The following is a 47794-nucleotide window of genomic DNA, read 5'->3' on the forward strand; positions in this document are numbered from 1 at the left end:
CGTATCGTTCAGCAGGGAGACGGCGAAATCAGTCGAGGACGGCGGTCTCTCCGAGCGCTGCCGCGCCAAGTTCGAACTGTCGTTCGGAGAGCCGCGTCGTACTGCCGAGGAAACTGTCGACGCCGAGTCTGAACTCCGGCTCCAGTTCGACGAGCGAGCCGCGGACGTGGGCCGGGGTTTCGGCCTCGATAATCGTTTCGACCGCCTCCCGGTGGTCGGGATCGTCGAACGGCCCGGCGTAGACGGCCACCGACTGCTCGCCCGGAAGCGCCGTTTCGTAGGCCTCACTGACTGCCCTCGACTCGATCCCGTCGAGCGCCTGTGGTTCGAGAATACAGAGCCCGTGGTCGACACCTTTTAAATTATCAGATTCGCCCGGGACGAACCGGTCGCCCGGTGGCGTTTCGGGCGGCGAGATATGGCGGAGATAGAGTGCCAGTCGCTCCTGGAGTCCCTCCCTCGTTCCTCGCTTGCGATAGTGCTGTGGTGCCGAGGCCACCAGCTCACGGGTCGCCGCTGTCGGCCAGTCGACCGGCGCATCGGCACCGATCCAGGAGGCGAGCCACGGCAGCGTCTCGCTCGGCACAGCCGCGGGGTCGAAATACCGAGTCACCGTCTCGATCTCGCGTTCGACCCCAGTGAAGACGGTCCCGAACACCGACAAAAACTGTTCAAGGAAGGCCGCCGAGTCGGCATCGTCCTGATACAGTTCGGGCAGATACTGGAGATACGACTGGCGCGGCCAGAACGCACGCAAGGAACTGACGCGTGGCGTCTCGGTCGGACTCCCCACGAGTTCGAGCCGGACTGTGAGATAGCGGCCAGTAGCCTCCGACAACAGCACGTCGGTCGACTGCGGCTCGACGGTCTGCCAGCGATCCGAGAGGGCGGTCTCGACGGCAGCCAGCGCGGCGTCGAGACAGCCACTCACCTCGTCGACAGTGAGTTCGTCGGCGAGGGCTGCCAGTTCGGCCGGGGGAGCAGAGAGCAGTTCCCAGACCGAATCGATCCCCGCCGAGGCCAACAGCGACTCGTCGAGACCAGTCACCGCCGAGAGGGGTTCGTCCAGCGGTGACCGGTCGTCGCTGGCGAGATACGACAGCCGGAGTTGACTGCTTGCAGTCGGCCGATCGCAGCCGACGGTCAGCCGGTGCCACTGGATCGATCCCCCGGCATCGAACTGCCGGTAGGCTCGCCCACGGTAGCGGCCATCAGAGTCCTGTGTGTGGGTGTCGGTCGAATCGAGCCGCAGACAGGAGCCGTCGCCAGTCACGGCATACGAAACGCCAGCAGGGCTCGCGGCCGGTGTTCTGAACACGCGACAGCGACCGTCGAGCCGGTGTCGCTCCAGGACGCTCGACGTCCCGGGGTCGACAGCACCGACGAGAGTCTCGTCACCGGTCGACGTCGAGCCCATCACGAGCAGCGGCGACGATGTTCCCGTCGCGATCTGCGTCGGCATCACCGAGGTCTCGTCCCCATCGGTCGTTTCGAACGTCGACAGCGGGAACGGCCCGGGATCGATGTTTTCCTCGACGGTGCGTTTCCGAATCCGGTGGTTCCGACCGACCGGAATCCGGCCATCGAGGAGTTCGCCCGTGGACGCCTGTTTTTGAACCGGTCTGTGGTCGGCGTGGGCTTCGAGGACGTAGATATCGCCGGTCTCCTCGACGGCCATATCGAGCGGACGGGACAGCGAATCGAATACCGCCTCGACGCCCCCATCGTGCTGTACGGTGAACACAGCCTCGGCTGCGGCATCGAGGAGATACAGTCGGCCGTCGGCAGCGGTGATCGTCACCGGTTCGTCGAGGCCGGTTTCGATAGTACCGATCGACTGTCGAAGCCGCGTGGAGACGACCGCCAGCGTTCCCATCTCGTCGACGACGTAGAGACGCTCGCCGACCACACAGAGCGCCCGCGGCTCGGCGCCGCCATCGGCCCTCCAGAGGCGATCTTCGACCGATCGGCGCTTGTCGTGACGGGAGACGGTTCCTGATTCCTGGAGCGCATACAGCGTCCCGTCGGCATCGACCGTGATATCACGGGCAGTGGGCGACAGCTGGTCGACGGTCAGCGAGGGCTCCGAAGCGAGTTCGATCCCGCCGTCGCGGACGGCGATGTTCCGCCCGGCCCACTGCTGCCAGTCGGTGTCCGTGTGTTCGGTGACTGCTGAAAACTCCATCAGTTGCTTCCCCCGTCACGAACGGTCGACTCGACAGCAATGTGCTCAATATAAAACAGCGAGCCGTCGTCGATCCGAACGGTCCCGTCAGGAGTGACCGAGGCGTCGCCCACCGTCCGAACCGAGAGCTCGTCGACGTGGTCGACTGCCGGAAGCTCCAGGAGCTCCTCGCGGAGCTCGGCGGTCGTCAGCGAGCGGCCGAACGGCCAGCCCTCTCCCTCGAAGCCACGGATCGGGTCGAGATAGGCTTCGAGCCGGGTTTCGATCGCTGACCGGTCGCCGCCACCGGCGTATCGGTCGGTGACGGTCACCGAGACGGAGATATCCAGACCGACGTAGGTCGGCGGGACGACGGCCACGCGATCGGTCAACAGGCGATGGCTGTCGAGCTGTTTCTCGACGGCTTCGCGGAACCCCTCGCTCGGCGTGGGGCGTGTCACATCGGGCGGCGCGTACGGAACGACGACGACCGAGACCGGCGAGGCCGCGTCGGCTGGCACGTCAACGGCGGTCCGAGCGATCCGCAGCCCGGGGGTTCGCTCGGCGAGCTCGGCGTACTCCGACTCGGTCACTGCGCGGTAGGTGGTGTCGAAATCACGCTTGCAGCGATCAATGGCCTCCTCGATCGATTCGCCTCCTCGACCGCCGGTCGCAGCCCCCTTCGGAGAGACGTCGACCTGCTCCAAGAGCCCGTCGTCGAGCCGCTGGTCGCCATCGATGAACCACCAGCTGGCCGTCTCGGGGACGTTGCCATCGGCTCCGCCGCCCGCGATGTACGAGGCGGTCACCGTGGCGTCGACCGGCGGTCGCCGACCGGTTCGGTTATCTCCGAATTCGAGAATCCCTTGCTGGCGGTCAAGCACGTAGTGGCGGTCGGCAGGACCGGACGCATCGAAATCCGCGACTTCGGACCATGGCTCACCGTCGACCGAGACAGTCGCCGACAACACGGGCGCGTGATCGAACTCATATGTTTCGGGAGCCGTACCGGCCACCCCCTCGTTGCAGGGCTCCAGTGTCGCCTCGTGGTGTCGGCGGTGGCTGGCTTCGACGACGTTCAACTCGACGGCATCGAGCTGTGGCGGGATCTCGTAGCCACCGGTCTCGACGCGACACCGGAGCCAGACCAGTCCCGGCTGGTGGCCGAACAGACCACACTCCTGGCTGCCCCACGCTGTCGGCTCCCACGTCGCTGGCCGTTCGAGAGTCACGAAACCGGTCTCGTAGAGGCTGTTTGTGGTATCGCGGCCGACTGCCAACGGCTCCCACTGGGCCTCACGGTCAGCAGGGCGGTAGCCCCGACAGTACTCCCAGACGAGCTCGACCGATGGCTCGAAGGTCGCCGGATCGGACGTCGAGAAGGGCGGGCTCCCAGCCGACGGGTCGGGGAGATCATCGTCGTGGAAATCGACGAAAAGCGAGAGCTCCTCGGCCGATTCGAATGGGTCGCCCGCAAAGCCGAGGGCGAGCACCGATCCAGGAGCGGGATCGTCGCCAAACGCGCGGTAGTGGACGCCGTCGGTCTCGTTGGCATCCGTCTTCGGTTCGTGGCCCTGGTCGTGGTCGGCGACGACCGCAGCGAGGGAGCAGTCGGTCAGTGTCGTCCTGTGGGTCGTCTCGAACGTTTTGAGGGTCCCCGAGCCGTCGTCGACGCGGAGCGGGGTGTTCGCCGGGAGCCGACCGGCCCCTCCCTCGGCGGGCGAGAGATCGAGAACTACCGACGCTGGCTGGGGCGGGGTCGGCCGCACACCGAGTAGCTGGAGGTGTTTTTCCCGGTGGGCGTCGGTGATCTGATCCAACTCGTAGCTGTGGGTCTCGGTCAACCACGCCAGCAGTTCCAGGATCGTGATTCCTGGATCGTGAGGATTGAAATCGGTCCACGCCACGTCCGACGAGGAGATGAGCGTCTGGCCGCGATCGACCAGCTCCTCGTACTCCAGTTCGTCGAGCTGTGGCACGTCGATACTCATTGTCGGCCCCCCAGCTGGACGGAGATCGTGTGCTCGCCGCTACAGACCAGCCCATCGAGCGATAGCTCCGGTGTGGGTGAGCCCTCAGTCAGTCGGTGTCGATTGCCACTCTGCTGAACGGTCGCCGACAGCTCAGTCACAGCCTCGACGCCCGCGACAGAGGAGAGATGCGACTGGAGCGAGGCCGTCGTTGGGAGGTCGCCGAACGCCCAGCCGGTTCCGTCGTCGCCGTCGAGAGGGTGGAGATAGCAGTCCAGCGTCGATTCGAGCTCGGATTTCAGCACCGAGAGACTCGTGTCGCCGGTTGTCTGTACCGTCGCCTCGACCGAGACGGGGGCGTAGTTCGGCCCACGAACCGTGATGCCGGACCCCTCACCGGCGGTGATCCGCGCTGGGGCAGCCTCGCTGACTGCCCGCTCGACGCGCTGTTCGAGCGCCATCGAGGGCATGGGTCGGTCGTCGTTCGAGTCGGGGACAATCAGGAGAGTGATCCAGCCCGGCTGCCGGGTCCCGTCCGGGCCGAGATGCGGCTGGCACTCGACAGTCGCGAGTTTGCGGACGGCCGTGGCTGCGATCTGCTCGAAATCCGACGCCGTAACCGCTCGCCCACGGGTTTTGAGTTCGCCCGCCGCGCGTGTGGCGACCTGTTCGGTCGGCTCGACACCGATCCCGCCGTCGGCTGGTGCAGGGTTGTCGACCGATTCGACCAGCGAGATCGGCGTTTTGAGATCCATGACTGCGCCCGATTCGACGTTTCCGGCCGGACCGCCGCCGGTAGTATATGTCGCCCGAACCGCGTTGCCGTGCGGCGGGATCGCCCCGGCATCGCCGTCGCCGAAGGAGATCCTGCCCGCCGAGCGATCAGGGCGATAGACACGACTGTCGCTACCAGCGCCGACGAAGTTGTCGACGGGCGTCCATCGAACCCAAAACGCCGTGAGTTCGCCCTGATCATCGGTGATTGCGGCAACGCGATCGGGCTGTGTCTCCTGGAGATCGGCCCGCTCGGCCGCCGACAGCGAGTCGGCCTCGTCGACCCAGACCTCGCAGTCGATGAGTGGGCCATAGGCGCAGTCGAACTGCTGGTCGGCCGAGCCGTCGCTCGTCCCGAGAGTCTCGTCTTCGATCGTCCGGGCGTTGTCAGCCCACTGCGTGTTCGGATGGAGTCCCCCAACGACGGGTGGCCGAGCGTCCGCTCGCGGCGACCGACTGCCAGCGGTCGGAGCCGATTGGTGGCTCTCGCCGCGCTCGGTCACAAGCCGATCTTCGGTTACGACAGCCCGAACCCAGTGACACCGTGTTCCGAATCGCTCGTGTTCGACGGTCGGCTCGGGGAACCGAAGCGAGACGATCCCGCTTTCGGTGAACCCACAGGTCCCGTCGTCCACGGGGAGCCGCGACCAGCTGTCGGTCTCGGGGTCCGTACAGTACTCCCACTGAACGCCGGGATCGAACCCTCGGGGATAGCCGGGGTCTGCCAGCGGGACGAAGACCGGAATCGGGCCATCCCGTAGCACGCCATCGAATCCCAGATAGATCGTCTGGCTCGCCTCGGAGAGGCGGTCGAACGGCTGAAACCGGTCTGCCGTCTCCGGCACCGACTCACGGACGCCGTTGTTCTCGGTGACCACGTGGGCAAACGAACTGTCGGTGTGTTCGTACCGAAGCGAGATACCGCCGTACTGTGGCGAGTCGGTGGGATCGAACCCACCGCTGTCGGGATCAGTCACGTCGACCGACGGCTGGCCGTAGCTCCCGCTGACGAGGCGGCCGCGAATCCAGCGTGCCTCGTGTCCCGAGACAGCCGTTGGCGCGATGTCGTCGGGAACGACGAACTGGAGAGTGCCAGCCGCACGGAGGCTGTCGGTGTCGTCCGACTGGACAGGCAACCCGGTCCAACTGGTTCCGTTCCAGTACTCCCAGGAGAGCTCCGGCGGCCCCCCGAGCACCCCGAAATCGACGCCCGAGGAATCACCGTCGACAGAACCGTTTGGCTCGCTGGGAGCCGACGCCGAGTCCGTCGACGAATCGGCCACCGGTGACTCGAACGAGAGGGTAACGAGGGCACCGGGTTTACTGAGCGGTTCACTTGCAGTGAGATAAAACGTCGAAGACGGCTGTGGGAGCCGCCCAAGGGGCCGAATATCGGAATCATCCCCGAAGGAGAGTGGCACGTCGTCGGTGAATCCAGCGTCGGGCGTGAGCCGGTCCCTCTCGGGCGACTGGCCGACCAGTACGCGAACTGACTCGATCTGTGTGGCAAACGGGGCCGATGAAGAGGTATCTACTCGACATCGAATCCACCGTGATTCGATCCCATCGATAGTCGTCGAGACGAACTCGTTCGGAAGCCGAAGGCAGACCGAATACCCCTCGTCGGTCGACTGTTGACGTGTCGAGAGCCGGTCAAGCCGGTGGCGCAGCGACTCCCCGGCGTCACCGTCGGCGATCGCCGATCTGTCGGCGGTCGCTGCGGTGTCGGTCGGGAGGCTGTGCCAGCCCTCTCCCCCGTCCTCGTCGACGCCATAATACTCCCAACAGAGACACGCTTCGAGCACCTGTGGGTCGACCGAACCGCGAAGCTCGATCTCGATGATCGAGCCGGGATCGAGTTCGAGAACCGAGCCGTCGCCGAAATACAGGGCGTGGTGCTGGTGGTTTGGGCCCGCAAACAGTCGCTGCGAGTCGCCGTCGATCGCTGCCTCGTGGCTGACGAGTCGGTCGGTTTCGGGGTCGACGGTATACCACGCCATCGGCGAGGCGGGTGTCGCCTCGAAGCTCCCTTCTTGTGGAATCTCGAATACCGCCGTCTCGTCGTCGGCCGTCGCCGCGACGGCCTGTGTCCCACTCGGAACCGATACGTTTCGGTCGAGATCGGCCGAGACGTCGACCGACAGCGGGAGTCGGGCGGCCTGCGGTGGACGGCGCTGAAAGCCGAGACTGTCGAGAAACGCCGCGCGATGTTTTTCGGGCAGTCGGTTGAGCTGTTGGATCGTCTCGCCGCCGAACTCCGCAGCGATCCGGAGCAACAGGGAGGCCACGTCGGTCGAACTCGACTCCCACCCGTCGACGTAGCTGTCGGCCAGCTCGGTGAGTTCGCCTACGAGCTCCTCCTGGCTCCGGTCGTCGAGCGTCGGCGGCTGGGTCATCCGTCACCTTCCGTCAGATAGAAGGGATACACCATATTCGAGAGGCTGTTGGTGGTTCTGACGTGGTATGCGATCTCGATCAGTACCTTGTTCGGCTCCTCGTCGTCGGTGTGGGCGTCGACTGATTCGATATCGATCCGTGGCTCCCACCGGACCAGCGCCTCTCGGACGCTGCTTTCGATGAGGTTCAGCGTCGACGGCGTCGCGGCCGAAAACAGGTGTTTGTGGATGTCACAACCGAACTCGGGTCGCATGAGTCGCTCGCCCTTCGCGGTGCCCAGAATGATTCGGATCGACTCCTGGATGTCCTCGTCGGCCGACGAGACCGCGACATCGCCCCGACGGTCGGTGCCGACCGGGAAGCGCCAGCCGGTTCCTAAAAACTCCTCGGACATCGTGGATCACCCGATGTGGACCGACGGACAGCCCGACACGATCGTGTTCGGCGGGCCGTTTTCGATCACCTTGTCGCCGAGCCGCGTGGCGGGCAGCTTGTTAATAAATACCGAGCTGCTCCCTTTGAGGACGGAGCCGCCGACGTGCGGGACGACCCCGCTGGTCAGCGGACAGGTGTGGTGATCCAACACCCGCCACGCTGGCTTTTTGCCGATCATCACGTTCGTACTGCATTTTCCGACGAGTGGCGTTCCGTGTGCAGTCCCGTCGCCGAGTCGTGCTGCTGGATTCATGTTAGTTAAGGAATATCATCTTCCCTTTGATATTTAAAATCGCGCCCGCTTCGATCGCCATCGCCATCGTACTATTTATATCGAGTTTGCCCTTGCTCGTCAGGCTCGCCTTCGATTTGCTTGAGAGATCAAGCGACTGCTTCGCGCCGATGTCGACGGTCTTGTCGCCGCGGAGTTTGATCGTCTTGGCTCCCAATTCGAGTGTGTCGGCGGCCTCGATCGAGACCGTATCGGACGACGAATCGAGCCGAATCCGATTCTTGCCGGATTTATCGGCGATTTCGACCTTTTCTTTCCCATCCGCATCGTTGAGTGTGATCGTGTGGCCAGCCTTGGTTTCGATCGTGAGCTGGCCGCCATCGTCACCGTCATCGAACTGGACCCGATGACCCTGCCGGGAGACGATCTCGCGGATGTCGTTGTTCCCGTCGCTGTTCTTCTGTGGGGGTTTTCGGTTGCCGTTCCACAGCGAGCCGATGACGAACGGCTGGTGGACGTCGCCGCCCGCAAAGGCCACGAGGACCTCATCGTTGATCTCCGGCAGGAAGTACGAGCCGTACTGTTTGCCGCTCATTTCCGTCGCGATCCGGGCCCAGTAGCTCTCGTCGTCGGCCTCCCGCCACGGGAACCGGAGCTTTACCCGGCCGAGGTCCTTCGGGTCCTCGTTGTCGGTGACGATCCCGATCCGGACGCCGCTGATCCCGTCGCGGTTCTTGGTCGACCGGTCGAAGATGTCGGCGTGGTCCATCAGGCCACCTCCGTCGCCTCGAAGCTCGTCCGATACCCCGAGCCCCCCATGCGGTGGGTGGCGTTGGTGACGTAGTAGTCGCCGGAGAACCGGCCGCCCAACTCTTCGAGTGTGACAACCTCACCGGCTCGAATCGCGGGGTTGCCATCGGTCTCGCCGTGGCCCTCGATGCGGCCGTCGGCGTGTCGGCTGTGCTTCTTTTCTGCGATCCGTTTGGCTTCGTTTCGTGACATAACTGGTACTCTGAACACTTCGGTGTAGTCGGCGGCGCTACTGCCTGCGGTGGCGACGATCTCCTCTGCGGCTTCGGCATCCCACGACCGAACCTCGACGCGGTGGTCGGACTTGGTGTCGGTGATCTCGGCGTAGAAGTCGTGGAGCGCCTCGCCGTACCAGAGTTCGGCCACCGGTTTGCTGTCGCTCCCGCGGCCGGTCTGTGGCCGAAACCGAACCGTGTCGCGCTCGGCAAAGAACGCGAAGCCGTAGTGGTCGGCCAGCGCCTCCAGAAATCGGTAGTCGCTCTGGTTGTCCTGGATCAGCTTCACGCGCTTGATATCAGCGTCCTGGACGTCGACCGTGCCGAAGGGGTATGACGAGAGGACGTCCTTGACGGCATCACCGACAGTCACATCCTTCCACGACCGGGAGTTCGTCCCGTTCATCAACTGCTTGAGGAGACCGTAGCCGCTGATCGTGACGATCGGCCCCTTGTCGACGGTGAACTCCGAATGGATCGACCGGATCGAGCCGGTCAGAAGCGACGTCAGCGTCCCATCGCCGCCGTACCCCATGGCGATCTCGATGTCGGTGCCGATCTCGAAGGTCGTCCAGTCGAGCCCGCTGAACTCGCCCAACTCCTCGTCGAAGGGGTAGTTCAGCGTAAACGAAAACCGGTCGGCCCCCGACAGCGTGGTCTCGACGACGAGATCGGCGATCCGGCCGCCGGGCTCCTGGAACGTCGTCGACCCCACATCGACCGTAAACCGCGGCGAGTAACGGGGTTGAAGATTGGCACACATGATTACAGTGGGGGTAGTTCCAGCGTCTCACCGGCACTGATCTGCCGGGGGTTTTTGATATCGTTCTGTTCAGCAATCGTCCGCCAGTGGCTCGAATCGCCGTACTCCTCGGCGGCGATCAGCCAGAGCGTGTCGCCTTCGGCGACCGTCCACCGCTTGGTTTTATCAGTCGACTCCGGCGAAACCTCGGATTTGTGGTAGTCCGCAGTTTTGTACTCCGTAAACTGGAGTTGGACACGCGCGCGGATCGGCACGCCGCTCGGCAAGAACTTGGTGAACCGCTTTTCGGCGTGTTCGACCAGGGCCGTAAAATCGATCCCGTCGCCCCAGACGAAGCGACAGACCGGCGGGGCGTGGAGTTCGCCGTCGACCGCCAGCAGCGTGTCGATCATGTCGGTGTACTGCTTGCGGACATCGACGGCCTTCTGGTTGGGATCGGAGCCGTCGAGTTTGTCGGTCGTATCGAAGAACAGTTCCATCGACAGCGTCTCGGCGTTGCCGTCGACGAACTGCATGATCGACGCCCCCGATCCCGTCGCCTTCAGATCGCCGTAGTTGACGCTCTTGCCGACGGTGTACTCGGTGGGGTTGAACTTACAGTCGATGCTGTCGCCCTCGTGTTTGCCGTTGAGGACGAGGATCTGTGCCGTTTCGAGTTTGCCGCTGTGTGTGCCTGCCATTTAGAATCCCGTCCGTTCGCGTTCGATCCGCAGTTTCCGTTCGAGTCGCCGGTAGAGCGTCTCGACGACGCGGTCGACATCGGCGTCGTACGCCAACGACGCCCCGCTGATCGAGTCGCCCAACCCATCGTGTGACCGCCGATCGGGATCTCGTCGAGCGGCAGCCGATCGGACCGATTCCTGGTCGGTTGGTGGGGTGGGCTGCCGGTCGGGCCGCTCGACCGGTTCGAAGGGGTCCGACCGGCTCGTCGTCCGATCGTGGCGATCCGACCGGGGTTGTGGCGTCTCCTGACTGCCTGCACGGCCATCAGTCGCCGTCGACTGCCCCCGCCGGTGGCGGTGGTCAGCGGTGCCACGACTCCCGGCTGCGTCGTGATCCGATTCGGACCCTCGCTGGCTCAGTGGCTTTTTAAATGTCAGCTGCGGTCGGCTGTTTTCTCTGCTGGAGCCGTCCGTTGCTGCCCGTCTCCGGCCGGTATTCTGGCTCTGCGATTCGGTCGACGAACCCGCCCCGATAGCCTGCGTCAGCGACGAGGATCGAGCCGACCGTGGCCGCCGACCAGCGACGCGACTGCTCTCCTGGATTGCAGCATCGGGATTCCGACCGCTATCGCTCGATGCGGTGTTCATCGGACGAGCAGCTGGCACCGACAGCACGGACGCGTCAGGGCCCGTGTCACCCGGTTCGCGGTCGACCAGCGTGGGGGTCGAACCGATAGAGGTGCGCGACAAGCCGTCCGGATCGAGTCGGGACCGAACGGTGGTGTGCGGAGCCGTTCCTGGATAGCTGTCGTCACGGGGAGTCACAGTCCGCAAGACGCCGGTCGCCGATCGAGTCCGCCGTGAACGGTTCGTACCCGGCGAGGAACGATCGGAAGCGATGGCCGTCGACTGTTTAAAAGGCCGATTGAGTACCGAGCGCTTATCCTCCACAACGCCCGTGTCGCTCCGAAGCTGTTCGGAATGCTGTGGGACGGACGCTAAACTCGACGACGGATCGGAGTGTTGACCGCCGGGCGAGTGGTTCCGATGGTGTCGGTGAGACGACGGACCGAGCCCCTCAGTGTGCCACAACCCACCGGCAGATCGTCGCGGTCGGAATCCAGCCGACTCCGAGGGACGAGGGGTTGGTTCGGACTCGCCGCCCACGGCGGTCGACTGTCGTAATCGGTGGATCGGTCGATCGATCGGCTGCGAAAGCCACGACAGAGTGGCGGGTGGCGAATCGGGAGCAACCGAACGGCCAGCCACGTCCTGTCGCGTCGGCAGTCGAGACTGGTCGACGTCGGTCTCGGCGGTCCGTGTAGATTGGCGGACAACGGCCAACGCAGGTGGAGTGATGTCCGAGACATCCGAACTGCTCGCGGGAGGGGCGATACCGGTCGTCTGCGGGGTCGTGACGGTTGGTTCGGTGTCGGTACGGAGGGGCCGTCGAGCGAGCGACGACAGTAACTGATGGCGGTCGGCACTCTGGCTCGGCTCCAGGACCGACTGCTGTCGAGGGGCAACCGGTCGGCTGGCAGTTGGATCACTGTCACGGGCTGTCGGTCCCGTGTCGTTGGTAGCGGTCAGGGGATGGCGAGAGACGACCGCCGACTGCCGGAGCGAATGCCTCGGTGATCTCGGCGACGCAGAACCGGCCACAGACTCCTCCGTCTCGGTCGGTGGCGCTGGTGCTGCCGAATCGGCGTGCCCAAGCGGAGCGAGACGGCCAGCAACTCTCGGGGACGGAACCGCACGGGAAGCCGCAACGGGACGAGACCGAGCCGTCGTCACAGCAGTTGTCTCTGGCGTGGCAGTCAGACCGGTTTGTGAGCCAGTCGGGAGCCGACTTTCAGCGATCCGATCCACCGACGCAGAGAGTCCCGACCGGGACCGAACTGTCGGCGAGTCCTGATCCGACGGTGAGGGATTCGGTCGTGTGGCGCGACAGGAGAGAGTCGGCCGACGGCTGGCTGTCGAAACCCCATCGGAGAGCGTGGGAGCGAGTGTTGTCGGTGAGCCACCGGTGAGCTCCGGGTTGTGAGTGGGCCACGACCGGTCACTGCCACCAGCTGGCGGCTGTACAGCAGTCAGCGTCGGCTGGGAACGGGAGTCAGGGTGTTGTCGAGGTGGCTTTGTAAATCGGAGGGAGCTGGCTGTCACCGGCCATCGAGAGATGTGCACGGAGTCGACGCCCCGGGAGTCAGCCGATGGATCGCTTGCCGCGAGCGGAGCAAGCGAGATGTGGGACGCTCGGTGTGGTTGAGGGGTAGGTTCGATGCGGGGCCGCATCGGTTCTGGCTGTCGCTGGAGGGTAGCCACCGCTGAGTAAGAGTCGGTGGGGGTCCACGAGCGAGCCGACGGCTGCAGTCGGCGTGGCTGCCGGGACTGCTGTGAGGGGAGCGACGACGAGTCGTGTGGATGATCAATCCGACTGATAGCGACAGAACTAGCGGGGCCACGATCCTGCCTCTGTGATCGGTGGATCTGAGACAAACGATCCGAAACCGGACGAGACCGAGCGGCTGCGTCGGTAGCTGTGGAGGCTCCAGGAGCATCGGCCGTGAGCGCGGTTTGCAGTGCCAACACTGTCCCCCGAGTGTGTTTTCGGGACGGGCGCCGCTGGCTGTCCGTCGAACGACCGGCGGCAGCCGGTTGCTCCGGCCGTGATGGAACTGTGTTCGCGGGGCGGCGGCGACCGTGAGAATCTACCGTCGTGAGGGTAGCCTGCTTGTGAGCCGACGGTACCGCTGTGTCGGCGGGCGCAAACACCCGGTCAGTGTGGAATCGTCGACCGCTAGACGGATCGCCCCGACCTCTGGGACCCACACTGCTCGCCACAGAAACAACGGGGGCGAGCACACGCGTGGGGACGACAGGAGAGGGTAAGCGGTGCCGACCAGCTGGCTGGTGCCAAGGGCGATTGTCCTCACGAGAAGGAGAGAGTAGTTCCCCCGCCTCTGTGGCTGGTCGGCGGTCGATGCTTGCTGTCGATCGGGTCAGAGTGTGATCGACCGAACCAGTGTCGATGACAAAATCGACGCCACTCACCGTGAGTAGGCCGAACGTATTCGTCGAAAACCGACCGGCGGTTCGCACCGTGAAAGGATCACGTGTAGTCGAAGACTGGCCGATCGGTCTTGTGGAAAGATCGGACATCCGCGGCTGTGTGGTGGACGCTACAATCGGTCTCTGTGTGAGATTGGGGTCTCCACGAGGTGGGCCGAAATCCGAGCGTGCGGCGTCGGCAGTGATCGGTGGGGATCGGGCCGAGCCGACTGCAGAGTGGATTGGGCGGGACGAATCCGATGCCCGCCGAGGCTGCGGTGTTTGTGCTTGGGGAGATTGTTCGGGTGTGGGGAACCATCTCCTGGTTGTCAGCAACCCCGAAGCACGGGATGATACCGAGGTGGTGCCACCAACTCGAAGCGGTGGCTCACTGTCGGCAGTGGCTGCTCTGCTGCGTGCTGCTGGCTGTGTCGTCGGCGCCGACCGTGTCGCGCTGTTCGGCGAGGAGCGGGCCGCTGGTTGCGACTGCGTCGAGTGTTGGTCAGCAGCCGCCGGCCATCCTGTCGCGGCTCTAACGGAGACAGCTGACTGGGTGGTGTGTAACTGGACAGTATCGACGGAAGGCTGTCCGTGATCGACCGCGGCCGCGGCGTGGCGCAGGGACTGCTCAGACTCAGACCGATCATGAAACCCGTGCGTACGCGATTCGAATATATCGGTGTCGACAAAGCCGTCAGCCGTGATGACCGAGCCGGATAACCCACCCAAATGGGAAGGCCTGTCTTGCTCAACGGATCGATAGCGGAGGTCACGCCGCGGTCGGTGGGGACGACTCGCTGGTTGCGAACCCACCCACCCTGCAGTCCCAGAGTCCGCGGTGTGAGTGTCGGGGGCTGGCTGAGCCGAGTCAGTGAGCGACACCGATGGCTGCGGGTGAGTCCTAACAGACAGCCGATGTGCGGTCGACTGTCCAGGAGCGGTTCGTCTCGGTCGGTGAGGAACGGGTGGCCATGTTGGCCGATCCTGGACGGATAGTCGAACGGTCGGCGAGGCGTCTGTCGACCGGTTTGCCAGCGGTGGTGATTGGTGTTTCTGGCCGGTTTGATGGGGGAAATCCATCGTCGAGGAGCTGCGGGGAGACAACCGATGGAGTGTTGGGATCGTAGTGTCGGCGACACGTGGCGGACGGTCGTGGTCGGCCGCAACAGTGGATCGATCCTGGAGTGCTGACGACACGTCCGGAGAACCATCCGATGGGCTGTCAAACGGTGTCTCGGTCGGGGCGTCGGCATGTGGATGACGAAACGTGAGCGTCACCGGACTGCTGTGGCGCGCGAGGCCGAACCCGAGCAGGCCAGTGAACGATCCGCGATCAGTAGGTAGTCCAGCAGTCACACGGCTTTCGGCGCTCAACACCGTGTCGAACGATGTCGAGACAGTGTCGATACCGCCGGTTCGGCGACCGGCGGCAGTCTCGTGAGAGGGGTCGGTGACACGGATCGACTGCAGCCGTCTGTCGAGCGGTGAGTCCGCACCCGATCGATGACTGCCGGTCACGGCCGCTCGACCCCCCGAGTGACCCCGGCAGATCGGAGCGAGCCGCCGATCGGTCGTCTGGAATCAGGTCGATACATACAGAGCTGTTAGGATACGTTGGCCAGCATCCCACATTTAAAATTTCGTGCCGGGAGGCGGTCCAGCGGGCAGTGGGTAGCGATCCGGTCAAGGGTGATTAGCTATCGGTCGTGCGGTCGACCGTCGTCTCACGATCGGTGACCGGAACGACCTCTTCACGCTGCCGTGAGTCGATCAACACTGGCCCGACGTGGTAGACGGCCGACGGTTGGAAGGCGGCCTCGGGAACCGTCGACCAGAGCCCCGAGAGCTCGTCGATCGAGGCGTTCACCAGCGAAATCTGCAGTTCGAGCTCCGGATCCAGCGAGCCAGCGAGCTGATCGCCGGTCAAAACGGCGTTGTCGTGGAACGTCTGCATCGCCAACCCCAGTATCCGTTGTTGTTCGACTGTTGCCGCAGCCCCGTCATCGGTGCTACCCGGATAGGCGGTCACGAGATAGTAGAGATCCAACGCGAGCGGCGGCTCTTGGGAGACGGTTGGGTCTCCAGTATGGCGAGCCGCCTCGGTGTTTTTCATTGCGGCGTTCTCCTCGACCCGATACAATGACAGCGACAGCCGGGTCTCGGAGTCCGTACTCACTTCATCGGGGGCAACCAGCGAAACCGCCTTGCCGTCCATCGAAAATACGTCGTCGCGGGCGGCAAACCGATCCCGAAGCAACCCACGCAGCGTCTCGCTCACATCCGCTATTGCGGTGTACGAAGCCATATACGTCGGTTAGCGTGTGCGCTTCCTAGCAATCAAGACAGTTATCGAACAGATCATGGTGACGAATGTGTGTCCGACACGGATATACCTTTCACTAGTACAGTATTTTAAATACGATAACCAATCCAAAGCGGCACAAATGCTCCTCGCGCGTCTCAAAAAGAGCGGACGAAAATACGCTGCAAAGTATCTCCGGCTGACGCTCCTGTCGCTGGTTGTCGCCGCCGTTGTGACAGCCGTTATCAGTGCAGTCGGGAATCCACGCCAGATTTCAGTGCTTCCCGAACGCCTCGGCCCGCCGCTCGTGGGAGTCTTCATACAGGTACTCGTCGTATGTTTCGTGGGTGGGTTGATTATCCGTCTGGTCAGCGCCCACAGTGCTGATCTTAAGCAGGCCTGGAACGAGCGGATCGGTGGTCCACTCGTCGACCGGTGGACCGGACTGGCACGACGAACCAGGGCCATCATCACGGGGGTGGCGACAGCAGTCGTCGCCGGGACCGCTGCCGCAGTCGCAGGGGTCGTCTACCCGGTCCCGCTGTCGCTGATCGGGGCCGTCGCGCTGTTCGCATGGCCAGTGGGAACCTACTGGTCGCTTCGACGGCAGTCGACCGCCGAGTCCGCAAACATCGGCAAGTCGGTCGTCGTCCGAAGTCGGTATGCCGACCTTCGACAGCAGGAAACGCGGACGGTTGCCCTGTTGGGTGGCTTCCTGATCGCGGCAGCCACCGGTACCGGACTGTGGCTGTTAGGTGTCGACACCGCAGCGACAGCCGGGATCGCCGGACTCGTCTGGCTGGTGGCCACAGTGATCGTCTACAACCGATACGAGACGATACTCACCGAACGAACAGCGCTCGCTATCGTTGCCACAACGACCACGACCGAAAGCGACGGGCTCGAACTCATGATCAAAAACCGGGGCGAAGAGACGGTCGACCTCACGAACCCGACACTCGAAGACACGACGCACGAACGCTACCGGATCGAACGACAGTTCACGCTCCAACCAGGAGGGTGTGCCACGATTCAACTCCCGGCGTCGTTCACGTGGTCGACGACGACTGCGGAACGAACGCTCCCACTGGGCTACACGCTCGACCGGAGTCAAGCGGTCCCGATCGTCTACACCCAACAAGGGACAGCCTTCGAACTCCAACACGACGGCCAAACCGAGGAGAACACAGCATGGGCCGGGAGCGACGAGACGTACACACCGGAGCCGACGACCGTCTCGAACGGAGCCCACAGCCAGGATTAGGAACCGGATCGGGGGCGAATCGAGGCCGTTTCGGAGCAGAGCTTAGTAATCGTTATACGGCGGCTGTCCATTGGCTGAATTATGCAACGACGCGCTGTGGCAGTGTATGTCGCGTTCTTCGTGCTCATCGCGGCAGCGTCATACACGCTTCTCGCGACGGCCGAAGAGCCGACAATCACGCTCGAAAATGCCGAGTACGAGCTCTCACAGAACGATACGTTCAGTGTGGGTGGCCAACAGTACACTGTAACCAGTATCGAGGAGGGTGAGGACGGCAGTGGATCGGGAACCCTCGAATGGACTGAAACTGACGTCGAGATGACCGAGACGTGGGCCAACGAGTCGACGGTCGAAATCGGTGGCACCGAGTGGACGGTGCTGATCGAGGGCGACGCGGCGAACGCCACCTCGTTCACCTTCGAGGAGGTCGTCGATCGACAGGCGATCCTCGAAGACGATCCGGACGTGCTCAATGAAACCCAAGAGGTCGACGGCGAGGAGTACGTTGTCGACCAGTCGAGTGGGGAAAACGACCTCATCCCGGCCGAGGAGTACTTCGGTGCACCGGCCACACAGACCGCCAGCGTTGGCGATAGCTTCACCTACAACGATCAGACGGTGACCGTCGACGAGATTGGAGCTAATGGCGTCACTGTGGCGTGGACCCAAGATCAGACGAACACGATCGACCTCGCCCACGAGGGGACGAGTGAACTCGCCGACGACAACGAGTATCTGGTCTTCTTCCCCGGTGACGGGACCGTAATGTTGACACAGGACACCTCAAGCTACGATGCACAGGTCGAAGCCCAACAGGAGTTCTCCGAGCGACAAACCGGATTCCGGTGGACGACGTTCACCTCGCTGCTGTTCGCACTGTCGCTGATCGCGTTCGCCTTCCTGCCATCGCGGTACTAAACGGCGGTAGCTACAACCGGCTCACAGTTCCGGGTGGCGCTCGGCGAGGCCGTCCCGCCAGTCGACGCCCACCGGTTCGTGTGTGACCGTATACCCCTCTGCAGTGCGTTCGATATCCGAAATACTGACCAGCTGGAGCGGCATCTCCTGTTTCGTCATCACCGAGAACTCGTAGTGGTCGGCCTCATATTCGAATGATTCGCCGTCAGCACGGCGGTCCGCAACGAACTGTTCGTGTGACCGGAGCCGGTCAGCAACGATGCGGTCTGTTACTGCAGAGATACCTTCGACGCGCTCGGCGAAGGCGGATTCGAACCCCGAATCAAGTTCCTTGCCGACCGAGTTCCGCCCGGCGGCCATTGCGGCGAGTGTCGTGGTTCCAGTCCCCCAGAACGGATCGAAGACGGTGTCGCCGTACACTGAGTACATATTGATAAGCCGGTACGGAATGGTGATCGGGTAGGCCGCAGATCGATCTCGCTCTTCGGTTCCGGTGAGCTGTTGATGTCGACCGGTGATCCCCGTCCAGAGGTCGCTGAACCACTCGTTTCGCTCCTCCCAAAAGTAGGCTGCCGTATACCGCCGATCGGCGTTCGGCTCGAAGGTACGGGAGTCGGTGCCGTTTCTGAACACTAAGAGGTGTTCGTGCTCGAGTGTGGCGTAGGCGTTCGGCGGCAACATACCCGAGCCCATGAACTTGGCGGCGCTGTTGGTCGGCTTCCGCCAGAGAATCGACGGCAGCGGCTCGAACCCCAGCTCGTCGAACGCCGAGACGATACGGGCGTGGTTCTGATACCGACGAAACGAGCCATCGAGGCTGCGCGTGGCATCGCCGATATTGATACAGGCGATACCGCCGTCGACGAGAACATCCCGAAGCTCTTCCCACACAGAATCGAGTGCCGTGTGCATCGCCTCGAAGGCTGCACGGCCGCGGCCAGCAGCGAGATAGCCTTCGATCGTCGGATCGAGCGAGCCGAACAGCTCGTCCCACATTTCGATCATGGGATACGGCGGTGAGGTGACTACGAGGTCGACCGAATTCGAGTTGAGACGATCGAGCGACCGGGAGTCACCGATATGGACGCGGTGGTCCGTTTCCATTGGGCGTACCTCTTCCGTGCCGAGTAAAACCCCTTGGCACTGGTTCGCACTCTGTGATAATTACCGGCAGGCTACCGATAGAAGGGACTGTCTACCGATGGCCCTAGACATCGAAGCCGCTGGCGTCGTCCTCTTCGAGCATCCGCTCGGCTTCGTCGACCGATTCAGCCTGCTCGCCGTTGTAGCCGACATCCCGCGACCGCCGCTCGAAGGCGTTGACGACCACTTGGTTGGTATCACCGTCGATGACACGGATCGCCCGATTTAACCCCATCTCCTTGAGTTCGCCCTGTGCGACCTTGATCGGTTTGGCAGCCTCCGGCGATGGGGGTCGAAAGCCCGACAGATCGTTGATGATGTCGAAGCCCGACTGGAGTTTCTCGGCCTCCGAGAGCGTTTTGTCGGCTGCGTCCTGCATCTCATCGGCGTCGACGCGGCCAGTGATATCGAGGTAGAGCCTGTTGTGCGACGTGTCAGCCCGAATATCGAACATACTAACGAATAACACGGGAGATACGCACATTATACTTCGGTCATTTGTATCAAATACAATATTTAGGGAAGATCAACAAAACGGGCACGATGGGACTCCCGCAAGCGACCGCAGTGAACCGGGGAGAAAATCGTATCCGTGAGGGAACAAGGTGACTGAACGGGCACGATGGGGTCCGGTTCTTTCGGGGGTTGACACTCGATTAGTAGCGTTCATGGTTTTCATAGGTCAGGAAGCAGGTTGCTGCGCTGTTCGGCCTGTTCGCGGTCGGAACGGCGGTCATAGTGCCGATCGAGGATGTCCTCGCTCGCGTTGAGCCGGTCTTTCACGACTCGCCGCGGAACGTCCTCACGTCGGTAGTACGTGACGCGCCCGCTGCGGAGATCGTGGGGCGACCGTGACGAGGGGCATTTACTCGCGTGATCGAACTGCGTAGCCTCACACTCGGAAATCTCGCGGTCGTGAGGACAGTCCTCACCGTACCAGCAGGGACGGGTCACCCGATACAGGGTCTTCCTGAGGGTGTTCCCCGCAGGGCGACCGTGCTTCGTCGTGATCAGGGGCTCCCGCCCATGCTCGTCGGTCACGTCGTCGCGGTGGTACTCGATGTAGTCCGAGATGTAGCGAGCAGCTTTCTCGCTAATCCGGTTCCATCGAGTTCCTTTGTCCTGATTCTTGAGCGGCGTCCCGGTCTTGGGTCGGTGAACGAACTGGATCGCCGGGCCGGAGACGCGAGGGTGCGAACCGTCGAGATCGAGATCGCGGAGATCGAGACCTCGAACAGCACCCGTTCGGGCTCCGGTTCGCCACAGCAGCATCACGATGATGTGGTCTCGTGACGCCGGGTGCGCCTTCTCCAGATAGTCAAGAATCTGAACCGCGCGTTCGGGTTTCAGTGTCGATTCAGACACGTCTTCGCCGTTCTTCATCAGCGGTAGCGTGAGCTGTTCGTACAGCTCTGGATCTACGGCGTCGATGTTCGCCGCGAAGCGGAGGAACCGCCGCAGGGTAGCGAGTTGGCTTTTCAGCGTGACCAGCTTGATCGCCTCTCGTCCGTCACCGTGACCTTCGCGCCGCCACGTCCGGTAGCGGTAGAGATCCCGACCCGACAGCTCGTTCAGGTTCTCGATCTCGTGTTCATCGCAGTACTGGATGAACGCGCGAAGCCGGTGTTTCTCGCTTTTGCGTGTCGAAGCTGCGTGTTCGTCACGCATCGCTTCATGGTACATCTGGACCGCCTCGATCGGCGAGATCGGATCGAGCCCAGTCATCGGTCACCGTTGACGAACGCGAGTGACAGCCGGTCACTCTCCGAGCCGCAGGCGGGGCAGGTCGACACGTTCTCGCCTGTCAGCACCGAGCAGTCCGGGCAGATGTACAGCCGGTCGCTACTGCTCATGGATCACTCCGTTCAGTCTGATCCGGTAGAAATCGAGCACACCGGCTACAGATAGGTTCGGACCGCTTGGCGTCGAGACCGTCGGCGTAGTTCTCGCAGTACGAACAGGTCCCGTCGGAGTTTTCACTCAGCGTTACGTCTGACCGTCTGGGGTTGGCTAACCCCGTGTTGGTTCCGATCATGGCTTAGAGCCGGAACCACCTCTGGGCCAACGCTGCAACGTTGGCCCTTCTTCACTACCCGACAATTCATCACTAAGCTACTGGGTAGCTCCGCGTTTCTCATTACATATCAGCGGGACTTAATTGTTGCGTCTAATTAGTAACGTCCAGTTGGTTGCCTGAGTATGACAGCACCATTTTAGTTGGCCGGATTCGTAGCTACAGCTATGGCCGATTACGAACCCTCAGAACTTGAGAAGTACATCGAAAGGAACGGTTGGAGAGTAAGTACTGGAGAGTATGATCATGAAGAACTTGACCCTCCAGACTGGCTCACCGAACTGGACAGAGAGATCTGCGTCTTGTTGGGGCACGGGTTCATTTTCACACCCTCATTGATCGCAAAGAACATAGACCGTCCACGGAGTTCTGTCTCACGGCGGTTGAACACGCTAGAAGCGGGAGGTATCGTTGAGAAGGTTGAAAGAGGGCACTACAAGCTCACAGAAGAAGGTTACGCGAGGTTGTTAGAGAGAGTAGAAAGGGAGGGGGATTGGTTTACAGTAAAAATACCATCTCCAGAGGAAGTTGAGAAATCAAGTGAGGAGTAACCAGTCACGTTCGACTTTCGAGAACTCACTCAAAACACTAAGCAAAAGAAGCGGCAAAGAGTTCAGGTTCTCAAGGTGTGGCCCGTGATCGGGCCGGAGGCTGTTTCGACGTGGACGGAGCCCGTCGATTTTCTCGTTACAGGGACTCACTCGAATACCATCAGTTTCCCACGAACAGCGGTGACTGAGTTGGATACTTACCAATGGTAAGTACACAATAGGTTAGAACGGGCTATGCAAGACTGCGAACGCAAGCACACCGACAAATAAACATGATTAGAGGATTGTCTAATACGTGATCAATGTCCCGAACCCGAACAGTAAACACACGTGATGAATTGGAGAATGTAGTAGACGAGTATGTGGAAAAAGGCTACAAAGTCAAAAGTTCAAGCCAAGAGAAGGCGGTCGTTAAGGAGCGTAGCGTCGGTTCTTGGGTGATTCATCTGCTACTTCTGATATTCACAGTTGGGTTCGGTAATCTCGTCTACTTGCTCTATTCATGGGCTACAGCTGATACCGTGGAAATCAACCTCAAATAAGTATGTGGAGCGGGGGTAGAATCTGCCCCACTAAGAACGAGACCACTGTCAAGAATAGAGATCTTCGCTTCCATTTATCAACGTCTGACTGTGTCACAATCGGGTCCCCGTTTACAGACGGTGGATCACCTAAATTTAGTGCCATAATACAAATCGCTCATCCCAGTGAAATAATTGTTACCCCGTGTCCATCAAGAATGAATGTTCATCCTACAATAAGTTTCGACGTGGGCGTAGACAGTCGTTTTTCTCGTTGCGGGGACTCACTCGAAAAGGGTAGTAGGGACATGTTATACATCAATTTCGGCAAGTACGCCGTTCCCAGTATCCTAGAGCGGTTCTAGGAAAATGGGAACGGCTCAAACAGCCATTTCACCGGCTTTCGACGAGGACGTAGCCAGTCAATTTTCTCACGCCGGGGACTCGATCGAAAACCAGCCAGCTCCCACGTACAGCGGTGACGGATTCGCATACTTGTCAGTCTCTCTCGCTGTACTCGATGGATCGGGTGCGCTCAGTCGCCGACGGAGCGGACCGACTACTGGGCGTAGCGAGCTGGCAAGACGCTCACCGGCATCTACGACCACACGTCAGCCGTCGGCGGTGGACGGTCGCCGCGAGACGCAAGGTGTAGCGGTTCATCCGGGTCGTGTACCGGTTTTTCGACGGACGCTAACTGTCGCGTTGGGAACCACTGAGACGGGAGATCGTCGTAGCGGTACGTACCGAGGTACTCGATGTTCACGAACGGGGACGAAACCACCTGCGAGACCGCAGATCGGTTTCGATCGACCTCTTCGAGATCGTCCAGCTCATCAACGGTAAAGTGGTCTTCACCGATGGCTTCGCACGCGAGCATCACGTCCTGTTTGGCCGCCCATCGAACAGCGCGGGCTTCCTCGTCATCGAGCTGGCTATCGCGGTCGATCGCCCGCTCGATGGAACGCGAGATCGACCAGAACCGCTTTTCGGTCGCCCAGTACATCGCCAGCTTCCACGTAGCGAACTTGTCGCTGTACGTGTCGCTGTCATCGGTGGAGGCTCCTGTTTCGTCTAAGAGAGCCGCGAAGGTCATACTCAGGTACTTACCGAGGTACGACCCGGCGGTTTTCTGCATCGGGTTTTCGTCCTCGCCAGCCATGTCGATCTGGTGAGATCGAGATCGCGTTTCGACTTTGGACGAGGCGAGATTGTGGTCACCGTATCTGTACCAGCAGACGAAGCCCTGGTCTTCGGCGAACTCCGCGCCGTCGAGATCGGCGAGATCGTCGCGGTAGACCAGCGGGTAGGCGTCCACAATCTGCCCCTGTCCGTAGTCCTGCCACTTGTCCGAAAGCTCCTGTTTGTGCATCAAAAACGGCATTCCGTTCTCATCGGTGGGTACGTCGAAAAAGAGGACGTGCAGGTGTGGCAACCCGCGTTCCGTGAACTCCAAGGCCTTGATGTAATCAAGCCGTTCACGGGGCCGCGAGGTAACCACGTCAGCACGGTCTGATCGGTACGAGACGATACCCGGTTCGCGGGTGTCGTCCTTGGTCGAGGGATCAGACGCCATGTACTGGGTCAACCGGTGGAAGTTCTCGTTCACTGATTCGGTCAGTTCGAGAATCCCACGCGGATCAGGTCGATCGTCGTCGTGGCGGGTTCCGGGGTCGCTGGTCAGGGTGACCAGCACCGCGTTCTCAGCAGAGTCATACGCGTGTTCGAGGGCGTCATTAAACCGGGCGAATCCTCGCTTTATCCGGCCTTCGTCGTTGAATCGGGTCTTGTAGTCCTTCGTCATCCGGCGGCTGCCGCCTCGACCTCGATGGTCGTAGTGTTGCACGTCGAAGGCCAGCCGGTAGTCTTCGATACGGTTCAGGTACGATTGTAACGCAGAGCTGAAGAACTCCTTCTGTGAGTCAGATACCGAACTCGTCGTTTTGAGGACTTTGCGGATGAACTCGCGGTCATATACCAGCGAGCTATCGGCGTTGGGTGTTTCAGTAATGCCTGCTGAAATCAAGTCAAGCAGGTCAGTTGTCGGATGGGCGACTTGCCCGGCTGGTGAGTCCGTGAGACGCACCAGACCTGCGTCCTCAGCGCGAGGCAGGAACCGACGGGTAAACTGGTAGTCGGCATCAGAGCCGTTCAGCGGGACCGTCTCACCGTTGTCAGCGATGGAGTCGAGCGCGTAGTCGTGACGCTCCCACTCGTCGCCTGTTAGATCGTAGAAACCGCTGTACGTGTCCGGGTTTACGCCTTTCAGCACGTAGTGAACCAGATGGTTCAGAACGATGCCCTCAGGCTTTGAAGCAATAAATTTGAGCAGCCGAACGCGATCTTCGTCGCGTTTCGTTATCGAGTCGTCACTGGTGACGCCGTGAGCCAGTAGATCCCGCTCCGTGAGGGGACCCACTAAGGCCCGTGTGTTACAACGGGTAGCGTCAGTACCGCTCAGCATCGGCGTGGGTAACCGACTCGGCGGCGGCTTGCCGGTCAGATCGGATGTTCATCTACACCCTTCGAGGGACTGAACGCCTCGCAGACCCGGCAGTAGACGATTGGGCCGCCTGATGGCCGTCGAGAGACGTGGGGTTCGTGTTGATCGAGGCGAACGCGGCAGTTCCAGCAGCGGTCACTCACAGGAACCACCTCCAAGACCAGCAAAGGAACAGTGCAGACACTCGCGGTGACGAGTTCGAGGCAGGTCGATATGGTTGATACAGTCCTCTCGGCAGCTGCTACAGCGGTATGCGACGTACTGGGTAGGATCGAACGAATAGACCCGTGAACGAGAGTTACGGGTGAGAGAGTCAGATCTGGAGCTGCCGGAACTCATAGTAACCTCCCGACGGCGGTCTTCCTGTGAGAGTGACAATCGATCAAACGCCTCTGCGGCTGACCGCAAACTCGTGGGCGGCCCGTCGGGTGCGGCTCTGCCGGTCGGGTCGACCCGCAAGGGGTCGCTTCCGCCCGTAGTTGCGGCGGCGATTGGCGCTCGCCGCCGCTACCGCAGTTGGCCGTCGGGTCGAGCGTCGATCGTCGATCGGGCAGCTGGAGATCAGCCCACCACCCGCCAACCCCATTGAGGGGTCGGCGGGTGGGTGGACGGGTGGGTACGTCATATCGGGTAGCTCCGAAAATCGAAATCGACGGCAGGCTTCGGGGTGCGTTCGATGATCGAACGAGACCCAGATTTAGAGATTCGGATCTACAACTCGTATCGCCATCGTAACCGTTCGAGAAGCCTTGAGCAGCTGTTTCAGGATGAACTTCTGAAACGTCAGTCTTCTGACGGGCACGATGGGATTCGAACCCACGACCGTCGGATTAGAAGTCCGACGCTCTCTCCGGACTGAGCTACGTGCCCTCATCGGTAGGTCGACCAATCGCGTACAAAGCCGTTTGGGTTCGGACCGGGAGACGAACAGCACACCTAAGTCCGTCACCCGACTATCGCCGACAGAATGAGAGTAGTTGGAACGGTCGGCCTCCCCGGAAGCGGGAAGGGTGAACTGGCAGCAGTCGCCCGCAAGGCGGAGATTCCAGTCGTGACGATGGGTGATGTCATCCGGCAGGCCTGCCGCGACCGCGGTCGTGATCCCTCGACCGACCACGGCGAGGTTGCCAAAGCACTCCGCGAGGAAGACGGTCCGGCGGCGATCGCCGAGCGGTCGCTGCCGATGATCCGAGACGCCATGGCGGAGACCGATACCGACACCGTCGTCGTCGACGGCCTCCGGTCGATGGTCGAAGTCGAAGCCTTCCGGGAGGCATTCGGTGAGGCGTTTCTGATCGTGAGCATTGAAGCCCCGTTCGATCTGCGTGCCGAGCGGCTCGCTGACCGCGGCCGGGATACCTCCGACAGCAACCTTGAAGCCCTTCGGGCCCGCGACGAGCGGGAACTGGGCTTCGGGATGGGCGAGGTCATGGACGCCGCCGACGTTCGCATTGATAACACCGACTCCCTCGAAGCGTTCCGGACTAGGGTGCGCGAACTACTATTGGAGTCGACTGTCGGTTCGGAACCGACGACCGAATCACCTGCCGAGACGGACACAACTCAATGATCTACAGTATCGATGTTCGGATCGAGGCCCCAGTACAGCCAACCGAAGTAACCGACCGCGTCGCCGACGCTGTCAGTACCGTCTTTCCGAACGCCGAGTTCACACACGAGCCAGGCAAGCTCGTCGCCGAAACACACACCCTCGACCCGTTTTCCGACGTGCTCCACGAACAGGAGATCCTGGATACAGCTCGCCGGGAGTTCTTCAACGGTGCCGACGAGGAGGGGTTTTCGTTTGCACTCAAAAAGCAGGCGGCCTTCCAGGGTGTCGTCAACTTCGCCGTCGGCAACCCGGACGAACTCGGCGATATCAACGTCGACGTGCGGGTCAGTGAGCCGGATGTCGAATCGATCATCGACGCCATCGCCCCGCCGACCGAAGACGGCACACCCGTAGACCCCGAGTCGCGCTGAGCTGTCGCGTCGAAGGTACCGACACATCAAGCGAATTCAACCGGAACAGCCCAATTATGACAGAAATCCAATTGATAGAGAGAAACATCGTTAGAATAGGTTATAAAATATCTAAGCGCGTCTAAGGAAGTTGTAAACTGTCGTGAAGATTCCAATTTTACGTTTGAAGGATGTAAATCTACAGCAATACTCGTCGTATTATATGGGCATCTGGCTCCATGGTGTATCCAGACGGTGACCAACAGATGAAAAATCTCACACCAAACCACGGACAGAACACGAGCGTCGAGACGGATTCGGCTACAGACCTCGCGCGGCAGGGAGCCGTCGGGCTCCGAGCCGCGATTCGATGGGTGAGTTTCTGGGCGGCAATCCTGTTGCCGCTGGTCTATCTGCCACTCCTGTCCGGTGGCTTGGGACCACAGACCGGTTACATCGTCATTGGCCTGCTCGCATTGAATCTGATCGCACTGTTCGTCGGACACAGCCACCCCCACACCCACCAATGAGTGCCACACCACAATCCGTTAGGACTGACGCCTCGACCAGCGACTCCAAATCGAAAGACGAGCGGCTTGCCGATTACCTTCGCGCACGCGTCGACGACGGAGAGATGTACTTCAAAAGCAAGTTCATCGCCGACGACGTTGGCCTCTCATCGAAGGAAATCGGGGCGCTGATCGTCAAGCTCCAGGACTCGGTCGACGACCTGTCGATCGAACGCTGGTCGTACACGGGTGCGACCACCTGGCGTGTCGAGCAGACCAACTAACGACGTCACCGTCGACCCACCACCACTCCTTCGAGACCACCCTCAGAGCGCCAGCAGTGTGACGACTGCAATCGAGATGAAGACGATCTTGAGCGCCGTGTTGACGACGATCACCTTCGTGCCGAACTCCGCGCCCCAGATGCCGTACTGAAACGGGATCGAGCGCTTGAACGTCGAGACCGCAAACGAGATGATCCCGCCGAGCAGCAGCGTTGCGACCGCCTGCCGGGGTGTGAACACGTCACCAAAAGAAGCGAGCATCGCCGCACCGGAAGTCGTATCGAGCGTATAAAAGGCGATGACCGGAATCGAAGCCGCGGGCAACCCGACGAGAGACGCTAAGGGATCGGTAGCCGATCCGGAGATCGCATCCACATTGTACTGTGAAATAAGGAGGGTCACAAGGGTGTACACGATCGCCAATCGCGGGACGAGTCGACGGAGCGTCGGCCGGGTGCGATCCCATGCCGCGACGAACCGTTGGCGAACCGTCCGGTCCTCGTCGTTGAGTTCGTCGGGATCGAGCTGCGCGGAGACGTCGACGTTCTCCGCGGAGAGCAACACCGCGCCCGCAACGATCCCGACAACGGTGATCGCCAGCGCGATCAGGGCCCGCGAGGCCACATAGAACACGCCGACGTAGAGCCCCAAAGTCGGAATGAGGACCGGAATGTAGTAGGTAAAGACGTGCTGGGCGAAGCCGAAGAACGTGTTCATCACCACCGCGATCAGCGTCGCCCGGTCGTCGAGAAAGCCCGACTCCCGGAGGTCGGCCAACATCGCGTAGCCAGCGGTGGTCGAGACGGTCGTCGTCAGAATCGCGGTCCCGACCTCGTCGGGCAGGTTCGCTGGACCGGTCAGGAACCGCGAAAGCCCGGCGATCTGCTGGACGAGCCCGAAGGCGACCGCCACGTTGGCGATGTAGACCGCAACCGAGACCAACACGGCGATGCGGCCGACCCGCGGCACCACGTCGACGAGCACCTCGCCGACCGACTGGAGAAGATACACCGACTGCACAGACTCACTCCGAACGCGACAATGAAAGGGCCGTCGGTCGGCCGTTAGCCACTGCCTACGCTTCGACGCCACCTTTTCGAGCACCGAAACCGGAGTGGACGGTATGGCCGAGTTCACCGTCGAAACCGCGGAGAAAACGACCGTCGTCGATATTACCGATCGCGTGGCCAAGACCTTGCCAGCCGACGCCGAGGGCGTCTGTACCGTCTTCGTCAGGCACACGACCGCAGGCGTAGTGGTCAACGAAAACGAGCATCGGCTCCGCGAGGACCTGGCCAACGGGCTCGAAACGCTGGTCCCCGACGAGGGATGGAGTCACGACACCCTCGATGGAAACGCCGACAGCCACGTGCGGGCCATACTCCTCGGCGAGAGCGTCACCGTTCCGGTTCGGGACGGCACCCTCGACCTCGGCCGGTGGCAGTCGGTGCTGTTCATGGAGTGTGACGGCCCACGAACCCGAAGCGTTGACGTACTGGTTCACTGACCGAACAGTGTACGATAGTTTTTGCTGATGGAACGCCGAGGGTCGCCCAATGCATCTGCTGTTGACGAACGACGACGGCATCGGGAGTCCTGGATTGGCGGCGCTTTACGAGGCGCTATCGGCGATCACGACGGTCACCGTCGTCGCGCCCGCCGCGGATCAAAGCGGTGTCGGCCGCACGCGGTCAGATCTCTCCTTCGAACTCGACAACCGGATCACCATCGACGACCACGAGTGGGGGTACGTCGTCGACGGCACGCCCGCCGACTGCGTTGCGGTCGGCCTGCGGCATATCCCCGAGGCCGACGAGATCGACCTCGTCGTCTCGGGAGCCAACGACGGGCCGAACGTCGGCAGCTACATCCTCGGCCACTCCGGGACGGTCGGGGCGGCCGTCGAGGCGGCGTTTCTCGGCACGCCAGCCGTCGCAGTCTCGGGGTACGACCGCGAGACGTACTTCCCCGAAGACAACGACGATCGGTCCTTCGGGCCGATCGCGGCCGCCACACGGGAGCTCATCGGGCTGCTCGACGGTCGGTCGCTGTTCGACGGTGAGATCGACTACCTCAACATTAACGTCCCCACGGAACCGGCCGAGAGAGTCGTCGTCACTCGGCCGCTGGCGGATTACGACACCGCAGTCGTTGCGACCGATGACGGCGAGAAGGCCTTCGAGAGCAACTACTGGGCGACCCACCCGGTCGACGGAGACGGGTTCCCGATCGGGCTCGAACGCTACGCCGACGACTACCCGGCGTGGAGCGATCGGGCGGCGGTCGTCGACGGGGCGATCAGCCTGACACCGCTCGGGACGCCACAATCGATCGTCGACACACCGCCGGCGCTCGCCGAACTGGTCGAACGGTACAACGAGACGGGAGCAGACATCGAACCGTAGGCGTCGACTAACAGGACGTAGGAGGCGACTACCGGCCTACAGCTGGCCACCTGGGCCACCGAGACCGCCGAGCCCGCCGCCACCGCCATCGCCCTGCTGCATCCGTTTCATCATCCGCTGCATATCGCCGTCGCCCATTCCCTGGAACTGCTTGATCGTCTGGTGCATCATCTTGTGTTGTTCGAGTAGCTCCTGGACCGTCTCCTCGTCGGTGCCCGAACCGCGGGCGATCCGTTCGACCTGCGAGGCACCGATCGAGCGGGGTTCTTCGAGTTCGGCGTCGGTCATCGAGTCCATGATGATATCGAACCGCCGCATCCGGTTTTGGGTGACGTCCATCGCGTCGTCCGGTAGCTGATCCATCAGTCCGCCGCCCATGCCCGGAATCATATCCATCACCTGGTCGAGCGGACCCATGTTGTTCATCGCCTCCATCTGCTTTTGCATATCCTTCAGGGTGAACTCGCCTTCCAGCATCTGCTCGGGATCCCAGTCGTCGTCCTCGGCTTGAGTCTCTTCCATCGCCCGCTCGACCCGCTCGGCGAGCTGTTTGAGGTCGCCCATCCCCAAGAGCCGGGAGATGAAGCTGTTGGGCTCGAAGCGTTCGATATCCTGGACCGTCTCACCGGTTCCGAGGAAGGCAATAGAGGAATCGGTCTCGTTGACCGCGGTGAGGGCACCGCCACCTTTGGCAGTCCCATCGAGTTTGGTGATGGCGACGCCGCCGATACCGACGGCCTCCTCGAAGCGCTGGGCCTGTTCCTTCGCGCCCTGGCCGATTGCGGCATCGAGCACCAGCAGGCTCCGGTCGGGGTCGGCGGCCGATTCGATCTCCTCGATCTCGGCGATCAGGTCGTCTTCGAGGGCGTGTCGACCCGCCGTGTCGACGATATGAACCTCGGCTTCCTCGGTCGCTTCGAGGCCGTCACGGGCGATCTTGACAGGGTCGGATTCGTCGGGGTCGCCGTAGAACTCCACTTCGGCCCGCTCACACATTTGTTTGGCCTGATCGTACGCACCGGGGCGGAAGGTGTCGGTCTGGATGACGGCGGGACGGAGCCCCTTCTTCGAGAACCACCACGCCATCTTGGCGGCGGTGGTCGTCTTTCCTGAGCCTTGGAGTCCGGCGAGCATGATCGTCTGGGATTCCAGCGGGAGCTCCGTGGAGTCGCCGACGAGTTCGACGAGCTCCTCGTAGACGATCTTGAGAACGTGGTCCCGAGCGGAGGTGCCGCCCGGCGGCTCCTCGTCGAGGGCCCGGGTTTTGATGCTGTCCGACAGGCTCATCACGAGGTCGACGTCGACGTCGGCCTGCAGCAGCGAGCGTTGGATCTGCTTGACGACTGCTTGGACGTCCTCCTCGTCGAGACGGGACTTCCCGCGGAGGTCATCGAGCGTCCCCCGAAGGGAGCTCCCGAGATCATCGAGTACCATTTGGCGGGTCTAGGAGTCCCAACTGCTAAAGCATTGTTCGTCCACATCCCCGGGACGATCGAAACAGTCGAGCGTCCGACTTACCACACCGGTGGAATTATTACATAAGAAACACCCATTAATTATAATGGGAAGTCGAGATCTGTCTCTTTATATCGGCCCGACAGGGATGGGTTCCCAAATCGAGGCTGCGGTAGAGAGTACACAGCTCGTCGTAGAAGAAACGACCGCGGCGGGGGTGGGCTCCCTCGACGACGAGACGAGCCCGGACTGTATCGTCACGGATCACGACCCGCCGGAGCGGGACTGTTTCGAGCTGTTGGAGGCGGTGCCGCCCGAGATTCCGGTCGTCCTTGCGCCGAGCGGCGGCAGTAGCAGTCTGGCCACCCGCGGGCTCAGGGCCGGAGCCGAGACGTATCTCGATCCAACGACCTGTGAGGACGGCGCGGCAGCGATCGCAGCCGAGATCAACCGTATCACCGCGGAGAGATATCGCAACGACGACCGGATCGAACGGTTCACCAGCCTCGTTTCCCACGAACTGCGAAGTCCGATCCAGACGGCCAAATCCGGGCTCGATCTCGCCAGAACGGAGTGTGACAGCCACTATCTCGATAACGTCGCGGAGACGATCGACCAGCTGGACCAGCTGATCGACAACCTCGTCGACGAACTCAAACACGACGAGATCGCCGTTGAGATGGATGCGGTCGACCTCGCGGCAGTCGTCGAAGAGACATGGGCCGACAGGACGGGGGCCACGCTGTCGGTCGAGTCGGAGCTACCAACCATCGAGGCCGAACGGAGCCGACTGCGACAACTGCTCGACAACGTGTTCCGAAACAGTGTGAAACACGGCGGCGACGGAACTACCGTTCGGATCGGTGTGATAGAATCACAGGACGGCTCCGACGACACCGTCGGCCTCTATATCGCCGACAATGGACCGGGAATCGAACCCGACCGCCGCGAAGACATTTTCGACTACGGGTACACCGGGTCAGCGAACGGCACTGGTTTCGGCCTTGCCATCGTCTCCGAAATCGTTGAGGCCTTCGACTGGGAGATCAGCGTTACCGAAAGCGGTGACGGTGGCGCACGGTTCGAACTCCACAATGTGAAAGAATTCTGATTAAAACACAACGGTTTTTTTAACTATCGGTGAGAGTTTCAGTCATGACCGAGGAAGACCGGAAAACGGTACTTATCGTCGACGACGAGGAAATGGTCGCCGAGTCCTACGAGCTGTATCTCCAGGACGACTACGAGACGATCGTCGAACTGAGCGGCGGCGCGGCACTGATGGAACTCGACCAGCGGGAGGTCGACCTCGTATTGATCGACCGACGGATGCCGGGGATGTCGGGCGACGTGGTGGTCGATCACATCGACAAGTGGGATATGGACTTTCAGGTCGTTATGGTGACGGCGGTCGACCCCGACATCGACATCATCGATATGCCGTGTGACGGCTATCTCACCAAGCCGGTCTCCGAAGACGAGCTGGTCGATGCCGTCGAGCGGGCGTTCCTGATCGACCACTACGAGGACCTCATCGCGGAGTACAACCAGCTCTCCGAGAAGTACGAAGTGCTCACCTCGCAGTTTTCGTCACGAGAGCTATCTAATAAAAAGCGGTTCACCGAACTCGAAGCCCAGATGGAGGAGATGGAAGCCGAAATCGCCGACACCGCCGCCCAGTTTTCCGACAGCAAGCTCAGCGACGCGTTCAGTCGGCTCCACTAGTCGGGGCGACTGGCTCAGAACACTTCTCGTATATACGATTGGATGCGGTCGACCCGGTCGGGATCGTACGTCCACAACCCGCGCCAGACGTTCGGCCCGGTCTCCTCGGCGACGAGGGCGATCTGGTCGCTCGTCGATCCGGCTGGCGGACTGAAAACCACGAACCAGAGCCGCCGGAGTTCCGGATCGTCGTTGGCGTGGACGGTCACCCCGAGGTCGTCGACCGCGGTCGGATCGTCCCGAACCCCGTAGACGTGGGCGTCGACACCGGAGTCGGCGAGCCACTCGTAGACCCGCCGGGTGCCGTACTCGTCGTCGAGTCGGGACAGTAGTTGAAAGGAGGCATCGAACGTCCCTGCGCCCTCCGAGAGCGCCTGAAACTCGATAAACCGAGAGATGACGACCAACAGGAGTTTTTCCTTGTTCGAGGCCGGATACCCCCGGACGGTGAACTCGATATCGTCCAACCCGGTCAGAACGTCCGGGAATGAACCAGTCTCGATCTGCTTGGTGCCGGTCCGGTAGCGGTCGGTGTTAATAAGCAAAAAGGCGCGCTTGAGTTCGGCCCACGAGGAGGTGGCGACGACCTCGCCGTCGTCGACCAGACAGACGAGGTTCTCGGTTCCCTCCGAGAGCCGTCGCTCGCTGATCGTGACCGACTCGCTGTCGAAGACCCGATCAAGCAGCGAGATCTGTGGCTTGGCCGCCGCATCCGTCAGGTTCATCAACAGCAGCGTCTTCTCGGAGGTGTCGACCTCGTCGATAATCGCCACCAGTTCGGTCAACTCATGTGCCATACAACTGCGAACCTATTCGGGTTGGTACCAAATCACAACTGAATAGTGTTTTGCTTCCTGGAGCCGGAACAGTCACACCAGCCGTAGTCACCGAACCAATGACACGGGCTCAGTCCTCGCCGAGCAGTTGGTCGACGAGCTCTTCGGGCACGAACGGTTCGATGTCGTCATACCCCTGACCGGTCCCCAAAAAGAGGATCGGCTTGCCCGTTACGTAGGAGATCGAGATCGCTGCCCCGCCCGAGGAGTCGGCGTCAGCCTTCGTGAGGACGGTGCCATCGATCTCGGCGGCGTCGTTGAACTCCTGGGCACGCATCACGGCGTCCTGTCCGGCGACCGCCTCGTCGACGAACAGCGTCATGTCGGGGTCGACGACGCGGTGGATCTTTTCGAGCTGCGACATCAGGTCGTCGCTGGTGTGGAGCCGTCCCGCCGTATCGCCGAGGACGACGTCGATGTCGTTGGCCTCGGCGTACTCGACGGCGTCGTAGATCACTGCGGCAGGATCGCCGCCCTGCTGGTGAGTGATGATCTTCCGATCGACGTTCTCGGCGTGTTTCTGGAGCTGTTCGTTGGCTCCGGCGCGGTAGGTGTCGCCGTTGGCCAGCACCGAGGAGTAGTCCCGCTCGCCGAGGTATTCGGAGAGCTTGGCGATCGAGGTGGTTTTGCCGACGCCGTTGACGCCGGTAAAAACGATGGTGACGGGTTTGTCGGCCTCGGCGAGCCGCTGCTCGAAGTCGAACTGGCCGACGCTGATCACGTCGACCAACGCGTCGTGGAGCGCGAGTTCGACGAGTTCGCCGGTCGTGTCGACCTGTTTGCGCGTCTCGCCGATCATCTTCTCGCGCACCGTCTCGAGGATCTCCTCGGCGACGCTCATCTCGACGTCACTTTCGAGCAGCGCCATCTCCAACTCCCAGAGGGGGTCGTCGAGGTCCTCCTCCTCGATGATGATCTTGCCGGTGGCGAACGCCGCGACTCGCTTGAGGGTGCCGGGACCGTCCGATTCGTCGTCCTCGGCGTCGGTCTCCTCGGTAGTCTCGGTCGACGCCTCGGCCTCTGCGTCGACGGTCTCCGTGTCAGCCGCCGCAGCGTCGGCTTCGGTAGCGCCAGCTTCGGTAGCAGCAGCCTCGGTGGCGTCGGCGTCAGCAGCGTCGACCCCTTCGGTCTCAGCAGACGCTGTCTCGGTGTCTGTGGGCGATTCTGGCTCCGGTGTCGACTGAGCGGCCTCGGTCTCGGCTGTGGGCGAGTCGGCTGCCTCGCTGTCCGAGACGGTAGCCTCGCTGTCGTCTTCGGCGGCCGCCTTCTCCTCGGCGGTCTCCTCGACGTCGGACCGGAACTTGCTCAGTTTGTCTTTGAGTCCATCGAACACGGCTGGAAAGAGTTTCTGGCTGCAGTCGGGGTGTTATTCGCCGTCTTCTTCGCCCTGCATCGCCTGCATCTGCTGCATCTGCTGTTGCTGCATGCGCTGCTGGATCGCTTGGGCCTGCTCTTCGAGGGTGTCGGCTTCCTCTTCGAGCTCGTCGATCTCGCTTTCGAGCTCGTCGACTTCCTCGGAGATGGCGTCCTGTTTGAGTCGCAGCGAGTCGATGGCGGTGTCCTGGTCCTGCTCGGCCGCGTAGCCGCCGCCGAGGCTGACGATGACCTCGTCGATGTCCTGGACTTCCGCGCGGAGGTAGGCGTCGCCACCGAGGGGAACCTGGACCGTCGAGCCACTGTCGAGGGTTTCGAGGGCTTCGATTGCCTCGTCGATCTCGGAGCTTTCGGTCGTGAGTTCGGCGATCTCCTCGTTGAGCTCGGCGATCTCGCCGTCGAGGGCTTCGAGCTGCTGTTGGAGCTGCTGGAGCTGCTGGCCGCCGCCACCGCTTGCGCCGCCGCCCATCATGCTGCGACGACCTCCTCGATCGTGACCTGTGTGCGTTTGAGGCCGTGTTCGCTGCCGAACTGCGAGAGGATGTGCTCGCGTGCAACGTTCTCGTTGACCGCCTCGATATCCTTTGAGAAAGATCTCGGGCCATCTCGGCCGTCGAACTGACCACTAATAGTGAACTGACTCATACCCACACGGTCGGGTAGCGACGGGGAAGTATCTTCCTACTCAGGGATGGTGTGGGAGCCAACCGCGCGAGGGGGAGCTGAGTCGACAGAAACGGCCGCAGCGGCCGAGACAACCGACTCAGCAGGCAGTCGACGGTAAGGGAAAGACGGAAAAGCGGTTCAGTCGAGAAAGCCGGTTCAGTCGAGGAAACCGAGGGTGTCCTCGATCCGACCCAGCTCCGGGCCGGTCGTGTCTTCGCCGACGAGATAGCTCTCGTCGTTGGCGACGAGCCCCGAACCGAGCAGGGGGGTCCCGTAGTTGATCGTCCCCAGATCGGCGTAGACGTCGAGATGGTCCTCCAGGGTTTCGAGTTCGGACTCGCTGGCCTGCGGGTGACAGAGCACGCCGGTGTTGTTGGCGACTGCCGCGGTGCCGACCGTGTTGACCCCGCCGAGATCGCCGCGGAGAACGGGCACGTCGAGGGCGTCCTTGACGGCCTGGACGGCCTCCCGCGTGAGGTCCGGGTGGACGTACGCACCGTAATCGTTCGCAAGGACGACGTTTCCGGCCGCATTGATCTTGCCGGGGAGTTCGACGACCGGCCCGTCGACGACATCGGCGATGCGGTCGGTCTCCCGGTCTGTGACCCGGTTGGAGACGAGCACACCGTTTTCGTTGCCCACAGCGAGCGAGCCGACCGTGCCGGAGCCGCCGACGGTCGTTGCCACTGGCTCGACGCCGAGTTCGTCGGCCATCGAGTCGATCTGCTCGTCGTCGACGTCGTGGCGGACCAGGAGACACTCGGGCGTCGCGCGAGCGAACACACCGACGTACGAGGAGCCAGCGACTGAAAGGCGAAGCACGTGTTAGGCGACTTCGGCTTCGACGATCGCTTCGTCGTCCTCAACGAAGCGGGCCGCGCGAACGCGGATCTTCGACGGCGGGTTCTGTCGGCCGCGCTCCCAGACTTTCTCGTTGATCGAAGGGTCCAGTCGGACCTCCTCACCCTCGACGTTGAAGTGCTGGGAGAGGTGGTCGCGGATGATCGTCATCGCGCGGTCGGCACGCTCCTGGGTGGCGACCTTGCGAACGTCTCGGAGCGGGATCGTTACGACGCGTTCTTCGAAATCACTCGTACTCATTGTTACTCGTCAGTGTTGCTGCGCCGCCAGTTCCGGCGTTTGGGGTTTCGGGAAACCTGCATATCCGTCTTCATCATGACCCACATCGGGACACGCGTGTTCTGCCGTTCGTGTTTCGCAAGCCGCTTTTTCTGCGCCTTCGTCTTCTTACCCATAGTAGCATACCCTCTTACTCCGCGGCTTAAAATCCTGTCCATCCCGTACGGGGGTTAGGCAAGCGAATTGAGGAGTCAGAACTTCTCTAACAAGGATTCGTAAAAGCTCGCATCGCTGGCTTCGCCAGCCAGCTTTTCGACGATCAACTCCGGCGTCGATCGCGCTAGGTGATCCTTCACTGGCGAGCGGTCGACCTGCAGTTCGCCATCCACGAGGCCGACAGCCTGAATCCCGTCGACGGCCACCGGTACGTCGGCAGCCGCCCGTATCTGGTCGGCGAGATGTGAGACGAAGACCGCGGTTGCGCCCTGGGTGTCGAGAGCCTCCAGGATACCCGCAATAATTTTCGCGCTCGCGCCGGGTTCGGTGATCGACTCCAACTCATCGACCAGCACGAGCCGCCCGTCGGCCCCCGAAATCAGGTCGCCGAACTCCTGGAGCGTGCTCTCGAAGGCCCCCGCATCCAGCGTCCCCTGCGATTTGGCGTAGTAGTGCAGCTCGGTGAACCGCTGGAGCCGAACCGACTCGGCGGGCACCGGCAGTCCCATATGTGCGAGGATGACCACCAACCCGACGAGATCCAGCAGCGAGGTCTTCCCGCCGGAGTTGACGCCCGACAGCAGGGTGACGCCCTCGACGCCGTAGTCGACCGGGTCGACGTGCTGGAAATCGACATCGAGGAGCGGCGACCGACCAGCCCGAATCTCGAAGCCCGTCTCGGGGTCGCCGAACTCCGGCATGACGCAGTCGAAATCAGTGGCGAAACGAGCGATCGCCAGTTCCACGTCGAGTTCAAGGGCGTTGCGGACGAGCTGGTCGACCGGCTCCCGGAGCTCGGCGAGATCGGCGGCCAGCTCGCTTTTCAAGGTCGAGGCCCGTCGGTCGCGGGCGGCGGTGAGTTCGTTTTTAAGTCGGGAGACGGCGTCTTCGCGCCGACTGATGGGGAAAGTCGGATCGCCACCGAAGATCCGGTCTGCGAGTTCACCCTCCTCAGGAGCCAGCGAAAGGCTGTCTCTGAGATGTGTTCGCGCCTTTTTAAGTGCGGTTTCGAAATCCTCGTCGAGTTCACGAGCGAGCAGAGAGTCGACGCGGGCTCCCTGTTCGACTAAGGAGAGGAAGTCCTGGCCCTCGATGGTGACGTTGCGTTCCTTGATCGCATCCCGCAGGTGGTCGTTGGCGACCGACTCGGCGGTGCCGACCGCCGCGTCCAGATCGTCGACCGCCACTTCCAGTCGGCGGAGTTCCTCGTCGCCGACGATGGTGCCGTCGTCGTCGACGCGGTCGAGGCCGTTTATAAGTGTATCCAGCTCACAGGGCGGCTCCAGCCCGGCGAGTCGGTGGACCTCGGCGGCCGCCAAAATCGGCTCGCGGTTGGTCGCGAAAAACGACAGCAGGCGCTCGGGGACGACGGTTTCGGGTTCCTCAAGCGCATTAGGGAGGATTCGCACATCGCCGTCGATATCGATCCCGGCGAACGATTCGTCCAGGACGAAGACAGTGGCGTAGGAACGGGCCAACTCGTCGATGTCGCGGGCGTCGTCGACGACCTCCGCCGACAGCTCCGGCATTCGGTTTTTGGCTTTGGCGTACTGCTCGGCGTCGGCGGTCGCCAAACACCGATCCCGAACCCGGAGCCCCGACGGCTCGGCCAGCGGATCGACGCCGCCGAGGGCATCGAGCACGTCGGAGTCGGGGTCGCGGGACAGGGCGCGGTCGACCAACTGGTGGACCTCCTGGATGCGGGACGCACAGGGGCTGGGGTACAGCGTTTCGAGCCGTTTTTCGGCGTACTGCGTGACAGCCCGCTCCTGGAGCAGCGACAACGCGTCGTCGTACAGCGATTTTGCGCGGTCGGTGGCCAGAAAGCCGCCGGGGTCGTCGTGGCGGCGCTGGATCGCCCCGCGGGCGATGGCGGCCGCCCGCCCCTCGGTGATGCCGGGGGCCGACGCGATCGTCAGTACGTCGCCGGATTCGAGGGCGGCCTCGGGGGCCTCGAGCTCGGCGAGCGCCGCGGCCGTCTTCCCGCCGACACCGGGAATCGATTCGAACTCCATTCGCCTGCGGGTCTCTCGGGGAATGACTAAAGGCTGCGGGTGGGGTCAAAAGCCGGTCGACACACCCGATGAACAACGGCCTTTTGGCTCGGCAGGCCAATCGACGGCTATGACTCCCAGCCACAAAGCCGCGGCCCTCCGAGATGATCTCGCCGACTGCGACGGCGTCCTCGTCGCCTTTTCGGGCGGCGTCGACTCGGCGGTCGTCGCGACGCTGGCCCACGAGGCGCTGGGCGACCGGGCAGTCGCCTGTACGGCCAGAAGCGAGACGCTTCCGGCGGCCGAACTCGACGAGGCGACCCGTGTGGCCGAGGAGATCGGGATTCGCCACGAACTCGTCGAATTCTCCGAGCTCGATAATCCCGACTTCGTCGAAAACAGCGGCGACCGCTGCTATCACTGCCGAACGATGCGGCTCGGCAAAATGTACGAAACGGCCCAAGAGCTCGGTATCGAGACCGTCTGCGACGGGACCAACGCCTCCGATCCAGGAGAGGGCCACCGCCCCGGCCTCCAGGCCGTCGAGGAGCTGTCGGTGCGCTCGCCGCTGCTCGACCACGACATCACGAAAGAGGAGGTCCGGGCGATCGCCGACGACCGCGGGCTGTCGGTCGCCGACAAACCCTCGATGGCCTGTCTTTCCTCGCGGATTCCGACCGGACTCGAAGTCACCGAAGCCAAACTCACCAGAGTCGAAAAGGCCGAACGGGTGCTCCGAACGTGGGGCTTCGAGCAGTTCCGGGTCCGGGACCACGACGGCCTCGCCCGAATCGAGGTCGCCCCCGAAGAGCTGGATGCCGCCCTCGACGCCGAGTTCGCCCGGGCGGCCCGCGACCACCTCTCGGATCTCGGTTTCGATCACGTCACCCTCGACCTGCACGGCTACCGGACCGGCAGTGTGAGCCCCGCCAGTGACAGTGATGCGGTCGACGACGATCTTCTAACGCAGCAGTATCCCTCGACGTAGGGACGCCACGTCGAGGGCCGGTGTCAGTCCCGGCGGCAGGTCGTAACGCTTGCCTTCCCACCGCACCGAGAAGCGATATGGCGATTCCAGTCGAAGTGAAGATCTACTCCCGGGCCGACTGCCATCTCTGCGAGGAAGCGAAAGCGACCATCGAAGCGGTCGCCGAGGAGGTCGACACCCCTGTTACGATCAAAGAGGTCGATGTCGACGAAGACGAGACGCTCCGGGCGGAGTACGGCGAGCGCGTCCCCTACGTCTTCGTCGACGGCTGGCCCGCTTTTAAATACGAAGTCGACGCCGACGGGTTGCGTCGACAGTTAGAGAACCCATAATGCCGACAGCGTACCGCCTATATTCCAGTAGTCTTTGCTTACGTGCCGAGATGGAGGCCACACAACGCGCCGTTCGGTTGTTCACGGACCGAACAGTCACGAAATCCGATTTCGCATCGCCGGTCACCGGCGAGACCTCAGCCGCCGAAAGCGGTTGGTAACAAAACGATCCGTTCGAGAACTCGTACAGAGGAATGGATGGGACACACCGACAGCCGACAGGGGAATATCAGGTCAGACCCTACCAGCCAGGTGACCGAGCGGGGTTTCTCTCGCTGTACGAGCGCGTGTGGGGTCGACCGAAGAGCACCGACTGGTTCGAGTGGCGTTTCGGGGCTAACCCCTACCGGGACGGGATTCGGATGATCGTCGCCGACTCCGGGGACGGCCTCGTCGGAGCCGAGCCACTACTCCCGTTTCGGCTACAGGTCGATGGGACGGAGTGGGAGGCCTACCAGCCCGTCGACTGGATCGTTCACCCCGACCATCGGCGGCGCGGCCTGTTTACGCGGATGACCGAGACCCTGCTTGACGACTATCTCCCGGAGGTGTCGCTGCTGTTCAACTTCCCGAACAGCCAGCTTCGTCCTGGGCTCGAAAAACACAACTGGGAGGTCGTCGGCCCCGTCGTCTGCCGGTATCGAATCCAGAACACGCGAAGGTTCACCGACAGAGCGAACGTAAAAGAGCTTCCGGCGGCCATAGCGCTGGCGACGAAACACGGAACCCCGCTCATCAGGGCCGGACTCGGTGCCCTCGACCGAATTACTGCCACCGCTGCCGACGTGACCGTCGAACGACACGCCGAGCTCCCGGTTGAGACCGTCCACGAACTGTATCGATCGGCACGCCCCGAGCGCATTCACGTCCCGCGGGACCGTCCGTTTCTGCGATGGCGGTTCGCCAACCCGAACTGGGAGACGAGAACCTACGTCGCCGCCCACGAGGAAGCGGCGGTTGCAAGCATCATCACCGCAACCGAGGAGACGCCCAGCTGTCGGGTCACCCATCTGCTAGATATCCAGCCGGTAACCGACCGCATAGCCCGACCTGCAGCCGTCGACGCACTGCTGTCGGCGGTCGTCGACGATGCCACCGACGCCGATCTCCTGCGGGCACCGACGAACTGCTACCCGCGGGTGTTCCGCCGACATGGCTTCTATCGTGACGATACGTTCCCGCTGTCGGTCGTCGCAACGACAACCACACACGCCATTCGACTCCCCGACCCCACGGTGGCGTCGGCTTCCCTCCCAACGGACCGTCTTACCGATCCGGATAGCTGGCGGCTCACGGTTGGCGATCTCGATATCGAGTAGCCGACGGCTCACTGTTGAGAACCCCGTCGACGGTTCGAAACTGAACCGACTGGCTCAGTTCCCGGTCCACCGGAGCAACGCGAGGGTTCCCTCGAACAGCCCGACCATCGTCAGCGTCACCATGATCGGTGCCATTCCAGTGGGGTCGGGGCTGAAAATGAACGCGATTCCGAGGAACGATCCCCAAAAGATGAGACGTTTGGCTTCCAGCCACTGCCGGGTGACAAGCCCCATCATGATCGCCAGCATGATGAACAGCGGGATCTGGAAGATCAGCGCCATCCACCCCATCATGATGAGGATGAGGTTGAACGTCTCCTGGAGCCCGTAGGCGACGACCGCGGCGTCGGCCGTGTAGGTGGTGAAGTAGGCGAAAATGAACGGGAGGATGAGGAAGTGCGAAAAGAGGACGCCGAAAATCCCGAGCACGAGGCTCGTCGGCACCGATGCGAGATAGTAGCGCCGCTCGGTCGGATAGAGACCGGGACGCATGAACCGGTAGGTCTGATAGACGAATACCGGCAGCCCGAGCAACAACCCCGCCAATCCGGCGACTTTCAGCTTCGTCAGGATGAATTCGAGGGGGCCGTACAGCCGCGGGCGGTTGCTCGCCGCCTCTGGGATGTGGGACGACCACAGGAAGTTGATCGTCTCCCCGGCGAACGGATAAACGACGACCGTAACGATTCCGGCGACCAGAAAGACGATGCCGAGCCGCCGCATCATCTCCTCGATGTGGTCCGCAAGCGGCATCTCCTGGTCGGATTCGGGGCCATCGCTGACCAACCCATCGTCTACTGTCGAGGGCGTCGATTGGTCGGTTTCGTCGGCCGGAAGCCCCGCTTGGGTCGTGCCGCCATCGGTGGTCGTGGCGTCACTCGCCGCATCGGCCGACGCCGGGTCGGAGCCATCGCTGTCGGCTACCGCCGTCCCGTCGTCGGGCGCGTCGCTGTCACCGGACTCCGGCTGGTCGGCCATTCAGTTACATTAGATCCCCGGGCCATTATAGGCCTTTTCTGATTCGCCCCGCTCCGAGCGCAGTCGAGAGGGACGAGACCCGGCCGAATCGCGTGGGCGAGAGAAAAAGTTGATAACGGCGAGTCGGCTTGCTACAGCTATGTCTAGCGCGCTCGATGCGGACACCAGGCAGACGCTTGGTGAGACGGCAGCCACCGGTCGTGCGATGCTACGATCCGCCCAGAAAGACCTCCAGAAGGTCTTTATCGTCTTTCTGATCGGCTTTCTCGGCACCTTCTATGCCCTCCGACTCTACGTCTGGGAGTTCCTCCGCGATATCACCGAATCCAGGATGCGGGCCGACGTCGGCGAGAGCTTCGAGATCATCGCCCAGACACCGTTCGACGTGATCCTCCTGCAGGCGAAGATCGGCCTCATAATCGGTATTATCGTCGCGGTTCCCGCGTTCCTCTATTTCGCCCGCGATGCGCTCCGCGTTCGTGGCTGGTGGCCCCAAACACCCATCGCCCGGTGGAAACTCGTCCTGATCGGACTGTTCGCCGCGGCGTTGTTCGCCGGTGGAGCGGCCTACGGTTACGCCGTCTTCTTCCCCGTGATGTTCGGCTTTCTGGCCGGGTTCGGCTTCGATGCCGGACTGAACCCGAGCTACTCGATCGTCCTGTGGACGGAGTTCATCGTCCTGCTGACGATCTCGTTCGGACTGGCCGCCCAGATGCCGCTGGCGATCACCGGCCTGTCGTACGCCGAGATCGTCCCCTACGAGACGTTCCGCGACAAGTGGCGATACGCCGTCCTCGGGATGTTCGTATTCGGCGCCTTTTTCTCGCCACCGGACCCCTTCACCCAGATCATGTGGGCCGCCCCGTTGATCGTCCTCTACGGACTGAGCCTCTATCTGGCCAAGATCGTCGTCACCGCCAGACGCGGCAGCGAGCAGATCGATATCCGTGGGGCGGCCAGCCGACACTGGAACGTCCTCGCTGGACTCGTCCTCGGTGGGTTCGGTCTCGTCTACGCGTTCTACGAGTACGGCGGTGTTGCGGCGGTCAACGGGCTGTTGGAACGGGAAGTGTCTCTCTTCTCAGTGACAATCGGCACGAGCTACCGACTCCAGCCAGCCGGGGCGGCCCTCGGCGTCGCCCCGGACGTGGCAATCGGTCTCTACGGGGCCATCGCCAGCCTCGTGTTGACAGTCGCCGGGTTGGCGTACTTCGTCTACGCCGAACTCGACGCCGACGTGATCGAGACCAACCTCGGCGATCCGACCGAAATCGATCTTGCGGAACTGGATGCAGCGGGCGTCCGTGCGGCACCACCCGAAGCGTTCGTCGAACTCGACGAGGACGAAGCGATGGCGATGGCCAGCCAGGCCCTCGACGCCGACAATCCAGAGAAGGCCCGCGCGATCGTCGATCGCTTCGACGAGACGGAAGCCGAACGCGAGGCCGCCGCGGAGGCCGAGGAGGCCCAAGAGGGCGACCTCGGGGACCGCGCCGAGCGGGCCGGTGACTCCTTCCTGGATGAGTTCACTGACGGCGAGCAGGATACCGACGATATCGGCGGCTACTACACCGATATCATGTTCATCCTCGACAGCCTCCGCTCGCGGTCGTTCGGGCTCGTGGTGACGTTCCTGATCGCCATGGTCGGGACGTTCATGGCGTTCTACGTCGGTGGGCTGGGCGTCGTCAGGGAGAACTTCCTGAGCCGGATGCCGCCGCAGCTAGTCGACGAGGCCTCCTTGGAGATCATCACGCTCCACCCGGTCGAGGCCGTGCTGTTCATCGTCAAGGTCTCGGTGCTGGTCGGGGTGCTGGCGGTGCTGCCGATGGTGGGCTACTACACGTGGCCCGCGCTCAAGCAGCTCGGTGCCGTCCGGGGCAACCAGTGGGTCGTCTTCCTGTGGACTGGCTCGCTGGCCGCCGGGCTGTTCGGTGGCCTCGCACTGGGGTACTTCTACATCGCCCCGGCGGTGATCTCCTATCTCGTCGCCGACGCCACCGCCGCCCGGATGCTGATCACCTACCGGGTCAACGACTTCTTCTGGCTCATTATCTTCACGACCGCCGGGATCGGACTGCTCGCCGATATCCCGATCCTGATGATCCTACTAAATAGAGCGGGCGTCCCGTATAGAGCGATGCGACGGCGCTGGCGCGAGGTGACGATCGCACTGCTGACGGTCGGTGCGTTGCTCACACCCGCCGATATCATGACGATGTTCCTCGTCACGGTGCCGCTGATGGTCGCCTACGGCGTCGGGCTGGTACTCCTGTTCGTGGTCACGGTGGGCGGTCGACGGGATCTCGCACCCCCCGCAGAAATCGTCTCATAGACAAACCCTTATTGACGGAGACAGTCATCGAACGCTTCATGTACTGGCCCTGTGAGGGAGACACATGGCTACTGCGGGAACGCTCTCGGAGCCAGCGGTACTCGCCCACACCAAACGGCAGCTCTTTCCGGCCGACGACAGCGCGGCGAGCTATGCCGTCGTCGACACCCAGTTTGCAGTCGAGGAGTGGCTCCCCGACCAGCCGATCCCCGCGGAGATACACGACCAGCTCGCGCCGTTCAATCACGTTCGTGTCGGGACGGGGTATCCCGATCTGGTCGGCGTCCGCCTGCTCGACCCGGATTTCCTCGCCGTCGAGCGGTTCGGCGACGAGCCGCCGCTGGTCGCCATCGAGGCCAAAGGCTACACCGGAGGGGGCAGGGTCGACATCGAACGCGGCGTCGTCCAGGCCTACGACCGACTCGGCGAGGCCAACGCGGCCTACGTCGCCGCACCGCGGGCGGCGATCTCACAGTCAGCCCGTACACTTGCCCGCGAACTCAACGTCGGCATGCTCGCCGTCGACGCCGACGGAGGGGTCACGCCACGTGAAGTCCCGCGGATCGTCGGCAACCGCACGGCCGACGAGGCGACCGCGATCCGGTTCCAAGCCACTGCACAGGGTGTCGCCGACAAATCCTTCGGCCTGAACCACCCGAAAAACTATCTCGCCTACCCGCTGGCGGTCTACCACCCCGAGGAGACTGACACCGTCCTCGCCGAGCGCGTCGTGAGAGCGGTCAACAGTGCCCGGACGGGAGCAGCGTTCCTCGGCCTGATCGACGAGCAGCCGAATCGGGTCGCGCTGACACCGCTCGGTGAGGAGGTGGTTCGGTTCGCAGTTAGTCGGTATAGATCGGTCGACGCGGCCCTCCACGAGTTTACGGCATGGAAACGCTCCCGGAAACGGTTCTGCGAGCTGGCTCCCGAGTGGGGGCTGCTGACACGGCGTGTCGTCTGGGCGTACCCGGCCACGCAGCTGCTCGTCGAAGAGCTCCAGACGATGGCCGACGACGGCTTTCCCGAGCCGACGCTCGTCGACCTCGTCGAATGGCTCCACGTCCACCATCCCACCTTCACCATCGAACTGTTCCTCCGTGGGACCGACGACGCCCGACGTCGAGTCCTCGACGAGGACGGCGAACTTCGAAAACGCGAACTACGGGACGGGTCGATCTACCACTCGCCGACGGTGTTTCAGCTGAAGACGATGCTCTACCACGCCGGACTGCTGGCCGAACGGGGAACTGAACCCCACAGGCTCGATCCGTCGACCGATTCATGGCAACTTCGAGACCCACTGCGGAACACACGATAGCCACGGTCGCCAGTAGAAGCTCACCACTATTCAAAAGGATATGTAAGAAAGCCAAGGGCCGGATTTGAACCGGCGGGGGTTCCGCTCTGCAGGCGGATGCGTTCGGCCAGACTCTGCCACCTTGGCGCGTCCGGATTTACTTCCGAGACGTGCTTAAGGCTAGCGGTCTCGGGTCATTCAGCGACCAGTAGCATTCAAGCAATACCGATCCGAATCTCCACTACTCCGTGACCGATCAGCTATTCGAGCCGACAGTACGATCGAACGTCTGTCAACTCCGAACCAATCCAAAGACATGGATGTCGACGGGATTCAACGGCGGGACCCACCGAACCGACGCCGTCTACAACATCACCGTCCCCGAGGGCTGGACCGAGACTGATCTCGAAGAATACGTCGACACACGACTCTCGGAGGCGAATTTTGATGCGGCCGGTCCGGCACTACTGACGGGCGTCGACCAGCGACACGCCCGGAGGGCGGTCCTCGATCCCGTCGAGGTGGTCGTCACTGCTGGCGTCTCCAATCCGTCGACGCTCCCACCGGTATCTCGACCCGAAACGGACCAGTCTGAAGCGGATCGAGAGTTCCGACCGGGAACGATCAACATCATCGCCGGGACGACGCGAGACCTCCCACCCGGCGCGCTCGCCAATCTCGTTGCAGTCGTCACCGAGGCCAAAACCGCGACGCTGCTCCGGCTGACTGGCTTCTCGGGGACGACAAGCGACGCCGTAATCGTCGGCAGCGATCCGGCCGGGACACCAGCGCAGTTTTCCGGCTCATCGACGCCAGTGGGGCGGGCCGCCCGCGCCTGCGTTCGGGACGCACTGACGGCGGCGCTTGCGAGTCGGTACGAGACCGAGACGATCCCCGAGTCGGTCGAGGATGCTGCATACGGATGTGCGACGACTGTGGAAGCAACGGTGTCGAAGCTGGACGTAGTCGACTAAGCAATTCTACATAGTGCAGCCGCTCAGCTATCAGTACCAACAGACACGACAGTACGAGCTGCCGCTCCTCGATAACTGCACAAAGCCCACGAGCAACACTGCTGTTGCTCGCGGGCTGATGAATGAGGGGTGATTTCAGAAGAATCACCCAAATGAATGGGGGCGGCGAACTGTGACTCCCAGAGGGTCTCCCACTCCAGTACTGCACAGAACGCAGACGAGCTTAACTTCCGTGTTCGGGATGGGTACGGGTGGAACCTCGTCGCTATGGCCGCCGTAACGCCGATCAGTGGAATCGAACCACTGCAATACCAAGATC

Annotated in this window: 46 protein-coding genes, 2 tRNA genes, 1 rRNA gene and 1 pseudogene; 19 read left to right on the forward strand and 31 right to left on the reverse strand. The window is 62.3% G+C overall.

Translation table 11 applies throughout. From position 1 onward, the window contains the following. Window positions 1-28 precede the first annotated feature (28 nt). Genes cis12 through NO877_RS10075 form a run of 9 tightly spaced genes read right to left on the reverse strand, consistent with a single transcriptional unit; the run spans window position 29 to window position 11247 of the window. Window positions 29-2185, reverse strand: coding sequence for a CIS12 family contractile injection system protein (gene cis12 / locus NO877_RS10035; protein ID WP_256396203.1), 2157 nt, complete (start codon window positions 2183-2185; stop codon window positions 29-31). Beyond that, window positions 2185-4155, reverse strand: a complete 1971-nt coding sequence (locus NO877_RS10040) for a putative baseplate assembly protein (protein ID WP_256396204.1) — start codon at window positions 4153-4155, stop codon at window positions 2185-2187. Before NO877_RS10040 ends, cis12 begins: the two co-directional genes overlap by 1 nt. Then, entirely contained in the window at window positions 4152-7304 is a 3153-nt protein-coding gene (locus NO877_RS10045; protein WP_256396205.1) for a baseplate J/gp47 family protein, read from the reverse strand. The genes NO877_RS10040 and NO877_RS10045 overlap by 4 nt, the downstream gene beginning before the upstream one ends. Next, a complete protein-coding gene (locus NO877_RS10050) occupies window positions 7301-7699 on the reverse strand; it encodes a GPW/gp25 family protein (protein WP_256396206.1) in 399 nt (132 codons plus the stop codon). The genes NO877_RS10045 and NO877_RS10050 overlap by 4 nt, the downstream gene beginning before the upstream one ends. Before the next feature lie 6 nt (window positions 7700-7705). Beyond that, window positions 7706-7993, reverse strand: a complete 288-nt coding sequence (locus tag NO877_RS10055) for a PAAR domain-containing protein (protein WP_256396207.1) — start codon at window positions 7991-7993, stop codon at window positions 7706-7708. A gap of 1 nt (window position 7994) precedes the next feature. After that, window positions 7995-8741: a phage baseplate assembly protein V gene (locus NO877_RS10060; protein WP_256396208.1), complete on the reverse strand. Its 747-nt coding sequence runs from the start codon at window positions 8739-8741 to the stop codon at window positions 7995-7997. Next, window positions 8741-9760, reverse strand: a complete 1020-nt coding sequence (locus NO877_RS10065) for a phage late control D family protein (RefSeq protein ID WP_256396209.1) — start codon at window positions 9758-9760, stop codon at window positions 8741-8743. Before NO877_RS10065 ends, NO877_RS10060 begins: the two co-directional genes overlap by 1 nt. A gap of 2 nt (window positions 9761-9762) precedes the next feature. Continuing rightward, window positions 9763-10440, reverse strand: coding sequence for a CIS tube protein (locus tag NO877_RS10070; RefSeq protein WP_256396210.1), 678 nt, complete (start codon window positions 10438-10440; stop codon window positions 9763-9765). After that, the gene (locus NO877_RS10075; RefSeq protein ID WP_256396211.1) at window positions 10441-11247 is read right to left on the reverse strand and encodes a hypothetical protein; all 807 of its coding nucleotides are present in this window, start codon (window positions 11245-11247) and stop codon (window positions 10441-10443) included. Window positions 11248-11895: 648 nt separating this feature from the next. Between NO877_RS10075 and NO877_RS10080 the strand changes: the two genes are divergently transcribed. Further along, window positions 11896-12060 carry a hypothetical protein gene (locus NO877_RS10080; protein ID WP_256396212.1) on the forward strand — a complete coding sequence of 55 codons (165 nt, stop codon included), beginning with the start codon at window positions 11896-11898 and terminating at the stop codon, window positions 12058-12060. Between the two features lie 3103 nt (window positions 12061-15163). Here the strand turns inward: NO877_RS10080 and NO877_RS10085 are convergent. Beyond that, window positions 15164-15748 carry a Pvc16 family protein gene (locus NO877_RS10085; protein WP_256396213.1) on the reverse strand — a complete coding sequence of 195 codons (585 nt, stop codon included), beginning with the start codon at window positions 15746-15748 and terminating at the stop codon, window positions 15164-15166. A gap of 166 nt (window positions 15749-15914) precedes the next feature. Between NO877_RS10085 and NO877_RS10090 the strand changes: the two genes are divergently transcribed. Together NO877_RS10090 and NO877_RS10095 are read left to right on the forward strand one after the other, a co-directional pair. After that, window positions 15915-17036, forward strand: coding sequence for a hypothetical protein (locus tag NO877_RS10090; protein WP_256396214.1), 1122 nt, complete (start codon window positions 15915-15917; stop codon window positions 17034-17036). An 81-nt stretch (window positions 17037-17117) separates the two neighbouring features. Further along, window positions 17118-17954: a hypothetical protein gene (locus tag NO877_RS10095; RefSeq protein ID WP_256396215.1), complete on the forward strand. Its 837-nt coding sequence runs from the start codon at window positions 17118-17120 to the stop codon at window positions 17952-17954. A 21-nt stretch (window positions 17955-17975) separates the two neighbouring features. Here NO877_RS10095 and NO877_RS10100 read toward each other — a convergent pair whose 3' ends face one another. From NO877_RS10100 to NO877_RS10115, 4 genes are all read right to left on the reverse strand, one after another. Further along, complete coding sequence (locus NO877_RS10100; RefSeq protein ID WP_256396216.1) at window positions 17976-19058, reverse strand: DNA-methyltransferase; 1083 nt, start codon at window positions 19056-19058, stop codon at window positions 17976-17978. Between the two features lie 103 nt (window positions 19059-19161). Next, a complete protein-coding gene (locus tag NO877_RS10105; RefSeq protein ID WP_256396217.1) occupies window positions 19162-19551 on the reverse strand; it encodes a hypothetical protein in 390 nt (129 codons plus the stop codon). Between the two features lie 221 nt (window positions 19552-19772). Next, window positions 19773-20822: a tyrosine-type recombinase/integrase gene (locus NO877_RS10110; RefSeq protein WP_256396218.1), complete on the reverse strand. Its 1050-nt coding sequence runs from the start codon at window positions 20820-20822 to the stop codon at window positions 19773-19775. Further along, window positions 20819-20950: a hypothetical protein gene (locus tag NO877_RS10115; RefSeq protein ID WP_256396219.1), complete on the reverse strand. Its 132-nt coding sequence runs from the start codon at window positions 20948-20950 to the stop codon at window positions 20819-20821. Before NO877_RS10115 ends, NO877_RS10110 begins: the two co-directional genes overlap by 4 nt. Window positions 20951-21338: 388 nt before the next feature. Here NO877_RS10115 and NO877_RS10120 point away from each other — a divergent pair, with 388 nt between their 5' ends. Both NO877_RS10120 and NO877_RS20020 read left to right on the forward strand, forming a co-directional pair. Continuing rightward, window positions 21339-21722 (forward strand): helix-turn-helix domain-containing protein, encoded by a 384-nt coding sequence (locus NO877_RS10120; protein WP_256396220.1) that lies wholly within the window; start codon window positions 21339-21341, stop codon window positions 21720-21722. 302 nt (window positions 21723-22024) lie between these two features. Next, complete coding sequence (locus tag NO877_RS20020; protein WP_465262060.1) at window positions 22025-22264, forward strand: DUF8108 domain-containing protein; 240 nt, start codon at window positions 22025-22027, stop codon at window positions 22262-22264. A 577-nt stretch (window positions 22265-22841) separates the two neighbouring features. On the opposite strand, the gene NO877_RS10125 is transcribed toward NO877_RS20020, so the two are convergent. The 4 genes from NO877_RS10125 to NO877_RS10140 form a co-directional block, all read right to left on the reverse strand. Beyond that, window positions 22842-24662 carry a DUF8148 domain-containing protein gene (locus NO877_RS10125; protein ID WP_256396221.1) on the reverse strand — a complete coding sequence of 607 codons (1821 nt, stop codon included), beginning with the start codon at window positions 24660-24662 and terminating at the stop codon, window positions 22842-22844. 80 nt (window positions 24663-24742) lie between these two features. Beyond that, window positions 24743-24889 (reverse strand): hypothetical protein, encoded by a 147-nt coding sequence (locus NO877_RS10130; protein WP_256396222.1) that lies wholly within the window; start codon window positions 24887-24889, stop codon window positions 24743-24745. Window positions 24890-25128: 239 nt separating this feature from the next. Continuing rightward, the gene (locus NO877_RS10135; protein ID WP_256396223.1) at window positions 25129-25371 is read right to left on the reverse strand and encodes a hypothetical protein; all 243 of its coding nucleotides are present in this window, start codon (window positions 25369-25371) and stop codon (window positions 25129-25131) included. A gap of 170 nt (window positions 25372-25541) precedes the next feature. Beyond that, window positions 25542-25616 (reverse strand) — tRNA-Arg (locus tag NO877_RS10140). 97 nt (window positions 25617-25713) lie between these two features. Here NO877_RS10140 and NO877_RS10145 point away from each other — a divergent pair. From NO877_RS10145 to NO877_RS10160, 4 genes are all read left to right on the forward strand, one after another. Further along, window positions 25714-26316: a nucleoside monophosphate kinase gene (locus tag NO877_RS10145; protein WP_256396224.1), complete on the forward strand. Its 603-nt coding sequence runs from the start codon at window positions 25714-25716 to the stop codon at window positions 26314-26316. Further along, the gene (locus tag NO877_RS10150; protein ID WP_256396225.1) at window positions 26313-26729 is read left to right on the forward strand and encodes an RNA-binding domain-containing protein; all 417 of its coding nucleotides are present in this window, start codon (window positions 26313-26315) and stop codon (window positions 26727-26729) included. The genes NO877_RS10145 and NO877_RS10150 overlap by 4 nt, the downstream gene beginning before the upstream one ends. A gap of 245 nt (window positions 26730-26974) precedes the next feature. Beyond that, window positions 26975-27238 (forward strand): DUF8028 family protein, encoded by a 264-nt coding sequence (locus NO877_RS10155; RefSeq protein ID WP_256396226.1) that lies wholly within the window; start codon window positions 26975-26977, stop codon window positions 27236-27238. Beyond that, window positions 27235-27501, forward strand: a complete 267-nt coding sequence (locus NO877_RS10160; RefSeq protein WP_256396227.1) for a DUF7123 family protein — start codon at window positions 27235-27237, stop codon at window positions 27499-27501. The genes NO877_RS10155 and NO877_RS10160 overlap by 4 nt, the downstream gene beginning before the upstream one ends. Before the next feature lie 42 nt (window positions 27502-27543). On the opposite strand, the gene NO877_RS10165 is transcribed toward NO877_RS10160, so the two are convergent. Next, window positions 27544-28512 (reverse strand): nucleoside recognition protein, encoded by a 969-nt coding sequence (locus tag NO877_RS10165; protein ID WP_256396252.1) that lies wholly within the window; start codon window positions 28510-28512, stop codon window positions 27544-27546. Between the two features lie 112 nt (window positions 28513-28624). On the opposite strand from NO877_RS10165, the gene NO877_RS10170 reads away from it, so the two are divergent. Together NO877_RS10170 and surE are read left to right on the forward strand one after the other, a co-directional pair. Next, on the forward strand, window positions 28625-29008 hold the full coding sequence (locus NO877_RS10170; protein ID WP_256396228.1) for a secondary thiamine-phosphate synthase enzyme YjbQ: 384 nt from the start codon (window positions 28625-28627) through the stop codon (window positions 29006-29008). 49 nt (window positions 29009-29057) lie between these two features. Then, the gene (gene surE / locus NO877_RS10175) at window positions 29058-29906 is read left to right on the forward strand and encodes a 5'/3'-nucleotidase SurE (RefSeq protein ID WP_256396229.1); all 849 of its coding nucleotides are present in this window, start codon (window positions 29058-29060) and stop codon (window positions 29904-29906) included. A 36-nt stretch (window positions 29907-29942) separates the two neighbouring features. On the opposite strand, the gene NO877_RS10180 is transcribed toward surE, so the two are convergent. Further along, window positions 29943-31340, reverse strand: coding sequence for a signal recognition particle protein Srp54 (locus tag NO877_RS10180; protein ID WP_256396230.1), 1398 nt, complete (start codon window positions 31338-31340; stop codon window positions 29943-29945). Between the two features lie 127 nt (window positions 31341-31467). Between NO877_RS10180 and NO877_RS10185 the strand changes: the two genes are divergently transcribed. After that, on the forward strand, window positions 31468-32472 hold the full coding sequence (locus NO877_RS10185; RefSeq protein WP_256396231.1) for a sensor histidine kinase: 1005 nt from the start codon (window positions 31468-31470) through the stop codon (window positions 32470-32472). Between the two features lie 44 nt (window positions 32473-32516). Continuing rightward, entirely contained in the window at window positions 32517-33086 is a 570-nt protein-coding gene (locus tag NO877_RS10190; protein WP_256396232.1) for a response regulator, read from the forward strand. 14 nt (window positions 33087-33100) lie between these two features. On the opposite strand, the gene NO877_RS10195 is transcribed toward NO877_RS10190, so the two are convergent. The 8 genes from NO877_RS10195 to NO877_RS10230 form a co-directional block, all read right to left on the reverse strand. Beyond that, entirely contained in the window at window positions 33101-33883 is a 783-nt protein-coding gene (locus tag NO877_RS10195; protein WP_256396233.1) for a histidine kinase, read from the reverse strand. A gap of 109 nt (window positions 33884-33992) precedes the next feature. Beyond that, window positions 33993-35255, reverse strand: coding sequence for a signal recognition particle-docking protein FtsY (gene ftsY, locus NO877_RS10200; RefSeq protein ID WP_256396234.1), 1263 nt, complete (start codon window positions 35253-35255; stop codon window positions 33993-33995). Window positions 35256-35288: 33 nt separating this feature from the next. Beyond that, the gene (pfdA, locus tag NO877_RS10205; protein ID WP_256396235.1) at window positions 35289-35768 is read right to left on the reverse strand and encodes a prefoldin subunit alpha; all 480 of its coding nucleotides are present in this window, start codon (window positions 35766-35768) and stop codon (window positions 35289-35291) included. Next, window positions 35765-35941: a 50S ribosomal protein L18Ae gene (rpl18a, locus tag NO877_RS10210; protein WP_089672902.1), complete on the reverse strand. Its 177-nt coding sequence runs from the start codon at window positions 35939-35941 to the stop codon at window positions 35765-35767. The genes pfdA and rpl18a overlap by 4 nt, the downstream gene beginning before the upstream one ends. 177 nt (window positions 35942-36118) lie before the next feature. After that, window positions 36119-36784, reverse strand: a complete 666-nt coding sequence (locus NO877_RS10215; RefSeq protein WP_256396236.1) for a translation initiation factor IF-6 — start codon at window positions 36782-36784, stop codon at window positions 36119-36121. A gap of 3 nt (window positions 36785-36787) precedes the next feature. Then, window positions 36788-37063, reverse strand: coding sequence for a 50S ribosomal protein L31e (locus NO877_RS10220; protein ID WP_256396237.1), 276 nt, complete (start codon window positions 37061-37063; stop codon window positions 36788-36790). Window positions 37064-37065: 2 nt separating this feature from the next. Next, window positions 37066-37218 carry a 50S ribosomal protein L39e gene (locus NO877_RS10225; RefSeq protein WP_256396238.1) on the reverse strand — a complete coding sequence of 51 codons (153 nt, stop codon included), beginning with the start codon at window positions 37216-37218 and terminating at the stop codon, window positions 37066-37068. Between the two features lie 75 nt (window positions 37219-37293). After that, a complete protein-coding gene (locus tag NO877_RS10230) occupies window positions 37294-39273 on the reverse strand; it encodes a MutS-related protein (RefSeq protein ID WP_256396239.1) in 1980 nt (659 codons plus the stop codon). Window positions 39274-39382: 109 nt separating this feature from the next. Between NO877_RS10230 and larE the strand changes: the two genes are divergently transcribed. The 3 genes from larE to NO877_RS10245 all read left to right on the forward strand — a co-directional run bounded on the left by larE (window position 39383) and on the right by NO877_RS10245 (window position 41891). Then, window positions 39383-40240, forward strand: coding sequence for an ATP-dependent sacrificial sulfur transferase LarE (gene larE / locus NO877_RS10235; protein WP_256396240.1), 858 nt, complete (start codon window positions 39383-39385; stop codon window positions 40238-40240). Window positions 40241-40317: 77 nt separating this feature from the next. Further along, the gene (locus NO877_RS10240) at window positions 40318-40572 is read left to right on the forward strand and encodes a glutaredoxin family protein (protein ID WP_256396241.1); all 255 of its coding nucleotides are present in this window, start codon (window positions 40318-40320) and stop codon (window positions 40570-40572) included. Between the two features lie 194 nt (window positions 40573-40766). Then, window positions 40767-41891, forward strand: coding sequence for a GNAT family N-acetyltransferase (locus tag NO877_RS10245; RefSeq protein WP_256396242.1), 1125 nt, complete (start codon window positions 40767-40769; stop codon window positions 41889-41891). Between the two features lie 54 nt (window positions 41892-41945). On the opposite strand, the pseudogene tatC (NO877_RS10250) reads toward NO877_RS10245, so the two are convergent. Beyond that, window positions 41946-42863: pseudogene (gene tatC, locus NO877_RS10250) on the reverse strand (twin-arginine translocase subunit TatC); the annotation flags it as partial. A gap of 145 nt (window positions 42864-43008) precedes the next feature. Between tatC (NO877_RS10250) and tatC (NO877_RS10255) the strand changes: the two are divergent. Continuing rightward, window positions 43009-45204, forward strand: coding sequence for a twin-arginine translocase subunit TatC (gene tatC, locus NO877_RS10255; protein ID WP_256396243.1), 2196 nt, complete (start codon window positions 43009-43011; stop codon window positions 45202-45204). Between the two features lie 64 nt (window positions 45205-45268). Continuing rightward, entirely contained in the window at window positions 45269-46522 is a 1254-nt protein-coding gene (locus tag NO877_RS10260) for a hypothetical protein (RefSeq protein WP_256396244.1), read from the forward strand. Window positions 46523-46571: 49 nt separating this feature from the next. On the opposite strand, the gene NO877_RS10265 is transcribed toward NO877_RS10260, so the two are convergent. Beyond that, window positions 46572-46648, reverse strand: a tRNA-Cys gene (locus NO877_RS10265). Between the two features lie 101 nt (window positions 46649-46749). Between NO877_RS10265 and NO877_RS10270 the strand changes: the two genes are divergently transcribed. Then, complete coding sequence (locus tag NO877_RS10270; RefSeq protein WP_256396245.1) at window positions 46750-47475, forward strand: adenosylcobinamide amidohydrolase; 726 nt, start codon at window positions 46750-46752, stop codon at window positions 47473-47475. A gap of 157 nt (window positions 47476-47632) precedes the next feature. On the opposite strand, the gene rrf is transcribed toward NO877_RS10270, so the two are convergent. Continuing rightward, window positions 47633-47754: ribosomal RNA gene (gene rrf, locus NO877_RS10275) — 5S ribosomal RNA — on the reverse strand. Window positions 47755-47794 lie beyond the last annotated feature (40 nt).

It is taken from the genome of Halohasta litorea, assembly GCF_024494645.1.
GTDB lineage: Archaea > Halobacteriota > Halobacteria > Halobacteriales > Haloferacaceae > Halohasta > Halohasta litorea.

Coding starts and splice junctions, on each gene's coding strand:
- cis12 (WP_256396203.1), bottom strand. CDS start 2,185: ATGGAGTTTTCAGCAGTCACCGAACACACGGACACCGACTGGCAGCAG.
- NO877_RS10040 (WP_256396204.1), bottom strand. CDS start 4,155: ATGAGTATCGACGTGCCACAGCTCGACGAACTGGAGTACGAGGAGCTG.
- NO877_RS10045 (WP_256396205.1), bottom strand. CDS start 7,304: ATGACCCAGCCGCCGACGCTCGACGACCGGAGCCAGGAGGAGCTCGTA.
- NO877_RS10050 (WP_256396206.1), bottom strand. CDS start 7,699: ATGTCCGAGGAGTTTTTAGGAACCGGCTGGCGCTTCCCGGTCGGCACC.
- NO877_RS10055 (WP_256396207.1), bottom strand. CDS start 7,993: ATGAATCCAGCAGCACGACTCGGCGACGGGACTGCACACGGAACGCCA.
- NO877_RS10060 (WP_256396208.1), bottom strand. CDS start 8,741: ATGGACCACGCCGACATCTTCGACCGGTCGACCAAGAACCGCGACGGG.
- NO877_RS10065 (WP_256396209.1), bottom strand. CDS start 9,760: ATGTGTGCCAATCTTCAACCCCGTTACTCGCCGCGGTTTACGGTCGAT.
- NO877_RS10070 (WP_256396210.1), bottom strand. CDS start 10,440: ATGGCAGGCACACACAGCGGCAAACTCGAAACGGCACAGATCCTCGTC.
- NO877_RS10080 (WP_256396212.1), top strand. CDS start 11,896: ATGGCGGTCGGCACTCTGGCTCGGCTCCAGGACCGACTGCTGTCGAGG.
- NO877_RS10090 (WP_256396214.1), top strand. CDS start 15,915: ATGCTCCTCGCGCGTCTCAAAAAGAGCGGACGAAAATACGCTGCAAAG.
- NO877_RS10095 (WP_256396215.1), top strand. CDS start 17,118: ATGCAACGACGCGCTGTGGCAGTGTATGTCGCGTTCTTCGTGCTCATC.
- NO877_RS10100 (WP_256396216.1), bottom strand. CDS start 19,058: ATGGAAACGGACCACCGCGTCCATATCGGTGACTCCCGGTCGCTCGAT.
- NO877_RS10105 (WP_256396217.1), bottom strand. CDS start 19,551: ATGTTCGATATTCGGGCTGACACGTCGCACAACAGGCTCTACCTCGAT.
- NO877_RS10110 (WP_256396218.1), bottom strand. CDS start 20,822: ATGACTGGGCTCGATCCGATCTCGCCGATCGAGGCGGTCCAGATGTAC.
- NO877_RS10115 (WP_256396219.1), bottom strand. CDS start 20,950: ATGAGCAGTAGCGACCGGCTGTACATCTGCCCGGACTGCTCGGTGCTG.
- NO877_RS10120 (WP_256396220.1), top strand. CDS start 21,339: ATGGCCGATTACGAACCCTCAGAACTTGAGAAGTACATCGAAAGGAAC.
- NO877_RS20020 (WP_465262060.1), top strand. CDS start 22,025: ATGTCCCGAACCCGAACAGTAAACACACGTGATGAATTGGAGAATGTA.
- NO877_RS10135 (WP_256396223.1), bottom strand. CDS start 25,371: ATGACGTACCCACCCGTCCACCCACCCGCCGACCCCTCAATGGGGTTG.
- NO877_RS10145 (WP_256396224.1), top strand. CDS start 25,714: ATGAGAGTAGTTGGAACGGTCGGCCTCCCCGGAAGCGGGAAGGGTGAA.
- NO877_RS10150 (WP_256396225.1), top strand. CDS start 26,313: ATGATCTACAGTATCGATGTTCGGATCGAGGCCCCAGTACAGCCAACC.
- NO877_RS10155 (WP_256396226.1), top strand. CDS start 26,975: ATGAAAAATCTCACACCAAACCACGGACAGAACACGAGCGTCGAGACG.
- NO877_RS10160 (WP_256396227.1), top strand. CDS start 27,235: ATGAGTGCCACACCACAATCCGTTAGGACTGACGCCTCGACCAGCGAC.
- NO877_RS10170 (WP_256396228.1), top strand. CDS start 28,625: ATGGCCGAGTTCACCGTCGAAACCGCGGAGAAAACGACCGTCGTCGAT.
- surE (WP_256396229.1), top strand. CDS start 29,058: ATGCATCTGCTGTTGACGAACGACGACGGCATCGGGAGTCCTGGATTG.
- NO877_RS10180 (WP_256396230.1), bottom strand. CDS start 31,340: ATGGTACTCGATGATCTCGGGAGCTCCCTTCGGGGGACGCTCGATGAC.
- NO877_RS10185 (WP_256396231.1), top strand. CDS start 31,468: ATGGGAAGTCGAGATCTGTCTCTTTATATCGGCCCGACAGGGATGGGT.
- NO877_RS10190 (WP_256396232.1), top strand. CDS start 32,517: ATGACCGAGGAAGACCGGAAAACGGTACTTATCGTCGACGACGAGGAA.
- NO877_RS10195 (WP_256396233.1), bottom strand. CDS start 33,883: ATGGCACATGAGTTGACCGAACTGGTGGCGATTATCGACGAGGTCGAC.
- pfdA (WP_256396235.1), bottom strand. CDS start 35,768: ATGATGGGCGGCGGCGCAAGCGGTGGCGGCGGCCAGCAGCTCCAGCAG.
- rpl18a (WP_089672902.1), bottom strand. CDS start 35,941: ATGAGTCAGTTCACTATTAGTGGTCAGTTCGACGGCCGAGATGGCCCG.
- NO877_RS10220 (WP_256396237.1), bottom strand. CDS start 37,063: ATGAGTACGAGTGATTTCGAAGAACGCGTCGTAACGATCCCGCTCCGA.
- NO877_RS10225 (WP_256396238.1), bottom strand. CDS start 37,218: ATGGGTAAGAAGACGAAGGCGCAGAAAAAGCGGCTTGCGAAACACGAA.
- NO877_RS10230 (WP_256396239.1), bottom strand. CDS start 39,273: ATGGAGTTCGAATCGATTCCCGGTGTCGGCGGGAAGACGGCCGCGGCG.
- larE (WP_256396240.1), top strand. CDS start 39,383: ATGACTCCCAGCCACAAAGCCGCGGCCCTCCGAGATGATCTCGCCGAC.
- NO877_RS10240 (WP_256396241.1), top strand. CDS start 40,318: ATGGCGATTCCAGTCGAAGTGAAGATCTACTCCCGGGCCGACTGCCAT.
- NO877_RS10245 (WP_256396242.1), top strand. CDS start 40,767: ATGGATGGGACACACCGACAGCCGACAGGGGAATATCAGGTCAGACCC.
- tatC (WP_256396243.1), top strand. CDS start 43,009: ATGTCTAGCGCGCTCGATGCGGACACCAGGCAGACGCTTGGTGAGACG.
- NO877_RS10260 (WP_256396244.1), top strand. CDS start 45,269: ATGGCTACTGCGGGAACGCTCTCGGAGCCAGCGGTACTCGCCCACACC.